The sequence below is a fragment of the Streptomyces sp. NPDC006687 genome, from assembly GCF_040636215.1.
GTDB lineage: Bacteria > Actinomycetota > Actinomycetes > Streptomycetales > Streptomycetaceae > Streptomyces.
This window is the reverse complement of record NZ_JBEYJJ010000001.1, coordinates 480350-531378: the sequence shown is the minus strand read 5'-3', so window position 1 is coordinate 531378 and position 51029 is coordinate 480350. Positions and strand designations below refer to the sequence as shown.

Here is a 51029-nt window from a genome sequence, read left to right as displayed (position 1 = left end):
GCGACGGACAACCGTCCGTCGCGCCACCGGTGTATCCGCTTGAGTTCTCCCGCGGCGGGTCACCGGACCGACGGCGACCGCCAGGAACGGGAGAACGGGGGTGCCACTCGTGCGGATCGGACTGCTCACGGAAGGTGGTTATCCGTATGCGGCAGGAGAGGCGGGGCTCTGGTGCGACCGGCTCGTGCGCGGGCTCCCGCAGCACGAGTTCGAGCTCTACGCGCTAAGCCGCAGCGCCGGACAGGAGGAGCGCGGCCTGGTCCCGCTCCCGCAGCACGTCACACGGGTGCACACCGCCCCGCTGTGGGCCCCCGCCGACGACGGCCGGACCCACTCCCGGCGGGAGCGGCGGCGCTTCGCCGACGCCCTGCGGGAACTGGTGCGCGGCCTCTGCGGCGGGAGCGCCTCCCCGGCCGACCCGGTCTCGGCCGGAGCTTTCGCGGCCGGGCTGTACGGACTGGCCGAACTCGCCCGCGACCAGGGCGGGATGTACGCCGCCCTGCGTTCGGAGACCGCCGTACGGGTCCTGGAGGCGGGCTGCCGGGCCCCCGGCGCGGGCCGGGGCGTACGGGCGGCCCGGGTCCCCGACCTGCTGGAGTTCGCCGACGAACTGGAGCGGCTGCTGCGGCCGTTGTCCCTCGACTGGTACGGGGAGCCCGGGCTCGCCGCCGCCGATGTCTGCCATGCCGCCGCCGGCGGGGTGGCGGCCGTCCCCGGCCTCCTGGCCAAACGCTTCTGCGGGGTCCCGCTGCTGGTCACCGAGTACGGGGTCCAGCTGCGGGCCCACTACCTGGACCAGGGGCCCGACGGTCCTCGCAGGCCCGCGGTGCGCGCCCTGCTCGCCGCCTTCCACGTCCGGCTGGCCGGGGAGATCTACGGCCGCGCCGATCTGCTGACCCCCGGCAACGCGCACGCCCGCCGCTGGCAGGAGCGGTGCGGGGCGCCCCGGGAGCGGGTGCGGACCGTGTACCCCGGGATGGAGGCGGACCGATTCGCCGCCGTGGGGGAGGACCCCGTCCGCGGGGACCCGGACACCCTGGTGTGGGTCGGGCGGGTGGAGCCGGCCAAGGACCTGATCGGCCTGCTGCACGCCTTCGCGGAGGTCCGCCGGGCCGCGCCGCGGACCCGGCTGCGGATCTTCGTCACGGCCGCCGCGCCGGGGTACCTGGCCGACTGCCGGTCGCTGGCCGCGCAGCTGTTCCCCGACGAGGCCGCCGACGCGCGGACGGTCGGGGAGAACCCCGTCTCGTTCGAGGAGGTCGGCGGGCCCGAGGCGCCGTCGGCGGCCGACGCCTACGCCGCCGGGCGGATCGTGCTGCTGTCCTCGGTGGTCGAGGGGTTCCCCCTCACCCTCGCCGAGGCGATGCTGTGCGGCCGGGCCACCGTGTCGACGGACGTCGGGGCTGTCTGTGAGGTCATCGGCGGTACCGGGCTCGTGGTTCCGCCGCGCAACCCGCGGGCCCTGGCCGGTGCCTGCCTGGCCCTGCTGGAGGACCCCGAGCGGGCCCAGCGGCTGGGGGCGGCGGCGCGGGCGCGGGCACTGGAGCTGTTCACCGTCGAGCAGAACGTGGCCGCCTTCCGCGAGAGCTACCTGTGGCTGCTGGCCAGGGCCTCGCGGGGGGAAGGGGAGGTCCCCTTCGCCCGGCCGGCGGAGGCGAGGGTGCCGGGGCACTGGATGACGCCGAACTGGAGCGTCGAGTCGGCCGCCGGGCCGGTCGCCGGGCCGGCGGTGGCTGAGGAGGCGGCGGTATGACGGCGTCGGACGTCACGGGCGCGGCGCCGTCGCCGGGGGCTCCGCCCCCGAGTCCCCGGGCCTCGAACGCCGGCGAGGCCGGATCTGGTGCGGCTGGGGCTGCCGCGCGGGGTGGGGATCCCGTCAAAGGGTTGTTGTACCGGCATCGGGGGCTCTGTGAGGGAGCCGTGGACGCGTTGGAGGTGGCCGCCGGGCTGGAGGCGTGCGGGATCACCGACCGGACCGCCGCGCGGTTCCGGCACCGGGACGTGTTCTCGCTCGCCGAGGAGCTGTACGCGCGCACCCCGCGCGGGGAGGAGCCCGCGGACGGGCCCGCTCCCGAGCCGGCCAGGGCCCGGACGGTGGTGCGCCGCTTCGGGTACGCCCTGCTGCCCGGCGCCCTCGGGTGCGCGGCGGCAGCCACCGGGGTGCCGGGGGCGGGGCTCCTCGCGGGGCTGCTCGCCGCCGCCGCGCTGGTGTGGCCCGGTCGGGCCCCCGGCCGGTTCCCCCTCACCGCCCACCTGCTCGCGGCGGCCGCCGCCGTGTGGGCCGTCCACCAGCAGGGGGCCGCCCTCGGCACGGCCCTCGCCCTGACCGCGGCCCCCGGCTACCTCGCCGCCGCCCTCTACGCGGCCCGGGCCCGCCGCCGGCTCGCCGGGAGCCGGGCCCTGGACGAGTTCGCCGCCGGGGCCCGGACCCCGCTGGCCGGAGCGCTCCTGCTGTTCACCGCGGCCGCCGCGGGGGCGGCCGCGCTCACCGGCGCCGCCCAGGCGACCGCCGTACCGCTCGCGGTGCTGCTGTTCCTGGCCCGGCTCCTCCTCGGCCACGGCGCCCACCGCGCGCCGCCGGCCGCGGCCCTCGCGCTCGCCCTGGTCCCGGACCCGCCCGCGCTGTACGCGGCCGTCGCGGGACTCCTCGTACACGCCTTCCTCGCGCTGTCCCGTGCCTCCGCACACGCGCGTCCCTGAGCGCCCGTACCCCCTGACACGACCACCGACCAAGGAGAAAAGGATGACCGGCCAGCCAACCCACCGAGGGGCCGCGCGATGAGGGTGCTTCTGATCGGAGCCAACGGCTACCTCGGCCGCTACGTCGCGGACCGGCTGCTCGCCGACCCCGCCGTCCAGCTCACCGCGCTGGGCCGGGGAGACGACGCCGACGTCCGCTTCGACCTCGCCACCGGCAGTCCCGGCGCCCTCACCCGGTTCCTGGACGCCGTCCACCCCGGCGTCGTCATCAACTGCGCGGGCACCACCCGGGGCGGAGCCCGCGAACTCACCCGCCACAACACCGTCGCCGTCGCCACCATCTGCGAGTCCCTGCGCCGCAGCGGCTGCGGGGCCCGGCTCGTCCAGCTCGGCTGCGCCGCCGAGTACGGGCCCAGCCAGCCGGGGTCCTCCACGGCCGAGGACGCCGTCCCGAGACCCGGCGGACCGTACGGGGTCAGCAAGCTCGCCGCCACCGAGCTGGTCCTCGGCTCCGGGCTGGACGCCGTCGTCCTGCGGGTCTTCTCGCCCGTCGGCCCCGGCACCCCCGCCGGGTCCCCGCTCGGCCGGCTCGCCGAGGCCATGCGGCGCGCCATGCAGTCCGGCGACGGCGAGCTCAAGCTCAGCGGGCTCGGCGTGCAGCGCGACTTCGTCGACGTACGGGACGTGGCCCGGGCCGTGCACGCCGCCTCCCTCTCCGCCGCCCAGGGCGTGGTCAACATCGGCACCGGCCGCGCGGTCCGGCTGCGCGACGCGGCGGCCGTCCTCGCCCGGGTGGCCGGCTACGGCGGCGCCCTCAACGAGCTCGACGTCCCGCACGGCGGACCGCACAACACCCCGCAGCACGGCCACCCCGGCCGCCCGCAGGGCCTGGCCGGCATCGGCTCCCCCCGGGCCGAGGCCACCGCCGAACAGCTCGCGACCGCGGCCCCGCAGCCGTTCCCGTACCCGGACGGCTGCGGCGCCTGGCAGCAGGCCGACGTCCGCACCGCCCGGGACCGGCTCGGCTGGCGGCCCCGGATCAACCTGGAGGAATCCCTCGCGGACATCTGGATGGAGGCGGCGTGCCGCATCTGACCACCCCGCCCGGGGCCACGGCGGCCGCCGCGACCGAGTCCGGCCGCCTCGGCCTGGGCATCCCCGGCTACGCGCACCCGCTGCTCGCCCCGGTGGAGTGGGCGGAGCTGACCCGCCCCGGCACCCCGCTGCACTGGGCCGTCCTCAACGTCGCCGACGGCCCCGGCGGCCGCCCCGACCCGCACTGCTCCGAGGCGGCCGCGAAGCTCCGGGGCGCCGGCGGGAGGGTCCTGGGCCACCTCGGCCTGCGGGGCGGCACCCGGCCCTTCGGGGAGCTGCTCTCCGACGCCCACCGCTTCCGGGACTGGTACGGGGTCGGCGGCTTCTACCTGGCCGAAGCCCCCGCCGACCGCTCGGAGCTCGCCTGGACCCGCCGGCTCACCGACGCCCTGCGCGGGCTCGGCCACGAGCTGCGGATCGTGCTCGGACACGGCACGCACCCCTGCGAGGGCTACCTGGAGGCCGCCGACCAGCTGGTCACCTTCTCCGGGGCCTGGGCCGACTACCGCTGGTCGCAGGTGGCGGAGTGGACGGCCGACCACCCGGCGGAGCGGTTCTGCCACCTCGTCCACGGAGTGCCCCGCACCCACCTGGACGAGGCGGTCCGCGTCGCCCGCTGGCAGGGAGCCGGAACCATCTGGTTCACCGACCGGCGCGCGAGCCCCGGACTGGACCCCTGGGAATCGATGCCCGCGTACTGGGACGAATTCGTCTCACGTATCGGACCAGGTGTCTCGGAATGAAGAAGGGCGTGGCAGTGTTACGGGAAGGAACAACCCTTAAATGCTCCCCGCGCCCGCGGGGATGACCCTGGAGTCCCCGTGTCGCTGCCACCCCTGGTCGAGCCGGCTGCCGAGCTCACCGTCGACGAGGTCCGCCGGTACTCGCGTCACCTGATCATCCCCGATGTCGGGATGGACGGGCAGAAGCGCCTGAAGAACGCCAAGGTGCTCGCCGTGGGTGCCGGTGGCCTCGGTTCCCCCGCCCTCATGTACCTGGCCGCGGCCGGCGTCGGCACGCTGGGCATCGTAGAGTTCGACGAGGTCGACGAGTCGAACCTGCAGCGCCAGATCATCCACAGCCAGGCGGACATCGGCCGCTCCAAGGCCGAGTCCGCCCGTGACAGCGTGCTGGGCATCAACCCGTACGTCAACGTGGTCCTTCACGAAGAGCGGCTCGAAGCCGAGAACGTGATGGAGATCTTCAGCCAGTACGACCTCATCGTCGACGGCACGGACAACTTCGCCACCCGTTACCTGGTCAACGACGCGTGCGTGCTGCTGAACAAGCCGTACGTTTGGGGTTCGATCTACCGCTTCGACGGCCAGGCGTCGGTCTTCTGGTCCGAGCACGGGCCCTGCTACCGCTGCCTCTACCCGGAGCCCCCGCCGCCGGGCATGGTCCCGAGCTGCGCCGAGGGCGGCGTCCTCGGCGTGCTCTGCGCGTCCATCGGCTCCATCCAGGTCACCGAGGCCATCAAGGTCCTCACCGGTGTCGGTGAGCCGCTCGTCGGCCGTCTGATGATCTACGACGCCCTGGAGATGCAGTACCGCCAGGTCAAGGTCCGCAAGGACCCCGACTGCGCGGTCTGCGGTCCGAACGCGACCGTCACCGAGCTCATCGACTACGAGGCGTTCTGCGGTGTCGTCTCGGAGGAGGCCCAGGAGGCCGCCGCCGGCTCGACGATCACTCCCAAGCAGCTCAAGGAGTGGATCGACGGGGGCGAGAAGATCGAGATCATCGACGTCCGCGAGAAGAACGAGTACGAGATCGTCTCCATCCCCGGCGCCAAGCTGATCCCCAAGGGCGAGTTCCTGATGGGCACCGCCCTCCAGGACCTCCCGCAGGACCGGCGCATCGTCTTGCACTGCAAGACGGGTGTCCGCAGTGCGGAAGTCCTCGCGGTCCTCAAGAACGCGGGCTTCGCGGACGCCGTCCACGTGGGCGGCGGCGTGATCGGCTGGGTCCACCAGATCGAGCCCGAGAAGCCGGTCTACTAGGCCACGACCGGAGGGGCCGTACCGCTCGCGGCGGTACGGCCCCTCCGGCGTTCCCGCCGCCCCGCCGTTCAGGCGGCGGTGCAGACGGCGTTGGGGCCCGGCACCTTCCCGTCCACCAGGTACGCGTTGACCGCCCGCTGCACGCACGCGTCGCCGCTGTTGTACGCCCCGTGCCCCTGCCCCTTGAACGTCAGCTCGGTGCCCACGCCCTTGCCCAGCCGCTCCACCATGTTCCGCGCCCCCTCGTACGGGGTCGCCGGGTCGCCGGTGTTGCCGACCACCAGGATCGGGGCCGAGCCGGGGGCGGAGACGTCCGGGGTCTGCCAGGCACCGGCCACCGGCCAGCCCGTGCAGCTCATCAGCGCCCAGCCGAGGAAGTCCCCGAAGACCGGGGAGGTCTTGCGGAACTCCGGCAGCTTCGCCCTGGTCTGCTCCAGGCTGTAGCGGTCCTTGGAGTCCGCGCAGTTGATGGCCGTGTTGGCGGCGCCGATGTTGCTGTAACGGCCTTGCTGGTCGCGGCCGTTGAGCGAGTCGGACAGGGCCATCAGCAGCTGCCCCTGGCCACCTTCGGCCTCGTCCAGACCCTGCTCCAGCAGCGGCCACAGCTCCTTCGAGTACAGGGCCTGGGCGACGCCGTTGGTCGCCATCGTCTCGGTGAGCATCCGCTCGCCGATGCCGGGGATGGGCTTGGCCGCCAGGCTCTTCTGGAGCTTCACGATGTTGTTCTCGATCTCCTTGGCGGTGGTGCCCTGGAGGCGGCACTGCTCGCCGCGGTCCACGCAGTCCTGCGCCCAGTTGTCCAGGGCCAGCTGGAAGCCCTTCGCCTGGCCGAGCGCACTCTGCGCGGAGTCCTTGGTCGGGTCCACGACCGCGTCGAAGACGGCCCGGCCCACGTTCTTGGGGAACAGGTGCGCGTACACGCCGCCGAGTTCGGTGCCGTAGGAGATGCCGAAGTAGTTCAGCTTCGGCTCGCCGAGGGCCTGGCGGATCCGGTCCATGTCGCGGGCGGCGTTCTCGGTTCCCACGTACGGGAGCACCTTGCCGGAGTGCGCCTGGCAGGCCAGCTGGTAGGCGCGCAGGCCCTGGATGAACGCCTTCTCCTGCTCGGGGGTGGTGGGGGAGGAGTCCTGGGCGTAGTACGCGTCCAGCTCCTTGTCGTTCTCGCACAGCACGGGGGCGCTGCGGCCGACTCCCCGCGGGTCGAAGCTCACCAGGTCGTAGCGGGCGCGCAGGGCCTCGTAGTCCTTCGCGGCGCTGGGCAGGGTGGTGATGCCGGAGCCGCCGGGCCCGCCGAAGTTGAAGACGAGCGAGCCGAGCCGCTCCTTGGGGTTCCTCGCCTTCGCCCGGATCAGGGCCAGCGGGATGGTCTCGCCCTCGGGCTTGGCGTAGTCGAGCGGAACGTCCAGGGTGGCGCACTGCCAGCCCGCGGGCGGCGCCTGCCCGCCGCCCTCGGCGGCGTCGGGGGCCGGACAGTCCTCCCACTTGAGGGGTTTGGAGTCCCCGGCGCCCCCCGCCGGGGCCTGCTTCGCGCCGCCGTTGCCGGCGGAACAGGCGCTGGTGGCGAGCAGCGCGGCGGCGAGGGCGGCGGCAGCGGTGGTCCGCAGGACGATCGTCGGCATAACCCCATCGTGGGCGCACGCCCCCACCCGCGCCCGCTGACGGTCCGACCGGGTGACGAGGGGCTGCCGTTGGACCGTTCCTAGATCGCCTCCTTGCGGGTCAGGAAGTTGAACGACACCCAGCCCGGCAGCACCGGCAGCCAGAACGTCATCAGCCGGAACAGCAGCACCGCGGAGATCGCCACCTCCTTCTCCAGCCCGGCCGCGATCAGCCCGAGCGTCAGCGTCGTCTCCACCGCGCCGATACCGCCGGGCGTGGGCGCCGCCGAGCCCAGCGCGTTGCCCGCCAGGAAGACCACGGCGATGCTGGCGTAGCTCAGCGTGTTCCCGCCGCCGAAGGCGCGGATGGAGGCGTCCAGGCACATCACGAAGCAGCCGGTCAGCAGCAGCATGCCGCCGATGCCCGTCAGCAGCTTCTGCGGCCGCTGGAGCACGTCCAGCATGCGCGGTACGACACCGGCGAACAGCGCCCGGACCCGCGTCACCACGAACTTCCGCAGGAACGGCACCGCCGTCACCACCAGCACCAGCACCGCCACCGTCAGCAGGCCCGCGATGACCGTCCTCGACGGGGTCATCTCCGGGGTCTTCTCGGTGCCCGTGAGGTAGCCGAACGACAGCAGCAGCAGGATGTGGCTGGCGAGCCCGAACAGCTGCGAAGCGCCCACGCTCGCCACCGCCAGCCCCGGCCGCACCCCCGCCCGCTGGAGGAACCGGGTGTTCAGCGCGACACCGCCGACCGCCGCCGGGGCGACCAGCTTCACGAAGGAGCCCGCCACCTGCGCGATCACCGTCCGCAGGAAGGACACCCGCTCCGGAACGAAGCCCAGCAGGCTCATCGCCGCCGCCACGTAGGTGAGCGCCGAGAAGGCCATCGCGGCACCCACCCAGCCCCACTGCGCCTGCCCGACGATCGTCGCGAAGTCCACGTGGGCCAGCTGCGTGAGCAGGAAGTACGCACCGAAGGCGCCCGCGATGAAGGACACCAGCGTGCGCGGCCGGATCCGCTCCAGCCGGGCCGGCTCCACCGGCGCCTGCGGGCGGATCAGCAGCACCTGCTTGCGGATCTGGCTCAGCAGGTCCTCCTCACGCGCCCCCTCCAGCGCGTCGTCCAGCGCCTTCTTCTCCGCCTTGCGGTCCGCGGCCGCCGAGGTCTTGTCGGTCTTCGCGTCCGCCCCGCGGGCCGCCTTCGCCACCCGCGAGGACTCCAGGACGGCCTCCCGCTGCCGGTCGGCCCGCTCCCGGGCCAGCCTGCGCAGCGTCGCCCGGGTGGAGCGGCTGAGCGCGATCGGCTGGAGCAGCGGCAGACAGTCCGCGACCGTGTCGGGTCCGAGCACCGACACCGCCGAGGCCACCGACCGCTCCGCGCCGACCCGCAGGCCGAGCGTGGTCAGCAGCTGCGCGACGTCCATCCGCAGGACGAGGTCACCGGCGGCGATCTCACCGCCCCGCAGGTCGGTCAGGACGACCGCGCCGGAACGATCCACCACCAGCGCGTCGCCGGTGAGCCGGCGGTGCGCGATCCGCCGCGACTGGAGGGCCCGCACCTGCTCCCAGGCGTTGCGGATCAGCTCGTCGGTGATCTCCTCGTCGGGGAGGGCGTCGAGGGTGCGCCCGCCCAGGTGCTCGTAGACCAGCATCACCGCGTCGGGGCCGAGCTCGGAGGTGGCGATCAGCCTGGGCGCGTTCGCCCCGGCCGCGATCGCCGCGTACGCCAGGAGGGCCTCCTGCTCCAGGGCCTGGCGCAGCGACTGGATGCTGCGCCGGGTGGTGATCCCGCGCAGGGTCAGCCGCCGCCAGACCCGGTAGAAGAACCCCTGCGCCTGCTGCTCACGGTCCACGACGGTGACGTCCAGCGGCGGGCCGTCCTCCAGCGTGACGTGGTAGCGCCGGCCGCGGTCGCCGGTCTCGGCGGTGTCCCCGTCGGGCGCCTCGGCGCGCAGCGCGCTGACGGGCTGGAAGCCGACGCGGCGCAGCCCGGCGAGGAGGTGCTGCCCGGTGGGGCGGACGTTCGGCGAGCCGACCGCGTACAGGGTCCCGTACGCGACGCTCCAGCCGATCAGCACGGTCAGGATGATCGAGAAGGGGGTGGTGTAGCCGCTGACCAGCATCGCGAAGGCGTCGAGCAGCAGCACCACCCACAGCGCGACCCGCCAGCGCGGCCGGCGCGTCATCCCGACGGCGGTCATGTACGCGATCACGGGCGCGAGGTAGCCGTGCACCGGGTCGGTGAGGGCGCCGCCGCCGGCCGAGCGGGTCAGGGCGTCCTGGATGGTCGCGGGGGCGGCCTGGGAGACCCACAGGTCGGTGGCGAGGGTCACCCCGTGCGCGAGGACGGCGGCGAGGACGCCGTCGGCGATGCGCAGCCCGTCGCGTTTGATCAGCCGCTCGATGGCGAAGGCGACGGGTACCAGGAGCACCGCGATGCTGGACACCAGGCCCGCGACCTTGATCAGCACGTCGGGCGCCTGGCCGGTGCCCTTGCTGATGTCGGCCTCCAGGCCCACGGTCGTGCCGTGCGCGAAGGCGGCGATGCCGAGCACGACGGCGATCCCGAGGAGGCCGACGAGGAGGCGTACGAGGTCGGAGGGGCGGTGCACGCGGGCGGCGAGCAGCGGCTCGTCCACCTCGACGCGGTCGGCCGCGGTCGGGGTGTGCCCGGGCGGGTCGTCGGGGTGCGGGTCGTGCGGGCGCGGGTCCGCGTGCGCGTTCCCGGCGGGGGCCTTGTGCGCGTCCCCGGCGGGGGCCGGCGCGCTGCCGGCGGGGGCTCCGCTGTCGTCCGCGGCGGGTTCCGCGGGGCGTGCGGTATTGCCCTCGGGCGCGTCCTTGTCCGGGCGGGCACCCCCGCCCGTTCCCGCACCGTCAGGAGGGCTCACACCCCGCTCCTTCGCCGTCACTTCCGTCTCTTCTTGATCACGTATCACCAGTCACCGCCCGGAAGATGGTGGCACGGACCGGCGGCCCCGCGGGGCATCAGGGTGCGCGCCGGTATGGAACCGAAGCCTCCGCCGAGCCTCCCGCGGCATCCGGCACCATGGGCCGGATGAGCGGAGAGCTGCCCGCATACGCGGAACGGGTACTGGAGGCGGCCGAGCGGATTCCGCCCGGCCGGGTGATGACGTACGGGGACGTCGCCGAGTGGCTCGGCGAGGGCGGACCCCGCCAAGTCGGCCGCGTCATGGCCCTGTACGGGGCGGCCGTGCCCTGGTGGCGGGTGGTGCGCGCGGACGGCGTACCTCTGCCCGGGCACGAGCGGCGCGCCCTGGAGCACTACCGCACCGAGGGCACCCCGCTGCGCGAGACGCCCTCCGGCGAACCCCGGCTGGCGATGCGGCGGGCACGCTGGGACGGGCGCGGGGAGGGGGCCGGAGGCGACGAGGCTCACACCTGACAGCTTCGGCCATCCGCAATCCGTACGGGCCACCGAAGGCCCGTACGGGGGAAGGGCCGCGCGGCCCCGGGACCGGCGTCCGGGCCCTCCGGGAGGAACTGCGGCGGCCCGCCCGGTTGCCGTAGCGTTGCCTCTTCGGCTTCGGCACCCGCGCCGGCCGCCGCCCCGCTGACCGCACCCGCAGACCCACCAGGACCGGCACCCCACGTGATCACCTCTTCTCCCGGCCGCCCGCAGCGGCGTACGCGTACGCCCGACGCGTACCGCCTGGTGCGCACCGGCCCGCGGCAGGTGGCTCCCCCTGTCCTGGACGCGTCCCAGCGGGCGGTGGTTGATCACACCGGCGGACCGCTCCTGGTCCTGGCCGGCCCCGGCACCGGCAAGACCACCACCCTCGTCGAGGCGGCCGCCGCCCGGGTCGAGGCCGGGACGGACCCCGCCCGGATCCTGGTCCTCACCTTCAGCCGCAAGGCCGCCGTCGAACTGCGCGACCGGGCCGCCCTGCGGCTCGGCGGCGCCCGCGCCCCGCAGGCCACCACCTTCCACTCCTTCTGCTACGGCCTGGTCCGCGCCCACCAGGACCACGAACTGTTCGCCGACCCGCTGCGGCTGCTGTCCGGCCCCGAGCAGGACGTGATGGTCCGCACCCTGCTGGAGGGCCAGCGCCGGCTGCGCAGCATCCGCTGGCCGGAGGACCTGCGGGCCGCGCTGACCACGCGCGGGTTCGCGGACGAGGTCCGCGCCGTGCTGGCCCGCGCCCGTGAGCTGGGCCTGGGCCCGCGCGCCCTGGGCGCCTTCGCCGACCGCATCGGCCGCCCCGACTGGAAGGCGGCCGCGGCCTTCCTCTCCGAGTACCTCGACGTCCTCGACCTCCAGGGCGCCCTGGACTACGCCGAGCTCGTCCACCGCGCCGTCCTGCTGGCGGAGGAGACCCCGTCGGTCTCCTCGTCCTACGACGTGATCTACGTGGACGAGTACCAGGACACCGACGCCTCCCAGCTGCGGCTGCTGCGCGCGCTGAACGGTCCGGCGGGGACGCTGGTCGCCTTCGGCGACCCCGACCAGTCGATCTACGCCTTCCGGGGCGCCGACATCAACAACGTCCTCGACTTCGAGACGTCCTTCCCCGGTGCGCGGGTCCGCGCCCTGACGGCGGGCCGCCGCTCGGGAGCGAACCTCCTGGCCGCCACCCGCCTGCTCACCACCCGTATGCCGCTCCCGCGCCTGCCGGCCGCCGCCGTACGGGCCCACCGCGACCTGCGGCCGGCCCGGGAGGGCGGCCGGGTCGAGGTGTACACGTACCCCACCTCGGGGGCCGAACTGGACAACATCGCCGACATCCTGCGCCGGGCGCACCTGGAGGACGGCGTCCCCTGGCAGGACATGGCCGTCCTGGTCCGCGCCGGCGGCCGCACCCTCCCGGCGATGCGCCGCGCCCTGATCGCGGCGGGCGTCCCGGCGGAGACGGACGCCACCACCACGGCCCTCCGCCACGAACCGGCCCTCACCCCCCTCCTCACAGCCCTCCGCCTCACCGCCACAGCCGCCACCACCCCGCCGCCCGCCGCCGATCCGACCGCAGCCGACGGCGGGCGGGGTGCGGGCGACGCCGAGCCGGGTGCCGACGCGGCTGACCGCGAGCGGGCCACCGCAGGCGGCGAAGGCCCGGCCGCCGCCGCCGAGCCGGCCCCGGCCGGGCCCGACGCCGCTGCGGCATCCGCCCCCCTGACGGCCGTGGACCCGGCCGACGCCGAGCCGGCCCTGACCGGGCCCGGGTCGGCCTCGGCCGATCGGGCGTCGGCCGCCGCCGATCCGGCCCCGGCCCCGGTCGGGTTCGACGCCGCTGCGGCATCCGCCACGCTGAGGGCCGCCGACCCGGCCGACGCCGAGCCGGCCCCGGAGGAGAGCCCGGCCGGGCACAGCGCCCAGTCGGGTACCGGCACCGCCGGGTGGGTCGGGGTCGAGGAGGCCGTCGAGTTGCTGACCTCGCCGCTCGGGGGGATGGACGCCGCCGACCTGCGCCGGCTCGGGCGGGCCCTGCGGGACGAGGAACGGGCCGCCGGGGTCGCCGTCCCCGCGCCCTCCGACGTGCTGCTCGCCCGCGCCCTCGCCGAGCCCGAGCGGCTCACCGCGCACGACCCCGCCTACGCCCGCGGAGCGCAGCGCCTCGGCCTGCTCCTGCGCAAGGCCCGCGAGCTGCTCCAGGGCGGCGGCACCGCCGAAGAGGCCCTCTGGACCCTCTGGGACGGCACCCCCTGGCCGCAGCGCCTGGAGCGCCAGGCCCGCCGCGGCGGCACCGCCGGCCGCAACGCCGACCGGGACCTCGACGCCGTCTGCGCCCTCTTCGACAACGCCGCCCGCGCGGAGGAACGCACCGGCGGCCGCGGCGCGCTCAACTTCCTGGAGCAGCTGGAGGCGGAGGACATCGCCGCCGACACCCTCACCCGCCGGACGGTCCGCCCCGACGCCGTACGCCTCATGACCGCCCACCGCTCCAAGGGCCTGGAGTGGGGCCTCGTCGTGGTCGCCGGGGTCCAGGAAGGGCTCTGGCCCGACCTGCGCCGCCGTGGCTCCCTCCTGGAAGCCGACCGCATCGGCCGCGACGGCCTCGCCGAACCCCTCACCCCCGGCGCCCTCCTCGCCGAGGAGCGCCGGCTCTTCTACGTCGCCGCCACCCGCGCCCGCCACCGTCTCGTCGTCACCGCCGTCAAGGCCCCCGCCGAGGACGGCGACCAGCCCTCCCGCTTCCTCACCGAGCTCGGCGTCACCCCCAAGGACGTCACCGGCCGCCCTCGCCGCCCCCTCGCCGTCCCGGCGCTCGTGGCGGAGCTGCGCGCCACCACCGTCGACCCCGACGCCTCGCCGGCCCTGCGCGACGCCGCCGCCCGCCGGCTGGCCCGGCTGGCCGCGCTCACCGACGACGAGGACCGCCCCCTGGTCCCCGCCGCGCACCCGCAGCGCTGGTGGGGCCTGTACGAGCCCACCGCCTCCACCGTCCCCCTCCGCGACCGGGACCGGCCCGTCACCCTCTCCGGCAGCGCCCTGGACCAGCTCGCCAACACCTGCTCCCTCCAGTGGTTCCTCGGCCGCGAGGTCAAGGCCGACGCCCCCTCCACCGCCGCCCAGGGGTTCGGCAACGTCGTCCACGTCCTCGCCGACGAGGTGGCCTCCGGCCGCACCCCCGCCGACCTGGCCGTCCTCATGGAACGCCTGGACTCCGTCTGGGACGCCCTCGCCTTCGACGCCCCCTGGAAGTCCCGCCATGAGAAGGACAACGCCCGCGCCGCCCTGGAACGCTTCCTGCGGTGGCACACCACGGACCGCGGCGGCCGCACCGCCGTCGCCACCGAGCACGACTTCGACGTCACCCTCGACGCCGGCGAGTACGCCGTCCGCATCCGCGGTTCCATGGACCGCGTCGAGACCGATCCGCAGGGCCGCGCCTACGTCGTCGACTTCAAGACCGGCAAGAGCGCCCCCACCCGCGACGAGGTCGCCCGCCACCCGCAGCTCGCCGTCTACCAGCTCGCCGTCCGCGAGGGGGCCGTGGACGAGGTCTTCGACGGCCGCCGCCCCGAACCCGGCGGCGCCGAACTCGTCCAGCTGCGCCAGGGCGCCGCCAAGCGCGACGGCGGCGACGAGGTACCGAAGGTCCAGGCCCAGGAGGCCCTGTCCGGCGGCGGCTCGGGCGAGTGGGTCGGCGACCTGCTGGCGACCGCCGCCGGCCGGGTCCTGGACGAACGCTTCGCACCCGCCACCGGTGAACACTGCAACCGCTGCTCCTTCCGCAGCTCCTGCAGCGCCCTCCCCGAGGGCCGCCAGACGGTGGAATGAGAACAGACGGTCGAATGGGAACAGGCCGCGGAACGAGGACGGACCGCGGAATGAGACGGCGGCCGGGAGTGTCGGCGTGGGCGGCTAGCCTTTTGAGGTGACCGCGTACGCATCCGGGCGCGCCCCCGTCCTCGACGATCCCGAGCAGCTCAAGGAGCTCCTCGGGATCCCCTTCACGCCCGAACAGCTGGACTGCGTCACCGCCCCGCCCGCCCCCCAGGTCATCGTCGCCGGCGCCGGTTCCGGCAAGACCACCGTGATGGCCGCCCGCGTCGTCTGGCTCGTCGGCACCGGAGCCGTCGCCCCCGAGCAGGTCCTCGGCCTGACCTTCACCAACAAGGCCGCCGGGGAGCTGGCCGAACGCGTACGCAAAGCCCTCGCGCGGGCCGGCATCACCGACCCCGACCCCACCCCCGCCGGCCCCGACGCCCCCGGCGGCGAGCCCCGCATCTCCACCTACCACGCCTTCGCCGGCCAGCTCCTCAAGGACCACGGCCTGCGCATCGGCCTGGAACCCAGCGCCCGCCTCCTCGCCGACGCCACCCGCTTCCAGCTCGCCGCGAAGGTGCTCCGCGAGGCCCCCGGGCCCTACCCGGCCCTCACCAAGTCCGTCCCCGACCTGGTCAGCGACCTCCTCGCGCTGGACGCGGAGCTCTCCGAGCACCTGGTCGAGCCGGCGCGGCTGCGCGCGTACGACACCGGACTCCTCGACGCCCTCGCCGGCGCCCGGCTCACCAACGAGGACCTGCGCAAGGTCCCCGAGGCCGTCCGAGGCCGCCTGGAACTGCTGGAGCTCGTCGTCCGCTACCGCGAGGCCAAGCGCTCCCGCGACCTGTTCGACTTCGGCGACCAGATCGCCCTCTCCGCGCGGCTCGCCACCACCCGCCCGGAGGTCGGCGCCCTGCTGCGCGAGGAGTTCCGCGTCGTCCTCCTCGACGAGTACCAGGACACCTCCGTCGCCCAGCGGCTGCTGCTGTCGGGCCTCTTCGGCGCGGGCAGCGGGCATGCGGTGACGGCCGTGGGCGACCCCTGCCAGGCCATCTACGGCTGGCGCGGCGCCTCCGTGGCCAACCTGGACGACTTCCCCGAGCACTTCCCGCACGCCGACGGCAGCCCCGCGACCCGGCTCTCGCTCAGCGAGAACCGCCGCAGCGGCGGCCGCCTGCTGGACCTGGCCAACGGCCTCGCCGCCCCGCTGCGCGCCCTGCACGAGGGCGTCGAGGCCCTGCGTCCCGCCCCGGGCGCCGAGCGCGACGGCCTGGTCCGCTGCGCCCTGCTGCCCACCCACGCCGAGGAGCTGGAGTGGCTCGGCGACTCCGTGGCGCACCTGGTGCGGACGGGCCGGGAGCCGGGCGAGATCGCCGTCCTGTGCCGCTCCGCCGCCGATTTCGCGCAGATCCAGGCGGTGCTGGTCGCCCGGGACGTCCCGGTGGAGGTCGTGGGCCTCTCCGGCCTGCTGCACCTGCCCGAGGTCGCCGACCTGGTCTCCGTCTGCGAGGTGCTCCAGGACCCCGGAGCCAACGCCGCCCTGGTCCGCCTCCTGATCGGCCCGCGCTGGCGGATCGGCGCCCGCGACCTGGCCCTCCTGGGGCGGCTGGCCCGGCAGCTGGTGGCCCGCCCCGAGGCGTCCCGCGGCCCCGACGGCCGGCTGGCGGCGGCGGTCGAGGGGGTGGACCCGGCCGAGGTGATCTCCCTGGCCGACGCCCTGGAGACCTTCCTGGACGGCTCGGCCGCCGGGGACCTCCCCTTCTCCCCGGCCGCCCGCGTGCGCTTCGCGCACCTCGCCCAGGAGCTCCGCGACCTGCGCCGCTCCCTGTCCGACCCGCTGATGGACGTCCTGCACCGCGTGCTGGCCACGACCGGGCTGGACGTGGAGCTCTCGGCCTCCCCGCACGCGCTGGCCGCCCGCCGGCGCGAGACCCTCTCCCACTTCCTGGACATCGCGGCCGGCTTCGCCGCGCTGGACGGCGAAGCCACCCTGCTGGCCTTCCTGGGCTTCCTGCGCACGGCCGCCCAGTACGAGAAGGGGCTGGACCACGCCCTGCCGGGCGGGGAGAACACCGTCAAGGTGCTCACGGCCCACAAGTCGAAGGGCCTGGAGTGGGACGTGGTGGTCGTCCCCGGCCTGTGCGCGGGCTCCTTCCCGAAGGAGAAGGCGCCGGAGGGCTGGACCTCGTACCCGAAGGTGCTCCCGTACGCGCTGCGCGGCGACGCCGAGACCCTCCCCGGGGACCCGGACTGGACCTCGGCGGGGCTGAAGACCTTCAAGGCGGCCCTCAGGAGCCACAAGGAGACGGAGGAGCTCCGCCTCGGGTACGTCACCTTCACCCGCCCCCGCTCGCTCCTCCTGGCCTCGGGCCACTGGTGGGGGCCCACGCAGAAGCGCCGCCGGGGCCCGTCCGCGTTCCTCACGGCCCTGTACGAGCACTGCGCGGCCGGGTACGGGGAGATCGAGGCATGGGCGCCGGAGCCGGACCCGGACGCCGAGAACCCGGCGCTGGCGGAGGCCGGCGGGGACCACTCCTGGCCGCTGCCCCTGGACCCGGACTCCCTGGCCCTGCGCCGGCGGGCGGCGGCCCTGGTCGAGGCCCACCTCGCGGCCCCGCCGCCGCCCCCGCAGCCGGCCGACGCCTACCTCTGGCCCCCCGACTGCGAGGACCCGGCCTACCACGACGCCCCCTGGCCGGACGACGCCGACGAGCCGCTCTGGGACGACGCCCCCTGGGCGGACCCGGCCGAGCCCGCCGCACCCGCACGGCCCGGCACGGCCCCCCGGCCGGCCACGGCCGAGCCCGCCGCACCCGCACGGCCCGGCCCCGCTTCCCGGCCGGACCCCGCACCCGTACCCGGCGCGGCCGTCCCGCACCCGCGGGCGACCGGCGCGGCCGTACCGCACCCCCGGCCGCAGGCCCCGGCCGGGCTCACCCCGGAGGAGGCGCCGGCCGGGCTCACCCCGGAGGAGGAGCGGGCCGTAGCCTCCTGGGACCGGGACCTCGACGCGCTCGAAGGCGAGCTGCTGCGTGCCCGCGCCGCCGTGCGTGACGTCGAGCTGCCCGGGGCCCTGTCCGCGAGCCAGCTGCTGCGCCTCGCCGCCGACGAACAGGGGTTCGCCCGCGATCTCGCCCGCCCCATGCCCCGCCCCCCGCAGCCCGCCGCCCGCCAGGGCACCCGGTTCCACGCCTGGGTCGAGTCCCGGTTCGACGCCCTGCCCCTGCCCCACCTCGACGTCCTCGACCCCGCCGCCGACCTCCCCGGCACCGACCAGGAGATCGCCGACGCCGCCGATCTGGAGGCCCTCAAGGCCGCCTTCGAGCGCAGCGAGTACGCCGAGCGCACCCCGTACCGGATGGAGGCGCCCGTCCAGCTCACCCTCGCCGGCCGGGTGATCCGCGGCCGGATCGACGCCGTCTACCGCAACGCCGACGGCTCGTACGAGGTCGTCGACTGGAAGACCGGCCGCACCACCGAGGCCGACCCCCTCCAGCTCGCCGTCTACCGCCTCGCCTGGGCGGAAGCCACCGGCACCCCCCTCGACCGGGTCGCCGCCGCCTTCCTCCACGTCCGCAGCGGCCGCGTGATCCGCCCCCGCGACCTGCCCGGACGGGAGCGTCTTGAGCGGATCCTCCAAGGCGAAACGGGCGCGGACGGTGCCCCCGGGGCGGACGGCTAGGCTCGTGACCATGAGCGAAACCCCGGACAACGTCGTCCGTACGTACATCGAGAACCACCGCGCGGCCTTCCTCGACGACCTCGCCGAGTGGCTGCGCATCCCCTCCGTGTCGGCCCAGCCCGAACACGCGGGCGACGTACGCCGCAGCGCCGAATGGCTCGCCGCGAAGCTCAAGGAGACCGGCTTCCCGACGGCCGAGGTCTGGGAGACCGCCGGTACCGGCGCCCCCGCCGTCTTCGCCCACTGGCCGGCCGCCGACCCGGCCGCCCCCACCGTCCTCGTCTACGGCCACCACGACGTCCAGCCCGCCGCCCTCGCCGACGGCTGGCACACCGAGCCCTTCGAGCCCGTCGTCAAGGACGGCCGGATGTACGGGCGCGGCGCGGCCGACGACAAGGGGCAGGTCTTCTTCCACACCCTCGGCGTGCGCGCGCACCTCGCCGCCACCGGCGCCGACGCCCCCGCCGTGCACCTCAAGCTCCTCATCGAGGGCGAGGAGGAGTCCGGCTCCCCGAACTTCCGCGCGCTCGTCGAGGCCCGTGCCGCCGAACTCGCCGCCGACGTCGTGATCGTCTCCGACACCGGCATGTGGTCCGAGACCACCCCCACCGTCTGCACCGGTATGCGCGGCGTCGCCGACTGCGAGATCGACTTCCACGGCCCCGACCAGGACATCCACTCGGGCGCCTTCGGCGGTGCCGTGCCCAACCCGGCCACCGTCGCCGCCCGCCTCGTCGCGGCCCTGCACGACGAGGACGAGCGGGTCACCATCCCCGGCTTCTACGACCACATCACCGAGCTGAGCGAGGCCGAGCGCCGGCTGATCGCCGAGCTGCCCTTCGACGAGGCCGAGTGGCTGCGCACGGCCCGCTCCCACGCCACCGCCGGCGAGGCCGGCTACTCCACCCTGGAGCGCGTCTGGGCCCGCCCGACCGCCGAGGTCAACGGCATCGGCGGCGGCTACCAGGGCCCCGGCGGCAAGACGATCGTGCCCGCCTCCGCCCACCTGAAGCTCTCGTTCCGGCTGGTGTCGGGGCAGGACCCGTACGAGGTCGAGGCCGCCGTACGGGACTGGGTCGCCGCCCGGGTCCCCGCCGGGATCCGCCACTCCATCACCTTCGGCGCGCCCACCCGCCCCTGCCTGACCCCGCTGGACCACCCCGCCCTCCAGTCCGTGGTGCGCGCCATGGGCCGGGCCTTCGGGCAGCGGGTCCGCTTCACCCGCGAGGGCGGCTCGGGCCCGGCGGCCGACCTCCAGGACGTCCTGGGGGCGCCGGTCCTCTTCCTCGGGATCTCCGTCCCGTCCGACGGCTGGCACTCCCCGAACGAGAAGGTCGAGCTCGACCTGCTCCTCAAGGGCGTCGAGACCGCCGCCCACCTGTGGGGCGACCTCGCCGAGAACTGGGCGCCGCCCGCTCCCGTCGCGGCCGCCGCCCTCTCCTGACCGCACGCACCACACGTCCGTACGCCTGCCTTGTCCCATCCATCGGGGGAGTTGGAAGTACCTGTGAGCACGCACACCGAGCGCCCACTGTCGCTCACCGCGCCGAGCGACATAGACCGCGCCGCGCACCACCGCCTCGACGAGGCGTGGCTGGCCGCCGCCTGGAGCCACCCGACGACGCGGGTCTTCGTCGTCTCCGGCGGCCAGGTGCTGATCGACGACACCCCCGACGGCGGGACCGGCATCGTGATGACGGCGGCCTTCGAGGCCCCGGCCACCGAGACGCACCGGTACTTCCTGGGCACCGACGAGGACGGCATACGCTACTTCGCGCTCCAGAAGGACTCGCTGCCGGGCCGCATGGACCAGTCGGCCCGTCCGGCGGGGCTCCGCGAGGCAGGGCTGCTGCTGTCCCCGCGCGACGCCGGGCTGATGGTGCACGCGGTCGCCCTGGAGAACTGGCAGCGGATGCACCGCTTCTGCTCGCGCTGCGGCGAGCGCACGGTGGTCGCGGCCGCCGGGCACATCCGCCGCTGCCCGGGCTGCGGCGCCGAGCACTACCCGCGCACCGACCCGGCGGTGATCATGCTGGTCACCGACGAGCAGGACCGCGCGCTGCTGGGCCGCCAGGTGCACTGGCCCGAGGGCCGCTTCTCCACCCTGGCCGGGTTCGTGGAGCCGGGCGAATCGATCGAGCAGGCCGTGGTCCGCGAGGTGTGGGAGGAGGCGGGCGTGCGGATCGGCGAGGTCGAGTACGTCGCCAGCCAGCCCTGGCCCTTCCCGTCCAGCCTGATGCTGGGCTTCAACGCGCGGGCCGTCAGCTCCGAGATCACGGTCGACGGCGAGGAGATCCAGGAGGCCCGCTGGTTCTCCCGCGAGGAGCTGCGCGAGGCGTTCGAGTCCGGGGCGGTCCTGCCGCCGTCGGGGATCTCGATCGCGGCCCGGCTCGTCGAGCTCTGGTACGGCCGTCCGCTGCCGAAGCCGGCGCCGTAACGTTCGTCACACGCGGAGGGCCCCCGCCTGGGCGGGGGCCCTCCGCACGTACTGCTCCGCGCCGGCGCGTCAGACGGCCAGGGCCTGCTTGACCTGGGCGAGGCTCGGGTTGGTCATGACGGACTCGGTGCCGCCGGAGGACTTCACGAGCACGGTGGGGACGGTCTGGTTGCCGCCGTTGGCCTGCTCCACGAACTGCGCGGACGCCGGGTCGAGCTCGATGTTGATCTCGTTGTACGCGATGCCCTCCCGGTCCAGCTGCGTCTTCAGCCGGCGGCAGTAGCCGCACCAGGTGGTGCTGTACATCGTGACCGTGCCCGTGTCCTGCATGCTCGCTCCTCTGTGAGATCCGTCGGATCCGTGAGATCCGGGGGACCGGGGTCACGCCCGGTCCGAGTACTCGAACGCACGCCGTCGCCCGGCCATTCCCGGCCCGTCGCCCGGTACGACCGTCGGACCGTACGACCGGGCCTGTGGACGGATTTCCCGCCCGCCCCACCCGACCTGGCAGCATGGCAGGGTGACAGCAGCAACGCACTCCCCATCGTTCCCGGCGGATCCCGGTACCGGCGCGGCCGACGCCGACGCCGTGCTCCAGGGCCTCGACCCGGAGCAGCGCGAGGTCGCCACGACCCTGCGCGGCCCGGTGTGCGTGCTGGCCGGAGCCGGCACCGGCAAGACCCGCGCGATCACCCACCGGATCGCGTACGGGGTCCGCTCCGGGCAGCTCATGCCCGCCAGCGTGCTCGCCGTCACCTTCACCAACCGCGCCGCCGGTGAGATGCGCGGCCGGCTGCGCGCCCTGGGCGCCGACGGGGTCCAGGCCCGTACCTTCCACTCCGCCGCCCTGCGCCAGCTCCAGTACTTCTGGCCCAAGGCCGTCGGCGGGGACGTCCCCCGGCTCCTCGAACGCAAGGTCCAGTTCGTCGCCGAGGCCGGCGCCCGCTGCCGCGTCCGCCTCGACCGGGGCGAGCTGCGCGACGTCACGGGCGAGATCGAATGGGCCAAGGTCACCCAGACCGTCCCCGCCGACTACCCGGCCGCCGCCCTCAAGGCGGGCCGCGAGGCCCCCCGCGACCCGGCCGAGATCGCCCAGATCTACAGCACCTACGAGCAGCTCAAGCGCGACCGCGGAATGATCGACTTCGAGGACGTGCTGCTCCTCACCGTCGGCATCCTCCAGGACCGCCGCGACATCGCCGAACAGATCCGCACCCAGTACCAGCACTTCGTGGTGGACGAGTACCAGGACGTCAGCCCCCTCCAGCAGCGCCTGCTGGAGCTGTGGCTCGGCGAGCGCGACAGTCTCTGCGTCGTCGGCGACGCCAGCCAGACCATCTACTCCTTCACCGGAGCCACCCCCGACCACCTGCTGAACTTCCGCACCCGCTACCCCCACGCCACCGTGGTCAAGCTGGTCCGCGACTACCGCTCCACCCCCCAGGTGGTCCACCTCGCCAACGGCCTGCTCGCGCAGGCCAGGGGCCGGGCCGCCGAACACCGCCTGGAACTGCTCTCCCAGCGCGAGCCCGGCCCCGCCCCGGTCTACGCCGAGTACCCCGACGAGCCCGCCGAGGCCGAGGGCGTCGCCCGCCGGGTCCGCGACCTGATCGCCGCCGGAGTCCCGGCCGGCGAGATCGCCGTGCTTTACCGCATCAACGCCCAGTCCGAGGTCTACGAGCAGGCCCTCGCCGACGCCGGCGTCCCCTACCAGCTGCGCGGGGCCGAGCGCTTCTTCGAGCGGGCCGAGGTCCAGAAGGCGGTCCTCGCGCTGCGCGGAGCCGCCCGCTCCGCCGGCAACGACCCCCTGCTCGACGATGTCGTGGAGCTGGGCTCCCAGGTCCGGGCCGTCCTCAGCTCCACCGGCTGGAGTCCCGAGCCGCCCGCCGGCTCCGGCGCCGTGCGCGACCAGTGGGAGTCGCTGGCCGCGCTGGTCCGCCTCGCCGAGGACTTCGCCCGCAGCCGCCCCGGCGCCGGGCTGGCCGAGCTCACGGTCGAGCTGGAGGAGCGCAAGGCCGCGCAGCACGCCCCGACCGTCCAGGGCGTCACCCTCGCCTCGCTGCACGCCGCGAAGGGCCTGGAGTGGGACGCGGTGTTCCTCGTCGGCCTCACCGACGGCATGGTCCCGATCACCTACGCCAAGACCGACGAGCAGGTCGAGGAGGAGCGCCGGCTGCTGTACGTCGGGGTCACCCGGGCGCGGCTGCACCTGACGCTCTCCTGGGCCCTCTCGCGGGCACCGGGCGGCCGGGCCTCCCGTCGCCCCAGCCGCTTCCTCAACGGCCTGCGTCCGGGCTCCGCGGCTCCCGGACCCCGGACCGGAGCCCCGGCGGAGCGCGGGGCCCGCAAGCGCGGAAGCCGCGGGCCGGTGCTGTGCCGGGTCTGCGGCCGGACCCTGACCGAGGCCGGGGACATCAAACTGATGCGCTGCGCGGACTGCCCCTCGGACATGGACGAGGGCCTCTACGAGCGGCTGCGCGAGTGGCGGGCCGTTCAGTCGAAGCTCCAGGGGCTGCCCGCGTACTGCGTCTTCACCGACAAGACGCTGATGGCCATCGCGGAGGCCGCGCCCTGCGAACCGGGGGAGCTCTCGATGATCTCTGGAGTGGGCGGCCGCAAGCTCGACCGCTACGGGGCCGACGTCCTGGCGATCTGCGCAGGCCAGGACCCCGGCGGCGAGGATTCTGACGACGCGTAGAAACTCGTCGGAAAAATAGTTTGCACATGCCCAGCGGATCCCCATAGGTTCTTAGCAACGGAAACGGTGGCTTCTCCGAAGCCCTGGATCCGTGCTGTACTTATCCGAATACGTATGGGACAGGCCCCCGGGCCGGGTCCCCGAGACGCCGAGAGGAGGCGAGACCAGTGACCAGCTTCATGACCTTCACCAAAATGACCGATCGCTCGGTCGACGCTTCCTGCCTGCTCGGTTCCGTCTCCCTCCGGGGCACCGGTCTGTCCGCGATTTCCGCCGGCAAGCCCGCCCCGCTGGCGACCCTTCCGGTCAGCGAGCGCAACGAGCGACCGACCCAGGCACTGGTGGCAGTAGCGGGAGCCCAGAAGGCGCATGGCGCCTATGGATCCGCGGCCGCAGCCGGTGCCGGAACCCAGACCCAGACGACGACGCAGCAGCACCACCTGATGTGGGCCTTCCGTGGGCTCGAACCCTGGAGTGATCCAGCCTGATCGCATGATCAGGCCGGCGCCTTCAGGGCCGCGGAACCCCACCCGGGATCCGCGGCCCTTCTGTTTGTCCCCGAACGGGGGCGACACCAGCGAAGGGGCCTCGGGACTGGCAGGACCAGGAACAGCCGCCACCCGGCCGACCGGCCGGAACGACTAACCGAACAAGACGAGGAAGAGACAACCGTGCAACTCGAAGCGCACGCCCCGTCCGTACCGCAGACCCAGACGATCTCCCCGCCCGCAGTCCCGGAGGACCCCGCCTTGACCCCCCTCACCGCGCTCACCGCGCTCGACGACGCCATCGAGAACCTCGGCGTCCCGGTTCCCTGCCGCACCTTCGACCCCGAGGTCTTCTTCGCCGAGTCCCCGGCCGACGTCGAGTACGCCAAGTCCCTCTGCGGCACCTGCCCGCTGGTCGAGGCGTGCCTCGCCGGCGCCAAGGAGCGCCGCGAGCCCTGGGGCGTCTGGGGCGGCGAGCTCTTCGTCCAGGGCGTGGTCGTGGCCCGCAAGCGGCCCCGCGGCCGCCCGCGCAAGAACCCGGTTGCTGCGGCATGACCGCCACCGGAACCATCGACCGCCCTCTGACGCACGACCCCCTGAAGCAGGCCCCCATGTCCCCCTACGCCACCACCAGCGAGCAGCCTCACGGCTCCGCCACCGCAGACTTCATCACCACCGGCGCGATCACCTCGCGTCAGAACAGGACCCGCGAAATGCAACTCATCCAAGAAGCCCTGGCCCGTGCGCATATGGACGACCGGCTGCGCGAGGTGGACGCCGAGCGTCACGCCCTGCGCCTGGTCGCCGCCCGGCGCATGCAGCGCAAGGCCGAGCGCGTGTCCCTGCGCGCCCGCCGCGCGCTGGCCATGGCGGTCATGCACTGACCGCCCAGCGCTGAAGCATCCCAAGGAGGGGCCGGTCCGAACGGACCGGTCCCTCCGGTGCGTTGCGGACCCCGGCGCGACCCTCCGGGGATATCGTCTGGTGGTGGACCAGCCGACTCCCCACCCCGCCAAGCCGGGGCCCGAGGACCAGCCCGTCGTCTGCGCGCGCTGCGGCGCCCGCTCCCCGAACGGCGCCCCGCCCACCTGGACCTGTTCGGTGGAGAACGGGGCCAGACAGTTCTTCTGCGTCGACTGCGCGCGCGCCAACCTCCGGGCGATCGAGGGTCGGCTCGACTCCTCCTGGTGGTGACACCCGCCCCGCCGTCTCCGCGATCAGTCCACGGGGTCAGTCCACGGGGTCAGTCCCCTGGTTGAGTCCTCTGGATCAGTCCTCGGGTGAGAACCCCGGCAGCCAGGCGTCGAGTTCGTCCCGCAGCCGCACCGTCGCGCCGAGCTGGCACAGCACCCCGATGGTGCTCAGCGTCACCCGGTGGATCAGCAGGTAGGACGGCGGCAGGTTGATCTGGCGTCCCAACTGGTGGGCGGGGGAGCGCGGATCGGCGATCCGGGCCGCCTGGCCGCGCAGCCACGGCCGGGTGAAGGTGAACTCCTCCGCCTCGGCGGGTTCGATGATCGGCTTGAGGTAGTCGAGCACCGCGTCCGGATCCAGCTCGATGGACTCCTTCACGAACCCCTCGGCGCACAGGTGCCCGTAGACCCCCTCGGCGTCCCCCTCCAGGGTCATCCGCAGCGACCGGCCGATCGGCTTGGGCCACCCGCCGGGCAGCCGGTCCACCGTGCCGAAGTCAAGGACGCCCAGCCGCATCCGGCCGTCCGCCCCGGATATCAGCCGGAAGTTCCCCGGATGCGGATCGGCGTGCAGCAGCCCGGTGCGCGCGGGCCCGGAGAACAGGAACCGGGTCAGCAACTGGCCGGCGCGGTCGCGCTCCTCCCGCGTGCCGTCGGAGATGACCTCCGACAGCGGGGTGCCCTCCAGCCACTCGGTCACCAGCACCTGCTCACCCTGGTGCACCACGTCCGGGACGAGCACGTCGTCGTCCCCGTCGAAGGCGTCCGCGTGGGTGCGCTGGGCCTCGGCCTCCAGTTCGTAGTCCAGTTCCTCCGCGACCCGGTCGCGCAGCTCGGTGATCAGCGGCTTGATGTCCATGCCCGGGATCAGCGGCCCCAGCAGCCCGGCGAACCGGCCCAGTTGCTTGAGGTCCGACAGCAGAGCGTCACCGGCCCCCGGGTACTGGACCTTGACCGCCACCTGCCGGCCGTCGTGCCACACGGCCCGGTGCACCTGCCCGATCGAGGCGGCCGCGGCCGGTTTGTCCTCGAACTCCTCGAACAGCTCCCGCCAGTCCTCGCCGAGCCGCTCCGCCAGCACCTGGTGCACCCGAGCCGCAGGCAGCGGAGGGGCCGCCTCCTGAAGCTTGGTCAGCGCCGCCCGGTAGGGCCCGACGACCTCCTCGGGGAGGGCCGACTCGAACACCGACAGGGCCTGCCCGAACTTCATCGCACCCCCCTTGAGCTCACCGAGAGTGCGGAACAGCTGCTCGGCGGTGCGCTGCTGGAGCTCACGGGCCACGATCTCGGCCGACTTCCCGCCGATCCGCTTCCCCAGCCCCCAGGTGGCCCGGCCCGCGATGCCGAGCGGCAGCGCGGCCAGCTTGACCGTACGGGTGACCGCCTTCCGGGGAAGATCAGACATAAGCCCCTCCAGTTCCCAGACTGCTCTGCCGCGACCGGCGGTTCGGGGTGCCGCTCGGCCCCCATCGCATCCTGCCATGACCGCCCCGCCCCCTGGACCGGGGCACCGCCCCCGGATCCGGCGGGAGTCCGGCCGCTCACGACCGCACCGCCCCGGGCTCGGACTCCACGGCGGGCACCGCCGCCCCGCACGGGCAGTCCGGATGCGGGACCAGCCCCGAGCGCTCCCAGTGCAGCCCGGGCAGGGCCGCCTCCCATCGGGCACCGGTCGAGGCCGGCAGCCGTCCGTCGAGGAAGGCCAGGGCGTGGGCCGCGGCCAGGCCGGCCACCGCCGTGGACAGCCCCAGATCGCAGGCGGCGCGCTCCCGGCGGCGGTGCGCCGACCGCCACTGGACCAGCATCCGCGGCCAGGCCGGATCCCGGTCGACGCGCTCGCGCTCCATGCACCCGGCACAGGCCGTCACCCCCGGCAGCACCAGCGGCCCGACCAGCCCTGTCCCCTCCAGCACCCCCGCGTACAGGTGCGGGGTGCCCGTCGCCACCCAGTCGGCGGCCGTCGCGGGATCGGGCGCCCACGCCTGGAGCCCCTCGCGCGGGGCGACCACCACCAGCGCCACCTCGGGCCCGGGCCCCTCCGGGTCACCCTCGCGCGGAGCCCTCCCCGGCGCGGACTCCCGAACGAGCGCCCGCGCCGCCTCGGCCCGCAGCCGGCCCACGCTCCCCGGCCCCAGCCCGCCCGGAGCCACATCGGCCGGCTCCACCCGGCCCCCGTCGAGCACCTCGACCCGGCCGACCCCGGCCCCCGCCAGCACGGCGGCGATCACCGCCCCCACCCGGCCGCTCCCGCGTACCCGGACCCGTATCGCCCGGCGGCCCGCGACGCCCCGTAAGTCACCCCCCGGCTCCGGGTGCACCAGCGACAGCGAGCCCAGATCGGGCCCGAGCCGCTCCAGCACCTCCGGCCGGCTCCGCACGGCCTGGGCGCGCGGCCCGCCCGCCGTGGCGTCGTCGATCAGCCCGGCCCCCGCGAGCCGGCGGACCAGCCCGTCCGCCTGGCCCTCCGGCAGTCCCATCCGCCGGGCCTCGGCCCGCAGCAGCTCCATGCCGCGCGTCCCGTCGATCCGGTCGATGAGGGATCCGGTGGCCGTGTCCACCGGGCCGAGCACCACCGCGTGCGCCGGGGTCACCCCGAACTGCACCGTCTGCAGATCCCGCCATGCCCGTGCCAGCGCGGGCTTCACCTTCGGATACATCGCCGTCTCCTGTCGTCCCTCTGTCGTCCCCCGTACGGTCCGCGGCCGGTTCGCCGGGCTCCTTTCGTCACGATGCCCGGCCGCCGCGAGGGGTGCGGAAACTTGTCCACAGGCGAGGGGTATTAGGCATATGAGATGAATGGGAAGGGTGTTCCTTGAGGCGTCCGGGCGGCCCTCCCCGTTCGTACCGCGGACGTGCCGGACTTCCGCGACGGCGACCGGGTACGGTCGAGGCGTGTCCGCCGACCCCACCCAGCGCGCCGTCGAAGTACGCCGGAGCGCGCGCCGCCGCAGGACCGTCTCCGCCTACCGCGAGGGGGACCGGACGATCGTCCTGATCCCCGCCCGCATGTCCGAGGCGGAGGAGCGGCGCTGGGTGGGCGTCATGCTCGACAAGCTCGCCGCACAGGAGAGCAAGCGCACCCTCGGCGACGCGGAACTCCATGAACGTGCCGCGCGTTTGTCCGAGCAGTACTTCAGCGGCCGTGCCCGCCCCCGCTCGGTCCGCTGGGTCACCAACCAGAACACCCGCTGGGGTTCCTGCACCCCCGCCGAAGGCAGCATCCGGCTGTCCCACCGGCTCCAGCACATGCCCGAGTACGTCGTGGACTACGTGCTCCTGCACGAGCTGGCGCACCTCCTCGTCCCCGGACACGGGCCCCGGTTCTGGGCGCTGCTGGAGGCGTACCCGAAGACCGAGCGGGCCCGCGGCTTCCTGGAGGGGGTGGCCGCGGCGGAGCGGCTTCCCCGGATTCCGGCCGCCCGCGAGGAATGACGGTCCGGCGGGCAGCGCGGTGTGTACCGGGTTGGTACCGGCTTGCCCGGATGTCGGCCGGAGCCGTTAGCCTGAGCGGCACACAGCCGCGGCTCCGCATCCGGCGGCACACCATCACGCAGGCGAGCAGCCGCGCACTCACACTCGGGACGGGGGACGGTCGGACGTATGGCCAGGGAATTCCAACGCGGCCACAAGGCCAGGATCAGTGATCTCACGGCGGGTACCGATCTGTACGTCGGCGTCCAGATCGCCGGACCCGGACTCACCTTCGACATCAGCTGCTTCGGCCTCGACGCCGACGAGCGCCTGTCGGACGACCGCTACTTCATCTTCTACAACCAGCCGAAGTCGCCCGAGGAGTCCGTCCAGCAGCTCGGCGCGCAGGCGGGGGACACCGATTCCTTCCGGGTGACCCTCGACCAGGTGCCGCCCTCCATCCACAAGCTCTCCTTCACCGCCACCCTCGACGGCGACGGGCAGATGTCGCAGATCGGCCCCGGTTACATCCGGGTCGTGGCGGGCGGTGAGGAAGTCGCCCGCTACTCGTTCACGGGTGCGGAGTTCAGCACCGAGCGCGCCCTGATGATCGGCGACTTCTACCGCAAGGACGTGTGGCGCTTCGCCGCCGTCGGCCAGGGGTTCGACGGCGGGCTCGCCGCGCTGCTGGAACACTTCGGCGGCGAGGTCGCCGAAGAGGAGGAGCAGCCGCAGCAGCCGGCCCCGGCCCCGGCCACCGCCCATCCGCAGGCCGGCGCCCCCGGGTTCGCCCCGCCGCCCCAGGCCCCCGCCCCGGCACCGGCCCCCGCCCCGTCCTACGGCGCCCCGGTCCACCAGCAGCAGCCGCCGGCCCCCGCGCCGTACGCCCCGCCGCAGCCCCAGCAGCCGCAGCCCCCCGCTCCGGCCCCCGCCCCCGCCCCGGCGGCGGTGCACTCCGCCCCGACCATGGTCGGCCCGCTGACCCCGCCCGCCCCCGCGACCCCCTACGGCCAGCCGCCCCACCCCCCGCAGCAGCCCGGCCCGCCCTCCTACGGCGGCGGCCGCGCGCAGCAGCACGCGTACGGCGGCCAGGTCCCGCCCCCGGGACCGCCCCCCGCCCCCTACGGCCAGCCGCCCCAGCCCTCCTACGGCGGCCAGCTCCCGCCCCAGCAGCAGGGCTACCCGCAGCCCGCCCAGCCGCAGCCGCAGGGCTACCCGCAGCCGGGCCAGCAGCCCCCGTACAGCCAGCCGGCCCCCTACGGCCAGCAGCCCCCGCCGCCCTACGGCCAGGCGGCCCCCCAGGCCGGCCCGGGCCTCGCCGCCGCGCTCCAGCTGTACAAGGAGGCCCCCACGGGCGCCCGCTGGACCCCGCAGAACCAGCAGCTCATGCGGGTCGACCTCGCCCTCGGCGGCGGCCAGCCGGTCCTCGCCCGCCAGGGCAGCATGGTCCTCTACCAGGGCAAGGTCGACTTCAGCTACAAGGGCGCGGGCTTCGCCGGCCGTATCGTCGGCAACGCCACCGGCCAGGAGATGCAGCTGATGCGCTGCACCGGCCGCGGCCAGGTCTTCCTCGCGGAGAACGGCGCCCACCTGCACGCCATCGAGCTCCAGGGCGACGGCATCTGCGTCAACTCCGAGAGCGTCCTCGCCTTCGACGAGTCCCTCCACCACGAGGTCCGCCGCATCGAGGGCCACGGCATCCCCGGCGGAGCCCTGTTCACGATGCTCTTCCAGGGCACCGGAACCGTGATCGTCAAGACGCACGGCACCCCCGTCGTCCTGCCCGTCACCCCGACCACCTTCGCCGACAGCAACGCGATCGTGGCCTGGTCGGCGGCCTCCCAGGTGATCGTTTCCAGCCAGGTCCGGCTGCGCCGCAACGCCTACCCGGGCCACAGCGGCGAGACCGTGAACCTCCAGTTCCGCGGGGCCCCCGGGAACTTCATCGTCGTCCAGCCGTACGAGGTCTGAGGGAGCCCGCCATGAACGCCATGAATGCCATGAACCCCATGAACCAGCAGCTCGCGGGCTACGCCCCCACCCCCGTCACGGCCCGCATGGAGAACCACGGCCGCGCCATGCTCAAGGTCGCCATGCAGAGCGGCCAGGACCTCTTCGCGCGCACCGGCTCGATGGTGGCCTACGAGGGCTTCGTCCAGTACGAGCCCAACCCGCCCGCCGTCCGCCAGATGGCCTCCCAGTGGCTGACCGGCGAGGGCGCCCCCCTGATGAAGTGCACCGGGGACGGGCTGCTCTACCTCGCCGACTACGGCGCCGACGTCGTCTGCATCAACCTCAACAACGACGCCCTCTCCGTCAACGGCACCAACCTGCTCGCCTTCGACGCCCACCTCCAGTGGGGCGTCGAACGGGTCAAGGGCATGGCGAAGTTCGCCGGCCAGGGCCTGTTCAACGTCCAGGTCTCCGGCACCGGATGGGTCGCCATCACCTCCCGCGGCACCCCGATCGTCGTCGACTGCGGCCGAGGCGAGGACGAGACCTACGTCGACCCGGACGCGCTCGTCGCCTGGTCCCCGAACCTCAAGGTCAAGGGCAAGCGCAGCTTCAAGGCGTCGTCCATGATCGGCCGGGGCAGCGGCGAGGCGTACCAGATGGCCTTCTCCGGCCAGGGCATCGTCGTCGTACAGCCCAGCGAGGACAGTACCGACCGGCTCCGGACCCGGGGCTGAGGGGGAGCGGACACATCATGCAGAGCTCACTTTTCGGCCACGCCGAGCAGCAGTCCCAGGAGCGGTACGCCGTCCAGAACCCGCAGCTGCTGCGGGTCACCCTGGCCGGCTCCGACGACGTCCTCGCCCGCAAGGGCTCGATGGTCGCCTACCAGGGCATCGTCGACTTCGACGGCGAGTACCAGAGCGGCAACCAGCGCGGCGCCCGCCTGCGCACCGGAGAGGGCCTCGACCTGATGCGCTGCTCCGGGCAGGGCACGGTCTACTTCGCCAACCTCGCCCAGTACGTCCACGTCCTCGACGTCGACCAGGACGGCCTGACCGTCGACAGCGGCTACGTGCTGGCCATGGACTCCACCCTGCACACCGAGGTCATCGCGGTGGACAGCCAGTACGGGATCTCCGGCTCCGGCAAGTACCAGCTCAACATCACCGGACGCGGCAAGGTCGCCCTGATGACCTCGGGACAGCCGCTGATGATGCAGGTCACCCCGGACAAGTACGTCAACGCCGACGCCGACGCCATCGTCGCCTGGTCCACCTCCCTGCGGGTGCAGATGCAGGCCCAGACGCACTCCACCGGCGTCTGGCGGCGCCGCGGCAACACCGGCGAGGGCTGGGAGCTCAGCTTCCTCGGCACCGGTTTCGCCCTGGTGCAGCCCAGCGAGGTGCTGCCCCCGCAGAACGCCCAGCTCGGCCAGGGCGTCGCCGCCCAGTTCGGCATGGGCCAGCACGGCGCGCACGCCCAGAACCAGAACAACGTCTGGAACTGACCCGGCGCCCGCACCGCCAGGGCACGCGCACACGCGCGAGGGGCGGCCCCGCGAGGGCCGCCCCTTCCAGCCCTACGCGCGCAGCCGCGCCAGGGTCGCCTCCATCAGCCGCACCACCGAGGTGTCGGCCACCGAGGCCACCTCCGCGTACGGGAACCAGCGCAGGTCCAGCGACTCCTCGCTGATCTCCGCCACCACACCGGCCGGAGCCAGCGCCGCGTACTGCACGTCCAGGTGCCAGTTGCACGGCGCCGGGATCGGATGCCGGTCCAGCCGCACCGGGCCGCCCTCCAGCAGCGTCAGCCCGGAGGCGATGCCCGACTCCTCCACCGCCTCGCGCATCGCCGCGCCGGCCAGCGTGCTGTCACCCGGCTCGCAGTGCCCGCCCATCTGCAGCCACAGCCCGAGCTTCTTGTGCAGGGTCAGCAGGACGCGGCCGCCCGCCGGGTCGATCACCAGCGCGCTGCCCGTCACATGCCCCGCCTCGCAGGGCTTGTACATGCCGTCCGGGTGCTCCGCCAGGTGCTCCAGGTAGACCTCGCACAGGTCACGCTGCTGCTCGTCCTGGCCGGCGTACTCCTTCAGGACCAGGACGGCGTCCTCGTACAGGCTCACTTCTTCTCGTCACCCTCGCCCTGGTCGCGCTTCTCGGCGGCCTCGCCGAGCATCTTGTCGATCTCCGAGAAGTCCAGGTGCTCCCGGTGCACGAACCCGTCCGGATCGTCCAGGTCCGAGGCGGTCGGCAGCATGTCCGGGTGCTCCCACAGCCCGTCGCGGCCGTCCACCCCGCGGGCGTCGGTGAGCGAGGCCCACAGCCGCGAGGCGTCCCGCAGCCGACGCGGGCGCAGCTCCAGCCCGATCAGCGTGGCGAAGGTCTGCTCCGCCGGACCGCCCGAGGCCCGCCGGCGGCGCATCGTCTCGCGCATGGCGTCGGCCGAGGCCAGCCGGGGCTTGGCCGCCTCGTGCACCACGGCGTCCACCCAGCCCTCGACCAGCGCGAGCGCCGTCTCCAGGCGGGCCAGCGCGGCCTTCTGCTCCGGGGTGTCCTGCGGCTGGAACATTCCGCCCTGGAGCGCCTCCTGGAGCTGCTCCGGGTTCGACGGGTCGAGCTGGCCGACCACGTCCTCCAGCTTCGAGGTGTCCACCTTGATGCCGCGCGCGTAGCCCTCGACCGCGCCGAACAGGTGCGAGCGCAGCCACGGCACATGCGCGAAGAGACGGGCGTGCGCCGCCTCGCGCAGGGCCAGGTACAGCCGGACCTCGTCGGAGGGGACGCCCAGGTCCTTGCCGAAGCTCTCGATGTTCAGCGGCAGCAGCGCGGCCCGCCCGGCCGGGCCCAGCGGCAGCCCGATGTCCGTCGAGCCGACGACCTCGCCCGCGAGCACGCCCACGGCCTGGCCGATCTGCTGGCCGAACATGGCCCCGCCCATGGAGCGCATCATGCCGAGCAGCGGGCCCGCCATGGCCTGCATCTCCTCGGGCAGCACACTGCCCATGGCCGCCCCGACGCGCTCGGCGACCGGGTCCACCAGCTCCTTCCACACCGGGAGGGTCGCCTCGACCCACTCGGCGCGGCTCCACGCGACGGCCGCGTTGGCCCCCGACGGCAGGGAGGTCACCCCGTCCAGCCACAGGTCGGCCAGGCGCACCGCCTCCTCGACCGCGGACTTCTCCGCGACGCCGACGCTGACGTCCTTCACGCCGTCCGCCGTGCCCTGGGCGACGGTCTGGCGGGCGATGTCCTTGGCCATGTCCCAGTTCACGGGACCGCCCTCGTAGCTCAGCATCTGGCCCAGCTGCTGGAAGGCGGCGCCCAGGTCGCCCGGGTTCATCGCACCGAACATCGCGGCGAACGGGTTGTCCGCACCGCCGGGAAGGCCACCGGGGCCGAACCCGAACGGATTCGCGGGGCCGCCCTGGCCGCCCTTCTTGCCCTCGTCGCCGTCCTCCGGCTCCTCCGGCGGAAGGCCGAATCCGAATGGGGTGTCGCTCACGGGTTTCCTCGGCTCGTAGGGCCGCCGGCGGGCGCCGGCGGGCAATGGTCCGACAACACCACCAGCGTAGACACCGCTCCCGCTTCCGGGCTCGGTGCTCCGCCGACTCCTGGGCTGCGGCAGGATGGACATCACCTGGTGGGTACGCGTCACGGCGCGCCCCACTGAAGACAACCGCTGGAGACGCCCGGTGAGTTCCCCAGATCCGCAGGCTCGCGCGCCGCACGACGCCGAAAACCGCCCTGAGCACGGCGACAGCGCCCCCGGCGTTCGCCAGCCGCGAAACGAGGACGGCCACCGCCGGCGCAGCCCCGTGATCGCGGTCACCGGGGCCGCCTCCGGCGTCGGCGCCGCCCTCGTGGGCCGCCTCGCCGTATCCGACGAGGTCAAGCAGGTCATCGCCATCGACGAGCGGCGCGGGGACTGCGCCGACGCCCAGTGGCACGTCCTGGACGTCCGCGACCCCGCCATCGCCGAGCGGCTGCGCGGCGCGGACGTCGTCGTGCACCTCGCGCTCGACCTCGACCTGGAGACCGACCCCGCGGCCCGTACGGCGTACAACGTGCGCGGAACCCAGACCGTGCTCACCGCCGCGGCGGCGGCCGGGGTGCACCGGGTCGTGCTGTGCACCTCCGCCATGGTCTACGGGGCCCTGCCCGACAACGACATCCCCCTCTCGGAGGACTCCGAGCTGCGCGCCACCGCCGAGGCCACCGGCGTCGGCGACCTCCTGGAGATCGAGCGCCTGGGCCGCCGGGCACCCCGCGCCCACCCGGGCCTGAACGTGACGGTGCTCCGCCCCGCGGTGCTGGTGGGCGGCACCGACACCGCCCTGACCCGGTACTTCGAGTCCCCGCGCCTGCTCGTCGTCGCGGGCTCCCGGCCCACCTGGCAGTTCTGCCACGTCGAGGACCTCGTCAGCGCCCTGGAGTACGCCGCGCTGGAGAAGGTGGAGGGCGAGCTGGCCGTCGGCTGCGAGGGCTGGCTGGAGCAGGAGGAGGTCGAGGAGCTCAGCGGCATCCGCCGCATGGAGCTGCCCTCGGCGGTCGCCCTGGGCGCCGCGGCCAGGCTGCACCGGATCGGCCTGACCCCCTCCCCGGCAGGGGACCTGGCGTACACGATGCACCCCTGGGTGGTCAGCGTCAGCGGGCTGCACGCGGCCGGCTGGCGGCCCCGCTGGACCAACGAGGAGGTGCTGGCCGAGCTGCTCCAGGAGGTCGCGGGCCGGCACACCGTCGCGGGCCGCCGCCTGGGCCGCAAGGACGCCGCCACGGCCGCCGGGGCCGCCGGGGCGACGGTCGCCCTGCTGGGCGCCGCCGCGGCCGTCCGCCGGGCCCGCAGGCGCCGCGGCCTGTGACCCGGCCGGCCCGTGCCGGATCCCGGGGCTCCCCGTACTCCGGCGGGCCGGGGGCCGTCCTGTAGGAGACTCCCAACCGGCGGGTCACGTCACGGGCGATCCGGCTATTCCGCCCCCTCGGCCGCTAGGGCACGATGGATGGCATGGCACCGCACTTCGACCACCCCGGCGAGCAGGCCGCCCAGGACCCGATCCGGCTGCTCGCGATCCGCGAGACCCCGCTCTCCATCGACGAGGTCTTCCAGGCCGTCGGCGACGACGCGACGGGAGGCACCACCCTCTTCGTCGGCACGGTGCGCAACCACGACGGCGGCGCCGACGTCGACTCCCTCGGCTACTCCTGCCACCCCACGGCGGAGTCCGAGATGCGCCGCATCGCCGAGCGCGTCGTGGAGAAGTACCCGGTGCGCGCCCTGGCGGCCGTCCACCGCGTCGGCGACCTGGCCGTGGGCGACCTGGCCGTGGTCGTCGCCGTCTCCTGCCCGCACCGCGGCGAGGCGTTCGAAGCCTGCCGGATGCTGATCGACGACCTCAAGCACGAGGTCCCGATCTGGAAGCACCAGACCTTCGCGGACGGCAGCGAGGAATGGGTCGGCGCCTGCTGAGGCGCGGGCGCGACGCCGCCGGGCCCTGGTCGCCGGACGGAGTCCGGCGCAGCGGGCCGAAGCCTGTGAGGCGCCCGGCGCCGATCAGTGCGAGGTCGGCGTGAAGAAGGGGGCCTTCGCGGACGGCAGCGAGGAATGGGTCGGCGCCTGCTGAGGCGCGGGCCGGCGCCTGCTGAGGGGCGGGTCGGGTCCTGCTGAGGGCGGCCCCAGCACATCACCGCCCCCCGGGCGCGCATGCGCCGCCGGGCGGCGGTAGCCTCACACCCGTTCGGACGCGCAACACGCCCTCGATTTGCGTAACCCCCTTACGGGCACGAGCGTTGAAGCCACCGACGACACTCGTATCTTTCGGACAGGGAGGCACGTCCATGGCGGCACTGGCGTGGTTGCTGATTCCGCTGTTCGCCGCGATCGGGGCGGCGATATGGGGCAGCTGGGCAGCGCGCGACCGCACCCAGGGAGACATATCCGAGCTCGCCGGCTACGCGAGGTTCCGCGAGGCCATGGACCGCGAGGCCGACGACCGCCAGCCCACCGGCCGGGCCGTCAGGGCGAGGCAGAGGGAAGAGGCGCATTCCGGTTCCGACGCCGTCTGACGCGTCCCGGGAGTCCGCGGAGAGCGGGCCGGCAGGCCCCCCGCTGAGAAACGCCTGAGAGTTCCCGCCCGCGGGCCCCGTACGGACCGGCCCCACGGGTCGCGTTCCCAGGCCGTCCCGTACTGTCGATCCATGCCACGCCGTACAGCGACGATGCTCGCCTCCTCCCTCGTGCTGTTCGCGCTGCTCTGCGCGGGAGTGTTCCTCAAGGTGCCGTACTCCGAGATGAGCCCCGGCCCCACCGTGAACACCCTGGGCGAATCGCACGGCGAGCCCGTCCTGAACATCTCCGGGCACAAGACGTACCCGACCACCGGGCACCTCAACATGACCACGGTCCGCGTCACGGGCGCCGACTACGACATGAACCTGCTCGAAGCGGTGTACGGCTGGCTCGCGGACGACAACATCGTCGTCCCGCACGAGAACCTCTACCCGGACGGCAAGACGGACAAGGAGTCCACGCAGGAGAACGCCGAGGAGTTCAGCCAGTCGCAGGAGAGCGCCAAGGTGGCCGCCCTCAAGCAGCTCGGCATCCCGGTCAGTACCCGCGTCGTCGTCGCCACCGTCGTCAAGGGCAGCCCCTCCGAGGGCAGGCTGCACGCGGGGGACGTCGTCAAGGACGTCGACGGCAGCCCCGTCACCGTCCCCGGTGACGTCGCCAAGCTCGTCACCCGGCACAAGCCGGGCGAGCCCGTGGACTTCACCGTCGTGCCCGCCGCCGAGGCGGCCGAGGCCGAGAAGGCGGGCCGCGAGCCCACCGCCACCACCAAGGTGACCGTCACCGCGGGCAAGGCGCCCGACGACGGCCACGCCGTCGTCGGCATCCGCGCCGGGACCGACCACACCTTCCCGTTCCCGATCGACATCAAGCTCGCCGACGTCGGCGGACCGAGCGCGGGCCTGATGTTCGCCCTCGGCATCGTCGACAAGCTCACCCCCGAGGACCTCACCGGCGGCAAGTTCGTCGCCGGCACCGGCACCATCGACGACACCGGCAAGGTCGGCCCGATCGGCGGCATCCAGATGAAGACCATCGGCGCCCGCCAGGCCGGCGCCCAGTACTTCCTGACCCCGGCCGAGAACTGCGCCTCCGCCGCCGCGCGGGTCCCCGACGGCCTCACCCTGGTGAAGGTCTCCACCATCGACGACGCCACCAAGGCCCTGCAGAAGATCAGCAAGGGGGACACGGCCGGACTGCCGCGCTGCACCACGTCCTGAGCGGCAGCCCCGGCCCCCGGCCGGGGCTGCGGTTCCGCGGGGCCTCAGGCGAAGGTCGCCGCCAGGGCGTCGGCCAGGCCCGGCACCAGGCCCGCGCCGGTCAGCACCTCGGTGGAGGAGTCCTTGTCCCGCAGCCGGACCGCCGACTCCCGCGAGCCGTCCCGCAGGACGCCGACGGTCAGCCGCACCTCCTGCCGCTCCGGGTGCCCGGCGACCCACTTGGCCAGCTGCTTGTCGCTGAGCCCCTCCGGTACGGCGGCCTCGGCGGACGGCGGCAGCATCAGCCGCTCCACCGTCAGCGCGCACCCCACGACCGCGTCGGGCCAGGCGATGGTTCCCAGGAACTTGTCCAGCGGGGTCCCGCGGGGCACCTCATCCTGCTCGATCGGGGTGAGCTGGGCCTTGCCGGCGTCGTCGGTGTCGAGACCGAGCGTGCCCGCCAGGCCCGGCTCCTGCCGGCGCAGGCGGGCCGTGTCGACCAGGGCGAAGAGACGGGCCGGCTTGTCCCAGCCGAGGGTGGAGGCGTACTCGTCGATTTCGAGGACGGCGCGGGTCAGCGGACTGGCCGCCATGGGGGTGCCGGGGGAGGGCGAAAGGTTGGACATGGACAACATCCTGCCTCCTTTCCCCCCGATACCGGGAACTGACTAAAGCCTCAGTAAGTTGCAAGAGTGGGCCCTACGATCGTGGGCCCACGACGAGACCCAGCGACTTTCGAGGTGCGCACCTTGGCTTTCCAGATGCCGGACCGCGGCGGAGGCCCCTCCGGGCCACGGATGAGAGTCGGCCGCCCGTCCAGGCGCGCCCGGACCCTTCTGCTGACCCTGGGCGTCCTGGCCGTGCTGGCCATGGCGTTCACGATGTTCGCCGGCTTCTGGACGGACTGGCTCTGGTTCCGCTCCGTCAAGTACTCCTCGGTGTTCACCACCACCCTGTGGACCAAGATCGGCCTGTTCGCCGTCTTCGGCCTGCTGATGGCGGCCGCCGTCGGGCTCAACGTCTGGCTGGCGTACCGGCTGCGGCCGCCGCTGAGCGCCATGTCGATGGAGCAGCAGAGCCTCGACCGCTACCGGATGAGCGTCGCCCCGTACCGGAAGTGGCTGCTCCTGGGCATCGCCGCGATCGTCGGGCTGATCGCGGGGGCCTCGGCGGCCGGCCAGTGGAAGACCTGGCTGATGTATGTGAACGGGGTGCCCTTCGGGCAGAAGGACCCCCAGTTCCATCTCGACGTGTCCTTCTACACCTTCGACCTGCCCTGGTACCGCTTCCTGCTCGGCTTCGGCTTCGCCGCCGTCGTGCTGTCGGTGATCGCGGCCGTCGTCGTGCACTACCTGTACGGCGGCCTGCGCGTGACCAGCCCGGGCGCCCGGGCCACCGCCGCGGCGACCGGGCACCTGTCGGTGCTGCTCGGCCTGTTCGTCACCTTGAAGGCGATCGCCTACTGGCTCGACCGGTACGCACTCGCCGTGAAGTCCAGCGACTTCAAGGCGTCCGACAACTGGACCGGCCTGCGCTACGTCGACGCCAACGCCTACCTGCCGGCGAAGACGATCCTCGTCGCCATCGCCGCGATCTGCGCGGTGCTGTTCTTCGCCACCCTGTGGCGGCGCACCTGGCAGCTGCCGGTGATCGGCTTCGGCCTGATGGTCCTCTCGGCGATCCTGATCGGCGGCCTGTACCCCGCGATCGTGCAGAAGTTCCAGGTCCAGCCGAACGAGCAGGCCAAGGAATCCCCGTACGTCGAGAAGAACATCAAGGCGACGCGTGACGCCTACGGGATCGAAGGAGCCGAGGTCAAGGACTACCCGGGCGTCCCGCAGACGGACGACCGGACCAAGCTGCGGTCGGTGGCCGACACCACCGCGAGCCTGCGCCTGCTCGACCCGAACATCGTCTCGCCGGCCTTCCAGCAGCTCCAGCAGGTCAAGGGCTACTACGGCTTCCCGTCCACGCTGGCGGTCGACCGGTACAACGGCCAGGACACCGTCATCGGGCTGCGCGAGCTGAACATCGGCGGCATCCCGAAGAACAACTGGATCAACGACCACTTCAAGTACACCCACGGCTACGGCGTCGTCGCGGCCAAGGGAACCACCGTCAAGGACGGCGCCCCCGACTTCACCCAGTCCGACCTGCCCTCCAGGGGCATGTTCGGCACGGACTTCGAGCAGCGGGTCTACTACGGCGAGCAGACGAAGCAGTACTCGATCGTCGGCGGACCGCAGAAGGAGCTCGACTACTCGGACGACAAGGGCGAGAAGGAGACGAGCTACAAGGGCGAATCCGGGGTCAACCTGAACAACCCGGTCAACCGTGCCGCCTACGCGCTCGCCTTCAGCGAGCCGCAGATCCTCTACTCGGGGGCCATCGGCGAGGGCTCGCGGATCCTCTACAACCGCACCCCCAAGGACCGCGTCGAGGCCGTCGCCCCCTGGCTGACCATCGACGGTGCCCCGTACCCGGCCGTCGTCGACGGCCGCATCAAGTGGATCGTCGACGCCTACACGACGACGAACGGCTACCCGTACGCCTCGCGCACCACCCTCGGGCAGAGCACCGCGGACTCCCTGACCAACAGCCAGCGCGCGGTGGTGGCCCAGGAGAACCGGGTCAACTACATCCGCAACTCGGTGAAGGCCACCGTCGACGCCTACGACGGCACGGTGAACCTCTACCAGTGGGACACCCAGGACCCGGTCCTGAAGACCTGGATGAAGGCGTTCCCCGGCACGGTGAAGCCCAAGAGCGCCATCTCCAAGCCGCTCCTGGACCACATGCGCTACCCGCAGGACCTCTTCAAGGTCCAGCGTGACCTGCTGACCCGGTACCACGTCACCGATCCGCAGACCTTCCTCAGCGGCAGCGAGGCGTGGGCCGTTCCCGACGATCCGACGGCCAAGGCCGGTACGGCAGTTCCGCCGTACTACCTGTCGATGAAGATGCCCGGCCAGCCGGAGAAGGACCAGGTCTTCTCGCTCACGACGACCTTCACGCCGAACGAGCGGCCCAACCTGAGCGCCTTCATGGCGGTGAACGCCGATCCGGGCACCCCGGACTACGGCAAGATCCGGATCCTGAAGATGCCGACCAGCAAGCCGCCGGACGGCCCCGGCCAGGTGCAGAGCAAGTTCCAGTCGGAGCCGAAGATCGCCGAGTCGATCCGGCTGCTGCGCGGCGGCGACTCGGAGATCGAGTACGGCAACCTGCTCGCGGTGCCCATGGACGGCGGGATGCTCTACGTGGAGCCCGTCTACGTCCGCAGCTCCACCCTGAAGTACCCGCTGCTGCGCAAGGTGCTCGTGACCTACGGCGGCCAGACGGCCTTCGAGGACACCCTGGAGAAGGCGCTGAACGTGGTCTTCGGAGCCGAGGCCCCGACCACGCCGGTCCCGCCGGAGACGCCGCCGACCAAGCCGGGCGAAGGCACCGCCAACCCGCCGACGACCCAGGACCCGACGGTCAAGGCGGCCCTCGCCGACGCCCAGAAGGCGGTCGAGGATGCCGACAAGGCCATGAAGGCCGGCGACTGGACCGCATACGGCAAGGCGCAGAGCGACCTCCAGGCCGCGCTGAAGCGGGCGGTCGACGCGGAGGCGAAGCTGACGGCCCCCAAGCCGGGAGGCTAGACCGCCCGGCCGTGAAACGGTCAGGGCTCCCTCCCGCGTCGTGATACTGTGGTTTCACCGACGCGGGGTGGAGCAGCTCGGTAGCTCGCTGGGCTCATAACCCAGAGGTCGCAGGTTCAAATCCTGTCCCCGCTACTGAAGACGAAGGCCCGGATTCCATGGGATCCGGGCCTTCGTCATGCCCGGATGAGATTTCGATGAGATTCGCAGGCGCGTCGGAGGGGGCTCGCGGGCGTCGGTGGGGGCCGGTAGGAAGCTGCTGGGGAACACGAGGTCGCTGGGACGGGTGAGTTGGGGCTGGAGCGTGTTTGACTTGTCTCTCTGTGGGCATGTCGACAAAACGCTGTAGTGACCTCACTGGCTGCGACATACCAGGTGTACGCGGGTAGCAGGTGATGCGACGATGGGATTTATGGGGGACAGGTCAACTCTGCTGGAGACAGGGCGGTTTGTGAGGGCGGAGGCCGAATCGGGTACGGGGGCCGGTCAGGTGGCTCCCGCCGGCAACGCGCAGACCGCACTGACCGATGCGGATTTCGCGGATGGGACCTTCGGCGACGCCGAGGGCGCCACCGACGCCGAACTGGAGGCCCGCCACCGGGTGGCCGCCGACAAGGGCGACCCCGGTGCCATGAGCGTGCTCGGAGCCCTGCTGCTGCGCCGCGGCGACCTGGCCGGGGCCGAGCCCTACCTGCGCGGCGCCACCGCCGCGGGGGACCGTGCCGCCGCCAACAACCTGGGCGTCCTGCTCCTCCAGCGCGGCTACCCCGAGGAGGCCGCCGGCTGGTGGCGGGTCGCCGCCGTCGCCGGATCCGCCCCCGCCGCGCACGCCCTGGGCCGCCACTACCGCGAGCGCGGGGACGAGCCCGCCGCCGAGTACTGGCTGCGCCAGGCGGCGGAGTCCGGCCACGCCCTCGGCGCGTACGGCCTGGCCGACCTGCTGGAACACCGCGGGGACAAGGGAGTCGAGCGCTGGTTCCGGGCCGCCGCCGAGCAGGGCCACCGCGAGGCCGCCTACCGGCTGGCCCGGCACCTGCGCAAGGGCGACCCCGCCGAGGCCGAGCAGTGGTACCGGCAGGCCGCCGCCCGGGGCCACCGGCGCGCCGGGCTGCACCTGGGCGCCCTCCTGGAGGCGCGGGGCGAGCTGAAGGAGGCCGGGCGCTGGTACCTGAGCTCCGCCAAGCAGGGCGAGGCCCGGGCGGCGTGCGCCCTGGGCTTCCTGCTGCGCGACGCCGGGGACGAGGACAGCGCGGCCGCCTGGTGGCACCGCGCCGCGCAGGACGGCGACGGGAACGCCGCGAACGCCCTGGGCGCCCTGCACGCGGCCCGCGGCGAGACCGAGACCGCCGAGAAGTGGTACCGGGTCGCGATGGACGCCGGCGACCACAACGGCGCCTACAACCTCGCCCTGCTGTGCGCCGCCCAGGAGCGGACCGCCCAGGCCGAGCAGTGGTACCGCCGCGCCGCCTACGCCGGCCACCGGGAGGCCGCCAACGCCCTGGCGATCATGCTGCTCCAGGCCGGGGACGCGGCGGGCGCGGAGCCCTGGTTCTCCAAGGCGGCCGAGGCCGGCAGCGTCGACGCCGCCTTCAACCTCGGCATCCTCTTCGCCAGCCGCGACGAGGACCGCGCCGCCCTGAAGTGGTACGAGCGCGCCGCCGCGGCCGGGCACACCGACGCCGCCCTCCAGGTCGGCATCGCCCTGGTCCGCGACGGCGAGGAGCGCGCCGCCGAGCGGCACCTGCGCTGCGCCGCGAGCGGCGGCAGCGCGGAGGCCGCCTTCCGGCTGGCCGCCCTCCTGGAGTCGCTGGCCCCGCCCCCGGAGCCGGTGGCGCTGGGCGAGCCCGTCGGCGGCGCCGCGCGCACCGAGAGCGAGGAGTGGTACGAGCGGGCCGCCGAGCAGGGCCACCGCCGGGCCCAGGTGCGGGTCGGGATGCTCGCCGCGGCCCGGGGCGACCTGACCGTGGCCGCCCGCTGGTACCGGGAGGCGGCCGAGGCCGGCTCCCGCAACGGCGCCTTCAACCTCGGGCTGCTGCTGGCCCGCGAGGGGAACGAGCCCGAGGCCGCCCTGTGGTGGACCCGGGCCGCGGTGGCCGGGCACGGCCGGGCCGCCCTGCGCCTGGGCCTGCTCGCGGCCCGGCACGGGGACCTCGCGGAAGGCCAGAAGTGGTGCCTGCGCGCCATGGAGCTCGGCCCGGCGGAGGTCGCCGAGCGGGCCGCCCGGCTGCGGGACGCTCTGGCCGAGGAGCTCTCCGTCTGAGGCCGGCCGGGGCGGCCGGCCAACTGATTTGCATCTGCCGGGTGCACTCCCGTACAGTCAGGTTTACCGACGCGGGGTGGAGCAGCTCGGTAGCTCGCTGGGCTCATAACCCAGAGGTCGCAGGTTCAAATCCTGTCCCCGCTACTGAAGGCCCAAGGCCCGGATCCCCAGGATCCGGGCCTTGAGTCGTTTCCGGGTGTGAATCGCGCCGACGGAGCAGACGGACGCGGACGGAGAAGAAGGCCGGGGGGCGTGTGCCCCCGGCCTTGCGCGTGCGTGCGCTGTCAGGCCGCGGCGCAGTTCGGGCAGAGCCCGCGGTAGGTCACCTCGACCGCCGAGACCGTGAAGCCGAAGCGCTCGCCGGCGGGCAGGTCGGCCAGCGGATCGCCCGCCGGGTGCACGTCGCGGATCGCGCCGCACCGGGCGCAGACCAGGTGGTGGTGGGGGCGGTGGGCGTTCGGGTCGTACCGCTTGGCGCGCCGGTCCGTCGACACCTCCAGCACCTCGCCGAGCGAGACCAGCTCGCCCAAGGTGTTGTAGACCGTCGCCCGGGAGATCTCGGGCAGTTTGGTCACGGCGCGCGCGTGCACTTCGTCTGCCGTCAGGTGAACGTGCTCACCGTCGAGTACTTCGGCCACGACACGCCGCTGAGCCGTCATGCGCCAGCCGCGTCCGCGAAGTCGTTCCAGCAGGTCACTCATAGACGCCAGCCTAACAGTGGCGACCCGGTGCAGAACCCGAACCGATACGGACTTGGATGCTCGCTTGACTTAGACAAAGTCCATCGTAGGATCGGTTCTGGCGAATGCCGAGGACAGGACTCGCAGGACATGACGCAGGAGGCGCACGTGACGCAGGGACCGCTCACCACGGAGGCCGGGGCACCGGTCGCCGACAACCAGAACAGCGAGACCGCCGGCGTCGGCGGGCCGGTCCTCGTCCAGGACCAGCTCCTCCTGGAGAAGCTGGCGCACTTCAACCGCGAGCGCATCCCGGAGCGCGTGGTCCACGCCCGCGGCGCCGGCGCCTACGGCACCTTCACCGTGACCGCGGACGTCACGCGGTACACCCGCGCGAAGTTCCTCTCCGAGGTCGGCAAGCAGACCGAGACCTTCCTGCGCTTCTCCACCGTCGCGGACAGCCTCGGCGGCGCCGACGCCCGCCGTGACCCGCGCGGCTGGGCGCTGAAGTTCTACACCGAAGAGGGCAACTACGACCTCGTCGGCAACAACACCCCGGTGTTCTTCATCCGCGACGCCATCAAGTTCCCCGACTTCATCCACACCCAGAAGCGCGACCCGTACACGGGCTCGCAGGAGGCGGACAACGTCTGGGACTTCTGGAGCCTGTCGCCGGAGTCCACGCACCAGGTGACCTGGCTGTTCGGTGACCGCGGCATCCCGGCCTCCTACCGCCACATGGACGGTTTCGGCTCGCACACCTTCCAGTGGAACAACGAGGCCGGCGAGGTCTTCTGGGTCAAGTACCACTTCAAGACCGACCAGGGCATCAAGAACCTCACCCAGGCCGAGGCCAACCGGCTCGCCGGCGAGGACCCGGACTCCCACCAGCGCGACCTGCGCGAGTCCATCGAGCGCGGCGAGTTCCCGAGCTGGACCGTCTACGTCCAGATCATGCCGGCGGCCGAGGCGGCGCACTACCGCTTCAACCCGTTCGACCTCACCAAGGTGTGGCCGCACGCGGACTACCCGCGGATCGAGATCGGCAAGCTGGAGCTCAACCGCAACCCGGAGAACATCTTCGCCGAGGTGGAGCAGAGCATCTTCAGCCCCGCGCACTTCGTCCCCGGCATCGGCCCTTCCCCGGACAAGATGCTCCAGGGCCGCCTCTTCGCCTATGGCGACGCCCACCGCTACCGCGTCGGCATCAACGCCGACCACCTGCCGGTGAACCGCCCGCACGCCACCGAGGCGCGCACGCACTCCCGTGACGGCCACCTCTACGACGGCCGCCACAAGGGCGCGAAGAACTACGAGCCGAACAGCTTCGGCGGCCCCCACCAGACGGACCGCCCGCTGTGGCAGTCCGTCCCGGTCACCGGCGGCACGGGCAACCACGCCACCCCCTCGCACGCGGAGGACAACGACTTCGTCCAGGCGGGCGACCTCTACCGCCTGATGTCCGAGGACGAGAAGAGCCGGCTGGTCGAGAACCTCTCCGGCTTCATCGCCAAGGTCTCGCGTGAGGACATCGTCGAGCGCGCGATCGACAACTTCCGCCAGGCGGACGGTGACTTCGGCAAGCGGCTGGAGGCCGCGGTCCAGGCCCTCCGTGGCTGAGTGACAAACCGCTTGCCGCAGCGGAACGGCGGGCCGGGATCCCTTCGGGGGCCCGGCCCGCCGCCGTGCTACGCCGCCGCGATGGTCTGCCGCCGCGTGCGGGCCCAGGAGCGGATGACGTCGCGGACGGAGACGATGCCCACCGGGCCGCCGTCCTCCAGGACGATCAGATGCCGGAAGCCGCCGATGGCCATCGCCTCGGCGGCTTCCTCCACCGTCGCCTCGGGGGTGCAGAAGACGACGTTGTTCGTGGTGTGCGCGCCCACCGACTCCCGGTCGGGGTCATGGCCGGCGCCGATGGAGTTGAGGATGTCGCGCTCGGTCAGGATGCCGACGCCGCTGTGGTCGGGGTCGAGGACGACGGCCGCTCCGACGCGTCGGCCGGACATCAGGCAGGCCGCCTGACGCAGGGTGTGGGCTGGTCCGAGGGTCAGGATCACGGTACTCATGGCGTCACGGACGAGCATGGAGACAACCACCTCCCGGGGTGTGTCCCGCTGTGCGCACCGTTTCACAACCGCACAAGCGGGGGAGTCCCAGATTCCCACGGACACGCTCCGTCATCAAGGGGGCGCGCTGAGCGCACACCCCGCGCGCGGGGATCAGGCGGAGGGGCGCAGGAAGCCCAGCATCTCCTCGTGCAGCAGCCCGTTGGAGGCGGCCGCGTTGCCGCCGTGCACCCCGTCCACGCCGTCGACGCTGGTGAAGCGGCCGCCCGCCTCCTGGACCACGACCGCCAGGGCCGCCATGTCCCACAGGTTCAGCTCCGGCTCCGCGCACAGGTCCAGGGAGCCCTCCGCGACCATCATGTACGGCCAGAAGTCCCCGTAGCCCCGCGTACGCCAGCAGGCGCGGGTCAGCTCCAGGAAACCGGGGAGCCGGCCCTGCTCCTCCCAGCCGCCCAGCGAGGAGTACGCGAAGGAGGCGTCGCCCAGCGAAGCCACCTTCGAGACGCCGATCGGCTCCGCGGGCCCGCCCAGCGCACCGCCCGAGAAGGCGCCCCCGCCCTGGGAGGCCCACCAGCGGCGGCCCAGCGCGGGGGCCGACACCACGCCGACCACCGGGCGGAACACCCCGTCCGCGCCCTCCTCCATGAGGGAGATCAGGGTCGCCCACACCGGCACGCCCCGGACGTAGTTCTTCGTCCCGTCGATCGGGTCCACGACCCAGCGGCGCGGGCCCTCGCCGTTGAGCCCGTACTCCTCGCCGAGGATCGCGTCCCGCGGGCGCGCGGCCAGGATCCCGGCCCGGACGACCTCCTCGGCGGCCTGGTCGGCCTCGCTCACCGGAGTCATGTCCGGCTTCGTCTCCACCTTCAGGTCGAGGGCGCGGAAGCGGTCCATGGTGGTGGCGTCCGCCGCGTCGGCGAGTTCCAGGGCGAGGCGCAGATCGTCGTCATACGTGGGCATGCCCGAACAGTACCGAGGCCGCGGGGGCCCGGCGAACGCTGTCCACGGTACGGCCGGGAGGCGCCCTTGACAGGATCTGGCGGTCCGTCAAATCTTGCGGGTGAGCCAGGCCGGTGACAGCCGGCCGGTGCGACAGGCGGGGGAGGCGACGATGCCGGCGGCCCGGGAGACCTTGCTGGAAGCGGCCGAGGCGGCGCTGGGGGTACGGCCCTGGCCGGCCGTGCGGATGGTGGAGGTGGCCACGGCCGCCGGGGTGTCACGGCAGACCCTCTACAACGAGTTCGGCGGCAAGGACGGCCTGGGCCGGGCCCTGGTACGCCGCGCCGCCGAGCGGTACCTCGACGGGGTGGACCGGACGCTGGCCGCGGCCCCGCCCGGGCACACCGGCGCCGAGCGGCTCGCGGCGGTCGCCGAGTGGACCGTACGGGCGGCCCGCGCGCACGCCCTCGTACGGGCCCTGCTGACCGGCGCCTGGGACCCGGCCCTGCCCGCGCCGCCCCCGGCCGGGAGCCGGCAGGCGATCGGGCCGGGGGAGCTGACCCGCGCCGCCCGCGACCGGGCCGCCGCCGCGCTGCCCGAGGAGCCGCTGCGCCGCTGCGAGCTCGCCGTACGCCTCGCGCTGTCCTACGTGGTGGCGCCGGGGGAGGAGCCGGGCGAGCGGGAGCTGCTGCGGCTGCTCAGTGGGCCGAGCCGGAGAGCTGGAGGCCGATGACGCCCAGGATCACCAGGGTGATCGAGACCAGCTTGAGGGTGGAGACCAGGTCCCCGAGGAAGACCATGCCGTAGATGGCGGTCCCGGCCGCACCGATGCCGGTCCACACCGCGTACGCCGGGCCCACGTCCAGTTTCTTCAGCGCCAGGGTCAGCAGGCCGAAGCTGCCGAGCGCGAAGCACGCGAAGGCGATCGTCGGCCACAGCCGCGTGAACCCGTGGGACAGCTTCAGGCAGACCGCGAAACCCGTCTCCAGGAATCCCGCGACGACGACCAGCAGCCACGCCATGTGGGGCGCCTCCCCGCTTCAGGTGACATCGCGTCACGTGGTGCGATTATGCATTTACCAGACACGGCGTGGTGCAAACCCCGGCCGGCGGTCAGCCCGGCGACCGGCCCGCGATCAGTCCGGTGATCAGTCGCCCTCGCGGCGCTCGCGGGTCTGCAGCAGCCGCCGCAGCGAGTACAGCCGCGCCGGGTCCGCGTGGCCGTCCTCCACCCATTGGTCGAGCGCGCAGTCCGGCTCGTCGTGACTGCACGCCCGCGGGCATCCCTCCGTCCCCGGGACCAGGTCCGGGAAGGCCAGCACCACCCGGGAGGGTTCCACGTGGTGCAGGCCGAAGGAACGCACGCCCGGGGTGTCGATGACCCAGCCGTCGCCGGAGGGCAGGGGCAGGGCCAGCGCCGAGGTCGTGGTGTGCCGGCCGCGGCCGGTGACCTTGTTGACATCGCCGGTGGCCCGCTGGCGGCCCTCGGCGACCAGGGAGTTCACCAGGGTGGTCTTGCCCACGCCCGAGTGGCCGACGAAGGCGGTGATCCGGCCTTCGAGGCGCTCGCGGACCCGGGCGGCGGCGTCACCCGTCCGCAGCTCCTCCCGGTTGGTCACCACGTACCGCAGCCCGAAGGTCGAGTAGATCTCCAGGATCTTGTCCGCGGAGGTCAGGTCCGACTTGGTGAGCACGAGCAGGGGCTCCAGCCCCGCGTCGTACGCCGCCACCAGGCAGCGGTCGATCATCCGGGGCCGGGGCTCCGGGTCCGCCAGGGCCGTGACGATGGCCAGCTGGTCGGCGTTGGCGACGACCACCCGCTCGTACGGGTCGTCGTCGTCGGCGGTGCGCCGCAGGACGGACTTGCGCTCCTCGATCCGCACGATCCGGGCGAGGCTGTCCTTCTTGCCGGACAGGTCGCCGACGAGCGACACCCGGTCGCCGACCACCGCCGCCTTGCGGCCCAGCTCGCGGGCCTTCATCGCGGTGACCGTGCGGTCCCCGACCAGGCAGGTCAGCCGGCCCCGGTCCACGGTGAGGACGAAGCCCTCGCTGGCGTCCTCGTGCTTGGGCCGGATGTTCGTCCGTGCCCGGTTGCCCTTGGGGTTCGGGCGCTGGCGGATGTCGTCCTCGTCGGTGTGCTTGCCGTACCTGCGCATGACCGGGCCCCTACGCTCCCGCTCCTGCTTCCGCTCCCGAGAGCATGTCCGCCCACATCTTCGGGAAGTCGGGCAGGGTCTTCGCGGTCGTCGCCACGTTCTCGATCTCCACTCCCTTCACCGCCAGGCCGATCACCGCGCCGGCGGTGGCCATGCGGTGGTCGTCGTAGGTGTGGAAGACCCCGCCGTGCAGCGGGCGCGGGCGGATGTGCAGCCCGTCCGCCGTCTCGGTGACGTCGCCGCCGAGCTCGTTGATCTCCTTGGTGAGCGCGGCCAGCCGGTCCGTCTCGTGCAGCCGCAGGTGCGCCACCCCGCGCAGGGTGGACGGGGAGTCGGCCAGCGCCGCGACCGCGGCGATGCCCGGGGTCAGCTCGCCGACCTCGCCGAGGTCCACGTCGATGCCGTGGATACGGCCGGTGCCGGTGAAGACCAGGCCGGCGTCGGTCAGCTCGCAGGAGCCGCCCATCTCGGTGAAGATCCGGCGCAGCTCGTCCCCGGGCTGCGTGGTGCGCTGCGGCCAGTCGGGGACGGTGACCGTGCCGCCGGTGATCAGCGCCGCGGCCAGGAAGGGCTGGGCGTTGGAAAGGTCGGGCTCGACGACGAGGTCCCGGCCGAGCAGCGCGCTGGGCGCCACCCGCCACACGTTCTTCTCGCCCCCGGCCTCGGGCGTGTCCACCTGGGCGCCCGCCGCGCGCAGCATCTCCACCGTCATCCGGATGTGCGGCAGGGACGGCAGGGTGGCGCCCGTGTGCCGGACCTCGACGCCCTGGTTGAAGCGCGGCGCGGAGAGCAGCAGCGCCGAGACGAACTGGGAGGAGTTGGAGGCGTCGATCTCGACCGTGCCGCCCTCCAGGGCGCCGCCGCCGTGGACGGTCATCGGCAGCGCGCCGCGGCCGTCGTCCTCGATCCGGGCGCCCAGGGCGCGCAGGGCGTTGATGACCTCGCCGAGCGGGCGCTCGTAGGAGCGGGGGTCGCCGTCGAAGCGGATGTCGCCGGCGGCCAGGGTGGCGACGGGCGGCAGGAAGCGCATGACCGTGCCCGCGTTGCCCACGTCGACGGTGGCCGGGCCGTGCAGGCCGGCCGGGATGACCCGCCACGCCTCCCCGCCCGCGCCGTCCCCGGCGGAGCTGGAGGAGACGGTCTCCTCGATGCCGACGCCCAGGGCGCGCAGCGCGTCCGCCATCAGCTGCGAGTCGCGCGAGCGCAGCGGGCGGCGCACCCAGCCCGGCTCGGAGGCCAGGGCGGCGAGGACCAGGGCGCGGTTGGTGACCGATTTGGAGCCCGGCACGGTGACGGTGGCGTGGACGGCACCATCGGCGAGCGGGGCGGGCCAGAGGGGGTGGAGCGCGGGGGTCTCGGTCATGGCCCCCACTTTAGTGGCTCCCCGCCACCCCGGATCTTGATCGCCCGGGCGTCTCACAGGCCGAGCAGCCAGCGCCCGCCGCCCACCAGCGAGCACAGCGCGACCAGGTGGAAGAAGCCCAGCCAGACCACGGGGTGCAGGTGGGTGAGCCGCCCCAGCTG

General features: G+C 73.6%; 42 protein-coding genes and 2 tRNA genes (1 of these 44 cut by a window edge). 29 read left to right on the top strand and 15 right to left on the bottom strand.

Annotated features, from left to right (window positions below; translation table 11 throughout):
* The first annotated feature begins 109 nt into the window (after positions 1–109).
* The 5 genes from ABZ716_RS02370 to moeZ all read left to right on the top strand — a co-directional run bounded on the left by ABZ716_RS02370 (position 110) and on the right by moeZ (position 5795).
* Entirely contained in the window at positions 110–1753 is a 1644-nt protein-coding gene (locus ABZ716_RS02370) for a DUF3492 domain-containing protein (RefSeq protein ID WP_358955829.1), read from the top strand.
* Positions 1754–1920: 167 nt separating this feature from the next.
* A complete protein-coding gene (locus ABZ716_RS02365; protein ID WP_358955826.1) occupies positions 1921–2700 on the top strand; it encodes a hypothetical protein in 780 nt (259 codons plus the stop codon).
* Positions 2701–2778: 78 nt separating this feature from the next.
* Positions 2779–3795 carry an NAD-dependent epimerase/dehydratase gene (locus ABZ716_RS02360; protein ID WP_351879458.1) on the top strand — a complete coding sequence of 339 codons (1017 nt, stop codon included), beginning with the start codon at positions 2779–2781 and terminating at the stop codon, positions 3793–3795.
* Positions 3783–4538, top strand: a complete 756-nt coding sequence (locus ABZ716_RS02355) for a spherulation-specific family 4 protein (RefSeq protein ID WP_358955823.1) — start codon at positions 3783–3785, stop codon at positions 4536–4538. The genes ABZ716_RS02360 and ABZ716_RS02355 overlap by 13 nt, the downstream gene beginning before the upstream one ends.
* 78 nt (positions 4539–4616) lie before the next feature.
* On the top strand, positions 4617–5795 hold the full coding sequence (gene moeZ / locus ABZ716_RS02350) for an adenylyltransferase/sulfurtransferase MoeZ (protein ID WP_351879452.1): 1179 nt from the start codon (positions 4617–4619) through the stop codon (positions 5793–5795).
* Between the two features lie 68 nt (positions 5796–5863).
* Here the strand turns inward: moeZ and ABZ716_RS02345 are convergent, their stop codons facing one another.
* Both ABZ716_RS02345 and ABZ716_RS02340 read right to left on the bottom strand, forming a co-directional pair.
* A complete protein-coding gene (locus tag ABZ716_RS02345) occupies positions 5864–7414 on the bottom strand; it encodes an alpha/beta hydrolase (protein ID WP_358955820.1) in 1551 nt (516 codons plus the stop codon).
* Positions 7415–7494: 80 nt separating this feature from the next.
* Positions 7495–10338, bottom strand: coding sequence for a lysylphosphatidylglycerol synthase transmembrane domain-containing protein (locus ABZ716_RS02340; RefSeq protein WP_358955817.1), 2844 nt, complete (start codon positions 10336–10338; stop codon positions 7495–7497).
* Between the two features lie 119 nt (positions 10339–10457).
* Here ABZ716_RS02340 and ABZ716_RS02335 point away from each other — a divergent pair, with 119 nt between their 5' ends.
* From ABZ716_RS02335 to nudC, 5 genes are all read left to right on the top strand, one after another.
* A complete protein-coding gene (locus ABZ716_RS02335; RefSeq protein ID WP_358811013.1) occupies positions 10458–10805 on the top strand; it encodes an MGMT family protein in 348 nt (115 codons plus the stop codon).
* Between the two features lie 210 nt (positions 10806–11015).
* Positions 11016–14639 carry an ATP-dependent DNA helicase gene (locus ABZ716_RS02330; protein ID WP_358955894.1) on the top strand — a complete coding sequence of 1208 codons (3624 nt, stop codon included), beginning with the start codon at positions 11016–11018 and terminating at the stop codon, positions 14637–14639.
* Between the two features lie 97 nt (positions 14640–14736).
* Positions 14737–18309, top strand: a complete 3573-nt coding sequence (locus tag ABZ716_RS02325; protein WP_358955814.1) for an ATP-dependent DNA helicase — start codon at positions 14737–14739, stop codon at positions 18307–18309.
* A 10-nt stretch (positions 18310–18319) separates the two neighbouring features.
* On the top strand, positions 18320–19753 hold the full coding sequence (locus ABZ716_RS02320; RefSeq protein WP_358811011.1) for a dipeptidase: 1434 nt from the start codon (positions 18320–18322) through the stop codon (positions 19751–19753).
* 51 nt (positions 19754–19804) lie between these two features.
* The gene (nudC, locus tag ABZ716_RS02315; RefSeq protein ID WP_355965279.1) at positions 19805–20746 is read left to right on the top strand and encodes an NAD(+) diphosphatase; all 942 of its coding nucleotides are present in this window, start codon (positions 19805–19807) and stop codon (positions 20744–20746) included.
* A gap of 69 nt (positions 20747–20815) precedes the next feature.
* Here the strand turns inward: nudC and ABZ716_RS02310 are convergent, their stop codons facing one another.
* Positions 20816–21076, bottom strand: a complete 261-nt coding sequence (locus ABZ716_RS02310) for a mycoredoxin (RefSeq protein ID WP_351879432.1) — start codon at positions 21074–21076, stop codon at positions 20816–20818.
* A gap of 190 nt (positions 21077–21266) precedes the next feature.
* Between ABZ716_RS02310 and ABZ716_RS02305 the strand changes: the two genes are divergently transcribed.
* The 5 genes from ABZ716_RS02305 to ABZ716_RS02285 all read left to right on the top strand — a co-directional run bounded on the left by ABZ716_RS02305 (position 21267) and on the right by ABZ716_RS02285 (position 25126).
* Entirely contained in the window at positions 21267–23444 is a 2178-nt protein-coding gene (locus tag ABZ716_RS02305; RefSeq protein ID WP_358955811.1) for an ATP-dependent DNA helicase UvrD2, read from the top strand.
* A gap of 179 nt (positions 23445–23623) precedes the next feature.
* Positions 23624–23932, top strand: a complete 309-nt coding sequence (locus ABZ716_RS02300; protein WP_351879532.1) for a hypothetical protein — start codon at positions 23624–23626, stop codon at positions 23930–23932.
* Positions 23933–24115: 183 nt separating this feature from the next.
* Positions 24116–24487: a WhiB family transcriptional regulator gene (locus ABZ716_RS02295; RefSeq protein ID WP_351879426.1), complete on the top strand. Its 372-nt coding sequence runs from the start codon at positions 24116–24118 to the stop codon at positions 24485–24487.
* On the top strand, positions 24484–24816 hold the full coding sequence (locus tag ABZ716_RS02290) for a hypothetical protein (RefSeq protein ID WP_351879423.1): 333 nt from the start codon (positions 24484–24486) through the stop codon (positions 24814–24816). Before ABZ716_RS02295 ends, ABZ716_RS02290 begins: the two co-directional genes overlap by 4 nt.
* A gap of 103 nt (positions 24817–24919) precedes the next feature.
* Positions 24920–25126, top strand: a complete 207-nt coding sequence (locus ABZ716_RS02285; protein ID WP_358811009.1) for a hypothetical protein — start codon at positions 24920–24922, stop codon at positions 25124–25126.
* A 75-nt stretch (positions 25127–25201) separates the two neighbouring features.
* Here the strand turns inward: ABZ716_RS02285 and ABZ716_RS02280 are convergent, their stop codons facing one another.
* Both ABZ716_RS02280 and ABZ716_RS02275 read right to left on the bottom strand, forming a co-directional pair.
* Positions 25202–26530, bottom strand: a complete 1329-nt coding sequence (locus ABZ716_RS02280; RefSeq protein ID WP_358811008.1) for an AarF/ABC1/UbiB kinase family protein — start codon at positions 26528–26530, stop codon at positions 25202–25204.
* 136 nt (positions 26531–26666) lie between these two features.
* Positions 26667–27782 carry a ThiF family adenylyltransferase gene (locus tag ABZ716_RS02275; protein WP_358811007.1) on the bottom strand — a complete coding sequence of 372 codons (1116 nt, stop codon included), beginning with the start codon at positions 27780–27782 and terminating at the stop codon, positions 26667–26669.
* Between the two features lie 235 nt (positions 27783–28017).
* Here ABZ716_RS02275 and ABZ716_RS02270 point away from each other — a divergent pair, with 235 nt between their 5' ends.
* The 4 genes from ABZ716_RS02270 (at position 28018) to ABZ716_RS02255 (ending at position 31999) form a co-directional block, all read left to right on the top strand.
* Complete coding sequence (locus tag ABZ716_RS02270) at positions 28018–28557, top strand: M48 family metallopeptidase (protein ID WP_358955808.1); 540 nt, start codon at positions 28018–28020, stop codon at positions 28555–28557.
* Between the two features lie 168 nt (positions 28558–28725).
* Positions 28726–30507, top strand: coding sequence for a TerD family protein (locus tag ABZ716_RS02265; protein WP_358955805.1), 1782 nt, complete (start codon positions 28726–28728; stop codon positions 30505–30507).
* A 38-nt stretch (positions 30508–30545) separates the two neighbouring features.
* On the top strand, positions 30546–31226 hold the full coding sequence (locus ABZ716_RS02260) for an AIM24 family protein (protein ID WP_351879530.1): 681 nt from the start codon (positions 30546–30548) through the stop codon (positions 31224–31226).
* 17 nt (positions 31227–31243) lie between these two features.
* A complete protein-coding gene (locus tag ABZ716_RS02255; protein ID WP_351879405.1) occupies positions 31244–31999 on the top strand; it encodes an AIM24 family protein in 756 nt (251 codons plus the stop codon).
* A gap of 72 nt (positions 32000–32071) precedes the next feature.
* Here ABZ716_RS02255 and ABZ716_RS02250 read toward each other — a convergent pair whose 3' ends face one another.
* Positions 32072–32614 carry an NUDIX hydrolase gene (locus ABZ716_RS02250; protein ID WP_358955801.1) on the bottom strand — a complete coding sequence of 181 codons (543 nt, stop codon included), beginning with the start codon at positions 32612–32614 and terminating at the stop codon, positions 32072–32074.
* The gene (locus ABZ716_RS02245; RefSeq protein WP_351879400.1) at positions 32611–33993 is read right to left on the bottom strand and encodes a zinc-dependent metalloprotease; all 1383 of its coding nucleotides are present in this window, start codon (positions 33991–33993) and stop codon (positions 32611–32613) included. Before ABZ716_RS02245 ends, ABZ716_RS02250 begins: the two co-directional genes overlap by 4 nt.
* A 190-nt stretch (positions 33994–34183) precedes the next feature.
* On the opposite strand from ABZ716_RS02245, the gene ABZ716_RS02240 reads away from it, so the two are divergent.
* The 4 genes from ABZ716_RS02240 (at position 34184) to ABZ716_RS02225 (ending at position 37772) form a co-directional block, all read left to right on the top strand.
* Positions 34184–35350 carry an SDR family oxidoreductase gene (locus tag ABZ716_RS02240; protein ID WP_358811002.1) on the top strand — a complete coding sequence of 389 codons (1167 nt, stop codon included), beginning with the start codon at positions 34184–34186 and terminating at the stop codon, positions 35348–35350.
* A gap of 143 nt (positions 35351–35493) precedes the next feature.
* On the top strand, positions 35494–35955 hold the full coding sequence (locus ABZ716_RS02235; RefSeq protein WP_358955798.1) for a molybdenum cofactor biosynthesis protein MoaE: 462 nt from the start codon (positions 35494–35496) through the stop codon (positions 35953–35955).
* A gap of 368 nt (positions 35956–36323) precedes the next feature.
* Positions 36324–36551: a hypothetical protein gene (locus ABZ716_RS02230; protein ID WP_358811000.1), complete on the top strand. Its 228-nt coding sequence runs from the start codon at positions 36324–36326 to the stop codon at positions 36549–36551.
* 132 nt (positions 36552–36683) lie between these two features.
* Positions 36684–37772 carry a PDZ domain-containing protein gene (locus tag ABZ716_RS02225; protein WP_358810999.1) on the top strand — a complete coding sequence of 363 codons (1089 nt, stop codon included), beginning with the start codon at positions 36684–36686 and terminating at the stop codon, positions 37770–37772.
* A 44-nt stretch (positions 37773–37816) separates the two neighbouring features.
* Here ABZ716_RS02225 and ABZ716_RS02220 read toward each other — a convergent pair whose 3' ends face one another.
* Positions 37817–38386, bottom strand: coding sequence for a PPA1309 family protein (locus tag ABZ716_RS02220; protein WP_358810998.1), 570 nt, complete (start codon positions 38384–38386; stop codon positions 37817–37819).
* A gap of 126 nt (positions 38387–38512) precedes the next feature.
* Here ABZ716_RS02220 and ABZ716_RS02215 point away from each other — a divergent pair, with 126 nt between their 5' ends.
* The 4 genes from ABZ716_RS02215 (at position 38513) to ABZ716_RS02200 (ending at position 43802) form a co-directional block, all read left to right on the top strand.
* Positions 38513–41398 (top strand): UPF0182 family protein, encoded by a 2886-nt coding sequence (locus tag ABZ716_RS02215; protein WP_358955891.1) that lies wholly within the window; start codon positions 38513–38515, stop codon positions 41396–41398.
* A gap of 61 nt (positions 41399–41459) precedes the next feature.
* Positions 41460–41533 (top strand) — tRNA-Met (locus ABZ716_RS02210).
* Between the two features lie 268 nt (positions 41534–41801).
* The gene (locus ABZ716_RS02205) at positions 41802–43658 is read left to right on the top strand and encodes a tetratricopeptide repeat protein (protein WP_358810997.1); all 1857 of its coding nucleotides are present in this window, start codon (positions 41802–41804) and stop codon (positions 43656–43658) included.
* Between the two features lie 70 nt (positions 43659–43728).
* A tRNA-Met gene (locus ABZ716_RS02200) sits at positions 43729–43802 on the top strand.
* Between the two features lie 140 nt (positions 43803–43942).
* Here ABZ716_RS02200 and ABZ716_RS02195 read toward each other — a convergent pair.
* On the bottom strand, positions 43943–44359 hold the full coding sequence (locus ABZ716_RS02195) for a Fur family transcriptional regulator (protein WP_358810996.1): 417 nt from the start codon (positions 44357–44359) through the stop codon (positions 43943–43945).
* Positions 44360–44506: 147 nt separating this feature from the next.
* Here ABZ716_RS02195 and ABZ716_RS02190 point away from each other — a divergent pair, with 147 nt between their 5' ends.
* Positions 44507–45958 (top strand): catalase, encoded by a 1452-nt coding sequence (locus tag ABZ716_RS02190; protein ID WP_358955795.1) that lies wholly within the window; start codon positions 44507–44509, stop codon positions 45956–45958.
* 68 nt (positions 45959–46026) lie between these two features.
* Here ABZ716_RS02190 and ABZ716_RS02185 read toward each other — a convergent pair whose 3' ends face one another.
* Both ABZ716_RS02185 and hisN read right to left on the bottom strand, forming a co-directional pair.
* Complete coding sequence (locus ABZ716_RS02185; RefSeq protein WP_358810994.1) at positions 46027–46425, bottom strand: CBS domain-containing protein; 399 nt, start codon at positions 46423–46425, stop codon at positions 46027–46029.
* Between the two features lie 135 nt (positions 46426–46560).
* The gene (hisN, locus tag ABZ716_RS02180; protein ID WP_358955792.1) at positions 46561–47367 is read right to left on the bottom strand and encodes a histidinol-phosphatase; all 807 of its coding nucleotides are present in this window, start codon (positions 47365–47367) and stop codon (positions 46561–46563) included.
* 151 nt (positions 47368–47518) lie between these two features.
* Between hisN and ABZ716_RS02175 the strand changes: the two genes are divergently transcribed.
* On the top strand, positions 47519–48079 hold the full coding sequence (locus ABZ716_RS02175) for a TetR/AcrR family transcriptional regulator (RefSeq protein ID WP_351879524.1): 561 nt from the start codon (positions 47519–47521) through the stop codon (positions 48077–48079).
* On the opposite strand, the gene ABZ716_RS02170 is transcribed toward ABZ716_RS02175, so the two are convergent.
* The 4 genes from ABZ716_RS02170 to ABZ716_RS02155 all read right to left on the bottom strand — a co-directional run.
* Positions 48045–48368: a multidrug efflux SMR transporter gene (locus ABZ716_RS02170; RefSeq protein WP_351879369.1), complete on the bottom strand. Its 324-nt coding sequence runs from the start codon at positions 48366–48368 to the stop codon at positions 48045–48047. The genes ABZ716_RS02175 and ABZ716_RS02170 overlap by 35 nt on opposite strands.
* A gap of 126 nt (positions 48369–48494) precedes the next feature.
* Positions 48495–49505, bottom strand: a complete 1011-nt coding sequence (gene rsgA, locus ABZ716_RS02165) for a ribosome small subunit-dependent GTPase A (RefSeq protein ID WP_358810992.1) — start codon at positions 49503–49505, stop codon at positions 48495–48497.
* 10 nt (positions 49506–49515) lie between these two features.
* Positions 49516–50868, bottom strand: a complete 1353-nt coding sequence (gene aroA, locus ABZ716_RS02160; protein WP_358810991.1) for a 3-phosphoshikimate 1-carboxyvinyltransferase — start codon at positions 50866–50868, stop codon at positions 49516–49518.
* Between the two features lie 53 nt (positions 50869–50921).
* Positions 50922–51029, bottom strand: the 3' portion of a protein-coding gene (locus tag ABZ716_RS02155) for a M50 family metallopeptidase (RefSeq protein WP_351879360.1). The gene runs 606 nt beyond the window's last position; only the last 108 of its 714 coding nucleotides appear in the window; its start codon lies beyond the right edge, outside the window; the stop codon is at positions 50922–50924.

Coding starts and splice junctions, on each gene's coding strand:
- ABZ716_RS02225 (WP_358810999.1), top strand. CDS start 36,684: ATGCCACGCCGTACAGCGACGATGCTCGCCTCCTCCCTCGTGCTGTTC.
- rsgA (WP_358810992.1), bottom strand. CDS start 49,505: ATGCGCAGGTACGGCAAGCACACCGACGAGGACGACATCCGCCAGCGC.
- ABZ716_RS02320 (WP_358811011.1), top strand. CDS start 18,320: ATGAGCGAAACCCCGGACAACGTCGTCCGTACGTACATCGAGAACCAC.
- ABZ716_RS02175 (WP_351879524.1), top strand. CDS start 47,519: ATGCCGGCGGCCCGGGAGACCTTGCTGGAAGCGGCCGAGGCGGCGCTG.
- ABZ716_RS02300 (WP_351879532.1), top strand. CDS start 23,624: ATGACCTTCACCAAAATGACCGATCGCTCGGTCGACGCTTCCTGCCTG.
- ABZ716_RS02255 (WP_351879405.1), top strand. CDS start 31,244: ATGCAGAGCTCACTTTTCGGCCACGCCGAGCAGCAGTCCCAGGAGCGG.
- ABZ716_RS02220 (WP_358810998.1), bottom strand. CDS start 38,386: ATGTTGTCCATGTCCAACCTTTCGCCCTCCCCCGGCACCCCCATGGCG.
- ABZ716_RS02290 (WP_351879423.1), top strand. CDS start 24,484: ATGACCGCCACCGGAACCATCGACCGCCCTCTGACGCACGACCCCCTG.
- ABZ716_RS02235 (WP_358955798.1), top strand. CDS start 35,494: ATGGCACCGCACTTCGACCACCCCGGCGAGCAGGCCGCCCAGGACCCG.
- aroA (WP_358810991.1), bottom strand. CDS start 50,868: ATGACCGAGACCCCCGCGCTCCACCCCCTCTGGCCCGCCCCGCTCGCC.
- ABZ716_RS02215 (WP_358955891.1), top strand. CDS start 38,513: ATGCCGGACCGCGGCGGAGGCCCCTCCGGGCCACGGATGAGAGTCGGC.
- ABZ716_RS02230 (WP_358811000.1), top strand. CDS start 36,324: ATGGCGGCACTGGCGTGGTTGCTGATTCCGCTGTTCGCCGCGATCGGG.
- ABZ716_RS02275 (WP_358811007.1), bottom strand. CDS start 27,782: ATGTATCCGAAGGTGAAGCCCGCGCTGGCACGGGCATGGCGGGATCTG.
- ABZ716_RS02360 (WP_351879458.1), top strand. CDS start 2,779: ATGAGGGTGCTTCTGATCGGAGCCAACGGCTACCTCGGCCGCTACGTC.
- ABZ716_RS02260 (WP_351879530.1), top strand. CDS start 30,546: ATGAACCAGCAGCTCGCGGGCTACGCCCCCACCCCCGTCACGGCCCGC.
- ABZ716_RS02265 (WP_358955805.1), top strand. CDS start 28,726: ATGGCCAGGGAATTCCAACGCGGCCACAAGGCCAGGATCAGTGATCTC.
- ABZ716_RS02170 (WP_351879369.1), bottom strand. CDS start 48,368: ATGGCGTGGCTGCTGGTCGTCGTCGCGGGATTCCTGGAGACGGGTTTC.
- ABZ716_RS02345 (WP_358955820.1), bottom strand. CDS start 7,414: ATGCCGACGATCGTCCTGCGGACCACCGCTGCCGCCGCCCTCGCCGCC.
- hisN (WP_358955792.1), bottom strand. CDS start 47,367: ATGCCCACGTATGACGACGATCTGCGCCTCGCCCTGGAACTCGCCGAC.
- ABZ716_RS02185 (WP_358810994.1), bottom strand. CDS start 46,425: ATGCTCGTCCGTGACGCCATGAGTACCGTGATCCTGACCCTCGGACCA.
- ABZ716_RS02195 (WP_358810996.1), bottom strand. CDS start 44,359: ATGAGTGACCTGCTGGAACGACTTCGCGGACGCGGCTGGCGCATGACG.
- ABZ716_RS02280 (WP_358811008.1), bottom strand. CDS start 26,530: ATGTCTGATCTTCCCCGGAAGGCGGTCACCCGTACGGTCAAGCTGGCC.
- ABZ716_RS02205 (WP_358810997.1), top strand. CDS start 41,802: ATGGGATTTATGGGGGACAGGTCAACTCTGCTGGAGACAGGGCGGTTT.
- ABZ716_RS02310 (WP_351879432.1), bottom strand. CDS start 21,076: ATGCAGGACACGGGCACGGTCACGATGTACAGCACCACCTGGTGCGGC.
- ABZ716_RS02335 (WP_358811013.1), top strand. CDS start 10,458: ATGAGCGGAGAGCTGCCCGCATACGCGGAACGGGTACTGGAGGCGGCC.